40 protein-coding genes and 2 pseudogenes are annotated in these 44441 nt (G+C 70.1%); 30 read left to right on the top strand and 12 right to left on the bottom strand.

Annotated features, from left to right (window positions below):
• The 6 genes from infB to ACFQ4H_RS26605 all read left to right on the top strand — a co-directional run.
• Positions 1-1979, top strand: a 1979-nt coding sequence (infB, locus tag ACFQ4H_RS26630; RefSeq protein ID WP_377575658.1) for a translation initiation factor IF-2, incomplete at its 5' end; no start/stop codon positions are given.
• A 90-nt stretch (positions 1980-2069) separates the two neighbouring features.
• Positions 2070-2363, top strand: a complete 294-nt coding sequence (locus tag ACFQ4H_RS26625; protein WP_377575656.1) for a DUF503 domain-containing protein — start codon at positions 2070-2072, stop codon at positions 2361-2363.
• A 157-nt stretch (positions 2364-2520) separates the two neighbouring features.
• Complete coding sequence (gene rbfA, locus ACFQ4H_RS26620) at positions 2521-2994, top strand: 30S ribosome-binding factor RbfA (protein ID WP_377575653.1); 474 nt, start codon at positions 2521-2523, stop codon at positions 2992-2994.
• 44 nt (positions 2995-3038) lie between these two features.
• Positions 3039-4085: a DHH family phosphoesterase gene (locus ACFQ4H_RS26615; RefSeq protein WP_377575674.1), complete on the top strand. Its 1047-nt coding sequence runs from the start codon at positions 3039-3041 to the stop codon at positions 4083-4085.
• A gap of 52 nt (positions 4086-4137) precedes the next feature.
• A complete protein-coding gene (locus tag ACFQ4H_RS26610) occupies positions 4138-4545 on the top strand; it encodes a hypothetical protein (RefSeq protein WP_377575650.1) in 408 nt (135 codons plus the stop codon).
• Between the two features lie 5 nt (positions 4546-4550).
• Entirely contained in the window at positions 4551-4760 is a 210-nt protein-coding gene (locus tag ACFQ4H_RS26605) for a DUF6186 family protein (protein ID WP_377575671.1), read from the top strand.
• Between the two features lie 388 nt (positions 4761-5148).
• Here ACFQ4H_RS26605 and ACFQ4H_RS26600 read toward each other — a convergent pair whose 3' ends face one another.
• The 3 genes from ACFQ4H_RS26600 to ACFQ4H_RS26590 are packed head-to-tail and all read right to left on the bottom strand — an operon-like array spanning position 5149 to position 7346.
• Positions 5149-6294: a sensor histidine kinase gene (locus ACFQ4H_RS26600; RefSeq protein ID WP_377575647.1), complete on the bottom strand. Its 1146-nt coding sequence runs from the start codon at positions 6292-6294 to the stop codon at positions 5149-5151.
• A complete protein-coding gene (locus ACFQ4H_RS26595; RefSeq protein ID WP_377575645.1) occupies positions 6291-6944 on the bottom strand; it encodes a response regulator transcription factor in 654 nt (217 codons plus the stop codon). Before ACFQ4H_RS26595 ends, ACFQ4H_RS26600 begins: the two co-directional genes overlap by 4 nt.
• Positions 6945-6992: 48 nt before the next feature.
• Positions 6993-7346, bottom strand: coding sequence for a hypothetical protein (locus ACFQ4H_RS26590; RefSeq protein ID WP_377575642.1), 354 nt, complete (start codon positions 7344-7346; stop codon positions 6993-6995).
• A gap of 25 nt (positions 7347-7371) precedes the next feature.
• Between ACFQ4H_RS26590 and ACFQ4H_RS26585 the strand changes: the two genes are divergently transcribed.
• The gene (locus ACFQ4H_RS26585; RefSeq protein WP_377575639.1) at positions 7372-8556 is read left to right on the top strand and encodes a S41 family peptidase; all 1185 of its coding nucleotides are present in this window, start codon (positions 7372-7374) and stop codon (positions 8554-8556) included.
• 176 nt (positions 8557-8732) lie between these two features.
• On the top strand, positions 8733-10064 hold the full coding sequence (locus tag ACFQ4H_RS26580; RefSeq protein WP_377575636.1) for an MATE family efflux transporter: 1332 nt from the start codon (positions 8733-8735) through the stop codon (positions 10062-10064).
• A gap of 111 nt (positions 10065-10175) precedes the next feature.
• Here the strand turns inward: ACFQ4H_RS26580 and ACFQ4H_RS26575 are convergent, their stop codons facing one another.
• Complete coding sequence (locus ACFQ4H_RS26575; RefSeq protein WP_377575633.1) at positions 10176-11222, bottom strand: hypothetical protein; 1047 nt, start codon at positions 11220-11222, stop codon at positions 10176-10178.
• A 143-nt stretch (positions 11223-11365) separates the two neighbouring features.
• Here ACFQ4H_RS26575 and truB point away from each other — a divergent pair, with 143 nt between their 5' ends.
• The 6 genes from truB to dapB all read left to right on the top strand — a co-directional run bounded on the left by truB (position 11366) and on the right by dapB (position 18796).
• On the top strand, positions 11366-12250 hold the full coding sequence (truB, locus tag ACFQ4H_RS26570; protein ID WP_377575630.1) for a tRNA pseudouridine(55) synthase TruB: 885 nt from the start codon (positions 11366-11368) through the stop codon (positions 12248-12250).
• A gap of 92 nt (positions 12251-12342) precedes the next feature.
• Positions 12343-13302, top strand: a complete 960-nt coding sequence (locus ACFQ4H_RS26565; RefSeq protein ID WP_377575628.1) for a bifunctional riboflavin kinase/FAD synthetase — start codon at positions 12343-12345, stop codon at positions 13300-13302.
• Between the two features lie 231 nt (positions 13303-13533).
• Positions 13534-13803, top strand: coding sequence for a 30S ribosomal protein S15 (gene rpsO / locus ACFQ4H_RS26560; RefSeq protein ID WP_377575625.1), 270 nt, complete (start codon positions 13534-13536; stop codon positions 13801-13803).
• Between the two features lie 221 nt (positions 13804-14024).
• The gene (locus ACFQ4H_RS26555) at positions 14025-16397 is read left to right on the top strand and encodes a polyribonucleotide nucleotidyltransferase (protein WP_377575622.1); all 2373 of its coding nucleotides are present in this window, start codon (positions 14025-14027) and stop codon (positions 16395-16397) included.
• A 247-nt stretch (positions 16398-16644) separates the two neighbouring features.
• On the top strand, positions 16645-17937 hold the full coding sequence (locus ACFQ4H_RS26550) for a M16 family metallopeptidase (RefSeq protein WP_377575667.1): 1293 nt from the start codon (positions 16645-16647) through the stop codon (positions 17935-17937).
• Between the two features lie 67 nt (positions 17938-18004).
• Positions 18005-18796: a 4-hydroxy-tetrahydrodipicolinate reductase gene (gene dapB, locus ACFQ4H_RS26545; protein ID WP_377575620.1), complete on the top strand. Its 792-nt coding sequence runs from the start codon at positions 18005-18007 to the stop codon at positions 18794-18796.
• A 77-nt stretch (positions 18797-18873) separates the two neighbouring features.
• On the opposite strand, the gene ACFQ4H_RS26540 is transcribed toward dapB, so the two are convergent.
• The gene (locus ACFQ4H_RS26540) at positions 18874-20052 is read right to left on the bottom strand and encodes a Cmx/CmrA family chloramphenicol efflux MFS transporter (RefSeq protein ID WP_377575617.1); all 1179 of its coding nucleotides are present in this window, start codon (positions 20050-20052) and stop codon (positions 18874-18876) included.
• Positions 20053-20588: 536 nt separating this feature from the next.
• A complete protein-coding gene (locus ACFQ4H_RS26535; protein ID WP_377575614.1) occupies positions 20589-21161 on the bottom strand; it encodes a GNAT family N-acetyltransferase in 573 nt (190 codons plus the stop codon).
• A gap of 33 nt (positions 21162-21194) precedes the next feature.
• Here ACFQ4H_RS26535 and ACFQ4H_RS26530 point away from each other — a divergent pair, with 33 nt between their 5' ends.
• Positions 21195-22529, top strand: coding sequence for a glycosyltransferase family 87 protein (locus ACFQ4H_RS26530; protein ID WP_377575612.1), 1335 nt, complete (start codon positions 21195-21197; stop codon positions 22527-22529).
• A gap of 9 nt (positions 22530-22538) precedes the next feature.
• On the opposite strand, the pseudogene ACFQ4H_RS26525 reads toward ACFQ4H_RS26530, so the two are convergent.
• A pseudogene (locus tag ACFQ4H_RS26525) lies at positions 22539-22979 on the bottom strand (GNAT family N-acetyltransferase); the annotation flags it as partial.
• Positions 22980-23072: 93 nt separating this feature from the next.
• Here ACFQ4H_RS26525 and ACFQ4H_RS26520 point away from each other — a divergent pair.
• The 6 genes from ACFQ4H_RS26520 (at position 23073) to ACFQ4H_RS26495 (ending at position 29195) form a co-directional block, all read left to right on the top strand.
• Positions 23073-24296: a winged helix-turn-helix domain-containing protein gene (locus ACFQ4H_RS26520; RefSeq protein ID WP_377575609.1), complete on the top strand. Its 1224-nt coding sequence runs from the start codon at positions 23073-23075 to the stop codon at positions 24294-24296.
• 29 nt (positions 24297-24325) lie between these two features.
• Complete coding sequence (locus ACFQ4H_RS26515) at positions 24326-24931, top strand: DUF2752 domain-containing protein (protein ID WP_377575606.1); 606 nt, start codon at positions 24326-24328, stop codon at positions 24929-24931.
• A 165-nt stretch (positions 24932-25096) separates the two neighbouring features.
• Positions 25097-25849: an FAD-dependent thymidylate synthase gene (gene thyX, locus ACFQ4H_RS26510; protein WP_377575603.1), complete on the top strand. Its 753-nt coding sequence runs from the start codon at positions 25097-25099 to the stop codon at positions 25847-25849.
• Between the two features lie 46 nt (positions 25850-25895).
• Positions 25896-26825: a 4-hydroxy-tetrahydrodipicolinate synthase gene (dapA, locus tag ACFQ4H_RS26505; protein WP_377575601.1), complete on the top strand. Its 930-nt coding sequence runs from the start codon at positions 25896-25898 to the stop codon at positions 26823-26825.
• Positions 26826-27043: 218 nt separating this feature from the next.
• Entirely contained in the window at positions 27044-28732 is a 1689-nt protein-coding gene (locus ACFQ4H_RS26500; protein WP_377575599.1) for a ribonuclease J, read from the top strand.
• Positions 28733-28808: 76 nt separating this feature from the next.
• Complete coding sequence (locus ACFQ4H_RS26495) at positions 28809-29195, top strand: DUF2784 domain-containing protein (protein ID WP_377575596.1); 387 nt, start codon at positions 28809-28811, stop codon at positions 29193-29195.
• A gap of 26 nt (positions 29196-29221) precedes the next feature.
• Here the strand turns inward: ACFQ4H_RS26495 and ACFQ4H_RS26490 are convergent, their stop codons facing one another.
• Complete coding sequence (locus tag ACFQ4H_RS26490) at positions 29222-29854, bottom strand: GNAT family N-acetyltransferase (protein WP_377575593.1); 633 nt, start codon at positions 29852-29854, stop codon at positions 29222-29224.
• A gap of 156 nt (positions 29855-30010) precedes the next feature.
• Here ACFQ4H_RS26490 and ACFQ4H_RS26485 point away from each other — a divergent pair, with 156 nt between their 5' ends.
• Positions 30011-31126 carry a TetR/AcrR family transcriptional regulator C-terminal domain-containing protein gene (locus tag ACFQ4H_RS26485; protein ID WP_377575590.1) on the top strand — a complete coding sequence of 372 codons (1116 nt, stop codon included), beginning with the start codon at positions 30011-30013 and terminating at the stop codon, positions 31124-31126.
• Between the two features lie 16 nt (positions 31127-31142).
• Here ACFQ4H_RS26485 and ACFQ4H_RS26480 read toward each other — a convergent pair whose 3' ends face one another.
• Genes ACFQ4H_RS26480 through ACFQ4H_RS26470 form a run of 3 tightly spaced genes read right to left on the bottom strand, consistent with a single transcriptional unit; the run spans position 31143 to position 35113 of the window.
• The gene (locus tag ACFQ4H_RS26480) at positions 31143-32723 is read right to left on the bottom strand and encodes a YbjN domain-containing protein (protein ID WP_377575587.1); all 1581 of its coding nucleotides are present in this window, start codon (positions 32721-32723) and stop codon (positions 31143-31145) included.
• A 25-nt stretch (positions 32724-32748) separates the two neighbouring features.
• Complete coding sequence (locus ACFQ4H_RS26475; protein ID WP_377575584.1) at positions 32749-34629, bottom strand: HSP90 family protein; 1881 nt, start codon at positions 34627-34629, stop codon at positions 32749-32751.
• Between the two features lie 13 nt (positions 34630-34642).
• Positions 34643-35113, bottom strand: a complete 471-nt coding sequence (locus ACFQ4H_RS26470) for a type III secretion system chaperone family protein (protein ID WP_377575581.1) — start codon at positions 35111-35113, stop codon at positions 34643-34645.
• Between the two features lie 319 nt (positions 35114-35432).
• On the opposite strand from ACFQ4H_RS26470, the gene ACFQ4H_RS26465 reads away from it, so the two are divergent.
• Complete coding sequence (locus ACFQ4H_RS26465) at positions 35433-37790, top strand: FtsK/SpoIIIE family DNA translocase (RefSeq protein ID WP_377575664.1); 2358 nt, start codon at positions 35433-35435, stop codon at positions 37788-37790.
• A 96-nt stretch (positions 37791-37886) separates the two neighbouring features.
• Here ACFQ4H_RS26465 and ACFQ4H_RS26460 read toward each other — a convergent pair whose 3' ends face one another.
• On the bottom strand, positions 37887-38201 hold the full coding sequence (locus ACFQ4H_RS26460) for a DMT family transporter (protein WP_377575578.1): 315 nt from the start codon (positions 38199-38201) through the stop codon (positions 37887-37889).
• Positions 38202-38570: 369 nt separating this feature from the next.
• On the opposite strand from ACFQ4H_RS26460, the gene ACFQ4H_RS26455 reads away from it, so the two are divergent.
• From ACFQ4H_RS26455 to ACFQ4H_RS26425, 7 genes and pseudogenes are all read left to right on the top strand, one after another.
• A complete protein-coding gene (locus ACFQ4H_RS26455) occupies positions 38571-39494 on the top strand; it encodes an ornithine cyclodeaminase family protein (protein ID WP_377575575.1) in 924 nt (307 codons plus the stop codon).
• A 122-nt stretch (positions 39495-39616) separates the two neighbouring features.
• The gene (rimO, locus tag ACFQ4H_RS26450) at positions 39617-41122 is read left to right on the top strand and encodes a 30S ribosomal protein S12 methylthiotransferase RimO (protein ID WP_377575661.1); all 1506 of its coding nucleotides are present in this window, start codon (positions 39617-39619) and stop codon (positions 41120-41122) included.
• Positions 41109-41720 (top strand): CDP-diacylglycerol--glycerol-3-phosphate 3-phosphatidyltransferase, encoded by a 612-nt coding sequence (pgsA, locus tag ACFQ4H_RS26445; RefSeq protein WP_377575572.1) that lies wholly within the window; start codon positions 41109-41111, stop codon positions 41718-41720. Before rimO ends, pgsA begins: the two co-directional genes overlap by 14 nt.
• Before the next feature lie 10 nt (positions 41721-41730).
• Positions 41731-42246: a CinA family protein gene (locus tag ACFQ4H_RS26440; RefSeq protein WP_377575570.1), complete on the top strand. Its 516-nt coding sequence runs from the start codon at positions 41731-41733 to the stop codon at positions 42244-42246.
• A gap of 290 nt (positions 42247-42536) precedes the next feature.
• On the top strand, positions 42537-43076 hold the full coding sequence (locus ACFQ4H_RS26435) for a helix-turn-helix domain-containing protein (protein ID WP_377575567.1): 540 nt from the start codon (positions 42537-42539) through the stop codon (positions 43074-43076).
• A gap of 245 nt (positions 43077-43321) precedes the next feature.
• Positions 43322-44185 (top strand): PspA/IM30 family protein, encoded by an 864-nt coding sequence (locus tag ACFQ4H_RS26430; protein ID WP_377575564.1) that lies wholly within the window; start codon positions 43322-43324, stop codon positions 44183-44185.
• A gap of 29 nt (positions 44186-44214) precedes the next feature.
• Positions 44215-44441: pseudogene (locus tag ACFQ4H_RS26425) on the top strand (phage shock envelope stress response protein PspM); the annotation flags it as partial.

Here is a 44441-nt window from a genome sequence, read left to right as displayed (position 1 = left end):
GTGCCGGTGGCGCGGGCCGTCCTGGCGGCGGTGGTCGTGGTCGCGGTGGCGGTGCTGCGGGTGCCTTCGGGCGTCCGGGCGGCAAGCCGGCGCGCGGTCGCAAGTCCAAGAAGCAGCGCAGACAAGAGTTCGACAACCTGTCCGCACCGACCATGAGCTCGGGTGCCCCCCGGGGTCAGGGTCAGGTCGTACGGTTGTCGCGCGGTGCCTCGCTGTCGGACTTCGCTGACAAGATCAACGCCAACCCGGGTTCGCTGGTCCAGGAGATGTTCAACCTGGGCGAGATGGTCACCGCGACCCAGTCGTGCTCCGACGACACCCTGCTGCTGCTGGGTGAGCACCTCGGTTTCGACGTGCAGATCGTCAGCCCGGAGGACGAGGACCGCGAGCTGCTGGCGCAGTTCAACATCGACCTCGACGCCGAGGTCGCCGAGGACCGCCTGGTCAGCCGAGCGCCGGTAGTGACCGTCATGGGTCACGTCGACCACGGTAAGACCAAGCTGCTCGACGCGATCCGCAAGGCGAACGTCGTGGCCGGCGAGGCGGGTGGCATCACCCAGCACATCGGCGCCTACCAGGTGCACGTGCCGCACGAGGGCATCGACCGCGCGGTGACCTTCATCGACACCCCGGGTCACGAGGCGTTCACCGCCATGCGTGCCCGTGGTGCCCAGGTCACCGACATCGTGGTGTTGGTGGTCGCCGCCGACGACGGCGTCATGCCGCAGACGATCGAGGCGCTCAACCACGCCAAGGCGGCCGACGTGCCGATCGTGGTCGCGGTGAACAAGGTCGACAAGCCGGAGGCCAACCCGGACAAGGTCCGCCAGCAGCTGACCGAGTACGGACTGGTCGCCGAGGAGTACGGCGGCGACACCATGTTCGTCAACGTGGCGGCGAAGCCGGGTATCGGCATCGACGACCTGCTCGAAGCGGTCCTGCTGACCGCCGACGCGTCGCTGGAGCTGACTGCTCCGATCGACGGCCCGGCCCAGGGTGTCGCCATCGAGGCGCACCTGGACAAGGGACGTGGTGCGGTGGCGACGGTGCTGGTCCAGAAGGGCACGCTGCGGGCCGGTGACTCGATCGTCGCCGGTGGGGCACACGGTCGCGTGCGGGCCATGCTCGACGAGAACGGCAATCCGGTCGCTGAGGCGGGTCCGTCCCGCCCGGTGATGGTGCTCGGTCTGACGGCCGTGCCCGGCGCGGGGGACACGTTCCTCGCCGCCGAGGACGACCGGACCGTGCGGCAGATCGCCGAGCAGCGCCAGGCCCGGCGGCGGGCGGCTGCCTTCGCGAACTCGCGTGGGCGGGCGACGCTGGAGACGCTCATGGAGCAGCTCAAGGAGGGCGAGAAGACCTCGCTCAACCTGGTGCTCAAGGGCGACGGTTCGGGTTCGGTCGAGGCGCTCGAGGATGCGCTGTTCAAGATCGATATTCCGGAGGAGGTCCAGCTCAGGATCATCCACCGGGGCGTCGGCGCGATCACCGAGAGCGACGTCAACCTGGCGAGCGCGTCCACCGAGGCTGTCACGATCATCGGCTTCAACGTGCGGGCCTCCAACAAGGTCCGCGAGATGGCCGACCGCGAGGGCGTGGAGATCCGGTACTACACCGTCATCTACCAGGCCATCGAGGAGATCGACGCGGCGCTCAAGGGCCTGCTCAAGCCGGAGTACGAGGAGGTCGAGCTCGGCACCGCGGAGATCCGCGACGTGTTCCGCTCGTCCAAGATCGGCAACATCTCCGGTTGTATCGTGCGGTCGGGCACCATCCGCCGGAACGCCAAGGCGCGCCTGCTGCGCGACGGGGCGGTCATCGCGGACAACCTCACGATCAGCTCGCTCAAGCGGTTCAAGGATGACGCCACCGAGGTCCGTGAGGGCTTCGAGTGCGGTCTGACCCTGGGTGGTTACAACAACGTCCAGGTCGGCGACGTCATCGAGACCTTCGAGATGCGGGAGAAGCCCCGCACCTGACAGGTGTGAAAACAGGATCAAGGGGTTTACGTCCGACCGGGCGTAAACCCCTTGATCTTGTAGCTGGAATGACGGGTATTCTGCGTCACGATGTTTACCGGAACTGCGGTCTTCGACATTCTTCTGCCCGGCGACTCCCGGTCGCTGAAGGCGAAGAGATCCTACGTACGGCCCATCGTGGCCGCCCTGCGCCGGTTCGAGGTCTCGGCTGCTGAAGTCGGTGCTCTCGACCTGCACGGGCGGGCGGAAATTGCAGTGGCTGTAGTGGCTGCTGAGGTCGGTCATGTCACTGAGGTGCTCGACAGTTGCGAGCGTCTGGTGGCGGGTCGACCGGAGATTGAATTGCTGTCCGTACGGCGGCGGTTACACGGCGCCGACGACTGAAATGCGGCCCGGAAAACGCGTCCGATGGACGGGTGGCCGGGACGAGCGTGCCCCGCCGTAGCGCGGGTAGTGTTCCTGACGTTGGCCGGTCCGGCTCCGGTGGCGCGGATGGCGCCACCGGTCCCGGCCGGGAGCAAGATGCCGTGGAGGTGCGGAGATGACGGACCCGGCCAAGGTGCGCCGGCACGCTGAGCGCGTGCGTGAGCTGGTGGCTTCGGTGGTGCGTACCCAGATCAAGGATCCTCGGCTCGGCATGATCACGATTACCGACGCGCGGATCACTCCGGACCTGCGCGACGCAACCGTCTACTACACGGTGCTCGGTGACGCGGCGGCCCAGACGGCCACGGCGGCGGCGTTGGACAGCGCCAAGGGCATGCTGCGCAGCACCGTCGGAAAGGCGTTGGGACTGCGGCACTCGCCGACCCTGACCTTCGTCCTCGACAACGTCCAGGACCAGGTCAAGCACATCGACGACCTGCTGGCCGCGGCTCGTAACGCCGACGCTGAGGTGCAACGGCTGGCTGCGCAGGCCGAGTACGCCGGCGAGGCACAGCCGTACCGGACCGAGGACGAGGACGAGGACGAAGAGGGCAACGAGCCGACCGGCGCCCCCGAGGACCGGCGGTGACTGCCCTCACCGGCTCCGCCGGGGCCGCTCTCGCCGAGAAGCCGGTGCCGGCGACCGGGTCCGGCCAGGCCGGACCCACCGAGGCTGACTGGGCTGCGGCGGTCGCTGCGGTACGTGGTCTGCCCCCGGATGGTCGGGTGTTGTTGATTTGTCACGTCAATCCCGACGGTGACGCGCTCGGCAGCATGCTCGGTTTCGCCTTCGGCCTGCGCCGACTCGGTGTCCGGCAGCTACAGGCCACCTTCCCCGGCCCACCGGAGGTACCCGAACCGCTGCTCGGTCTGCCCGGCCTCGATCTGCTCGTCCCGGCGGACGAGGCCTATCCCGATCCGGACCTGGTGATGTGCTTCGACGCAGCCAGCGCGTCCCGGCTCGGCGACCTGGTGGACCGGCTCGATCGGGCGGGTACGGCGGTGGTGCTCGACCATCACGCCTCGAACACCCGGTTCGGAAAGATCAACCTGATCGATCCGGGGGCCGCGGCCACCTCGGTCGTCGCGGAGGGGCTACTGGCCCGGCTCGACGTGCCGTTGGACGCTGAGATCGCCGAGTGCCTGTACGTCGCGTTGGCCACCGACACCGGCTCGTTCCGTTTCGCCATGACCACCCCGGCCGTGCACGAGATGGCCGCGCGCCTGCTGGCCACCGGCATCCGGCCGGGGGACATCTCCCGTCAGATATTCGACACTCGGCCGTTCGGGGCGATCCGGCTCTACGGTGACGTGCTGAGCCGGGTCCAGCTCGAGCCGGAGGCGGCCAGCGGGCTGGGACTGGTGTGGACCTTCGCCACCCTCGACGACCTGGCCCGCCACGGACAGCGGCCGTACGTGTTGGAGCCGTTGATCGACTCGGTGCGCTGCGCGGCCGAGGCCGACGTGAGTTGCGTGGTCAAGCAGGTCACCGAGGGGCAGTGGGCGGTGTCCATGCGCAGCAAGGGCGGGGTGGACGTCAGCCAGGTCGCCGTCGCCCTCGGCGGTGGAGGACATCGCTCGGCGGCCGGGTTCACCGGCCTGGGTACGGCCGTCGATGTCATCGGTGCCATCCGGTCCGAGTTGGATCGCGCAATCATCAAGGCGGAAGATCAGGGGTAATCCGGGGAGTGTTGCCCTTTTCGGCCGCCAACGCCTCGGGAACAATCGGAGGATGGAGCAGCCGCCGGAGATCACCGCAGAGGTGCCACGGACCTGGGACAAACCGGTTGTATCGATTCCGGTAATCGCCTGCCTGTCTCTGGTCGGTGGCCAACTGCCGTCCTTCTCCGCGCAGGCCAACCTCTACGCGCTGGGCACCGGCGGGGCGCTGATCTGGCTGGGGCTGTCCAACCGGGTCTCCCGTCGTCGGCCGCCGGCCCGGCTGGGGTCGGGCGCGGTCTGGTGGCTGTTGCCGGTGATGGTCTTCGGCCTGTTCGAGGGAGCCACGTTCATCATCAACGCCGGGGACGAGTTCCCGACCTTCTCCCGGCTGGCCGATCCGTTGCTGGAGGACGAGCTGGTCCGGTCGGCGGCGTACTTCGGATGGCTGATGACGTTCTGGGGCCTGGTGCGACGATGAGCGGCATGCGCCTGCTGGCCATCGGTGGGTTCGCGCTGGCGATCGTCCTGTTCGCCGTGCTGGAGTGGGCCGCCCGCCGGGAGGGCTCCCGGATACCGACCTTCAGCGACGTCTGTGCCTATGTCATGCAGTACGAGGTCGGCCCGGTGCCCGTGGGCAGGCTCGGGGTGTTCGGGTTCTGGTGGTGGGTGGGCTGGCACTTCTTCGCCCGGTGACCTTCGTCGCCGGGCAACTGTCCAGATTTCGGGAACACCACGAACAGCGGGGGACCTTAACGATAATTTGGGAACGGATCTGGGGCCGCCAATGGTGGCGCCGTTCCGGGCGGTGGTGCATATCCAGGCTCCGCCTCCCTCCAGGGTTGACCGACCCGGGCCTACGCTGCCCCGGCCAGCCGCTCCGGTGATCCCGGACCGTCAGCCAGCGGCACCAGCAACCGCCTGCCGGGCCGCCAGTGTGGTGGCTCGCACCCTGGGAAGGATCCGCCATGCCAGCCAAGCCTCAGCCCGAGAACACCGAAGACGACGCCCGTGAGCAGGCGCGTCGCGCGCTTCAGACGTCGATGGACACCCGTCAGTAGGCGGCACGAGATTCCCCCGCAGCTCAGCCCTGCTGTACGGGAAACTGCACGGTCAGTTCCAAGCCACCGCCCCGATTGGGGCGGGCGGTGATGCCGGCGTCGTGGGCACGGGCGATGGCGGCGACGATCGAAAGTCCCAGTCCGGCGCTGTCGGCCGACCCGGTCCGTGTCGTGTGCAGCCTGCGGAACGGCTCGAACAGTTCGTCGATGCGGCTCTCGGGTATCTCGGGGCCGCTGTTGCGGACGGTCAGGCTGCCGGCGGCAGTGACGCGGATGTCGACCACGCCGTCGGGTCGGTTGTACCGGACGGCGTTGTGCACCAGGTTGGCCACGAGCCGGTGTAACAGCACCGGGTCACCGGTGACCGTGACCGGCTCGATGTCCTGTCTGATCGTGATACCGGTGACCGGTGTTTCGCTGGCGGCTCGACGTACGAGGAGATCGAGGGCTACCGGCTCGGTCGTGCTCAGCCCATGTTCCCCCTGGGCGAGGAGGAGCAGCCCGCCGATCAACCGCTCGCTGCGCCGATTGACCTCGAGCAGTTCCTCCCGGACCCTGGCCAGCCGCTCGGGGGAGGGACTGTCGAGACCGATCTGGATCGCCGCGCGTTGGATGGCCAACGGGGTCCGCAGTTCGTGCGAGGCGTTGGCGATGAACCGGCGCTGGCTGTCCACGGACCGTTCCAGCCGCTCCAGCATGGTGTCGAACGTGTCGGCCAGTTCGGTCAGCTCGTTGCGTGGGCCGGTGAGCGCGATCCGTTCATGCAGGTTGGACAGGGACAGCCGTCGCGCGGTGCCCGTGATGTGGTGCAGTGGGCGCAGCAGGCGACCGGCCAGCCACCAGCCGATGGCGATCGACGCGACGGTGAGTACGACGATCGTGATCCCCGCGATGGTCCACTGGTACGCGAGCACCTCGTCGGGCAGGACCCGGAGTTTTCCGGCCAGCGGTTGTGGGGGCGCGGCCGGCGGATCGACCGGCGGGCCGCCCGGCAGGCCTGTCGGTGGCCCGGCCAGTTCCTCGGGAGGATGGACGCTGATGCCCTCGAACCGCTTCTGCAGATTGACTTTCAGCAGCAGGTTGGTCGTGACGAGCAGGACCGTCGAGGTGGCAAGGAAGAGCCCCGTGTAGACGGCGGTCAGTCGCATCCGTACCGTGTGACGTTTCACAGCCGGTATCCGACGCCGGGGACGGTGTGGATGCAGGGCGGGTCGCCCAGTTTGGCGCGCAGCCTGCTGATGATGACGCGGACCACGGTCGTGAACGGGTCGACGTTCTCGTCCCAGGCCAGTTCGAGCAGGGTCTCCGCGCTGACGACGGTACCGTTCGCCCGCATCAGCACCTCCAGTACGGCGTACTCCTTGACCGAGAGCGACAGGTGACGTCCGTCACGGCTGACCTGGCGGCGCGGAGTGTCGAGCACGATCCCGGCTCGTTCCAGGACCGGCGGAACCGGGGCCTGGCTGCGTCGTCCGAGGGCCTGCACCCGCGCCACGAGTTCGCTGTAGTCGAACGGTTTGGGCAGGTAGTCGTCGGCGCCGAGCGCCAGCCCGGCGACCCGTTCGGGCACCGAGGCTGCGGCGGTCAGCAACAGGATCCGGGTACGTGCGGCGGTCTGTGCCAGATTCCGGCAGATCAGGTCGCCGTGCACTTCCGGCAGGTCACGATCGAGTACGAGCACGTCGTAGTCGTGAACGGCGAGACGTTCCGATGCGGCTGCACCGTCGTAGACCACGTCCACCGCCATGGCGTGTCTGCGTAGCCCTTCGGCTACCAGGTCGGCCAGCAGCTTCTCGTCCTCGGCCACCAGGATTCGCATGCCATCTCTGTACCAGGCGCACCGCTACAGCGGTGTTAACGGATGCGTTCACGCCCCCGCAACGGCACAACCGCGAATGTGAGCGGCCATGAGGAGCAAGAAATCGTTGGCCGTGGCGGCCGTGTTGGTCGTGTCGGCCGCAATCGCCGGATATGCCAGAAGCACCGTGGCTGCCACGGCCACCACCGTCGACCCGTCCGTCAACCGCCCACCGGCATGTGCAACCCTGCCCCCGCCGTCCTCGCCGTCCTCGCCGTCCTCGCCGTCCTCGCCGTCCTCGCCGTCCTCGCCGTCCTCGCCGTCCCAGTCCCCGTCGTCGTCCCCGTCGCCGTCCTCGCCGTCCTCGCCGCCTCCGGCGAAACCCACCACCGTCATTACGATCGGGCAGGCGTACCACTGCATCTTCGACAACTACCACGGCGGGCCGGTGCTGAACTCCCGTGCCCTGTTGGTCCCGGCCTTCGCCGCGCTCACGCAGGAACTGCAACGCCGTGGGCTGGACCAGCCTCAGGCCACGATGCCGGCGCTCACCGGCGAAAGAGACGCCGACTGGGCCGCGTTCAGCCGCGTCTACGAGCAGATCGTCGCAGCACTACCGGCGGACCCCGCAGTCCGTCAGGCGGTCGCGGAAGCCACCATCCAGGGCATGGTGGAGAGCCTCGACGACAACCACGCACGCTGGGGTCGGCCGTCATCGTCATCGGCCGCAGCACCGGTCGGTGTACGGCTCTCCGGCCTGCACCCCGACGGTCCCGATCCGGCGGGCACCCCGCCGATGTTCGTCACGGCGGTCGCGCCGGGCAGCGGGGCGGCGAGGGCCGGGATCAGGCCGGGCGACGAGGTCGTCGCCGTGAACGGTGTGCCGCCGATCGTCAACGGGGTGGTCGCTGAGGGGGTCCTCACCTGGTTCCGGACGGCGACGAAGGACGATCCGCTACGGCTCACGCTACGCCGCCCGGCCACCGGAAGGACCTTCACCGTCACGGTGACCCCGGTCCCGATCCCGGAGGAGCGTCCTACGGTCGAGTCCAGGCTGTTGCCCGGTGACGTCGCCTACGTCCGGATGCCGGCCTTCGCGCCCGGGCTGGCCGACCAGGTGCTCCGGGCCATCGCGGACCTGGGGGCGGACAGGACGCTGCGGGGGGTCGTCCTCGACCTGCGCGGCAACGGCGGTGGCAGTCCGAAGGAGGTGGCCCGACTGCTCGGTGCCTGGGCACACGACCGGATCACCAGCTACTGGTGTGACGTGCACGGGGACTGCACGGCCAACCGTACCGACGACTCGGTGCCGCTGCTGAATCTGCCCCTCGTCGCGCTCACCGACCGTAACTGCGCCTCGGCCTGCGACTCCTTTGCCAGTACGGTCAAGGATCTCCGCCTCGGCACCCTGGTCGGTACCCGTACCGCTGGTGCCGTGTCCGGTCCGGGCGAACCGTTCCAACTCGACGACGACAGCATGATCATGTTGCCCAGGCGCCACGAGATCGGGGCGAACCGGGAGGTCGTCAACACCATCGGCGTCGCCCCGGACCACCGGGCCCCGATGACCGCCGCAGACCTGTCCGCCGGTCGCGACCCGGGTGTCGCGAAGGCGCTGACCCTGCTGCGGTAGGCACCGTCCGGGCGGGGAAGGTCCGCGTACCGGACCGGGGCTGCGTCGGCGCACCTGTGCCGACGCAGCCCCGGACGGGTCGATGCGCACCGCGGCTGACCCCTGGGGGCGGCCACCCGCTGGTAAGTGCTCTGCCGCATTGCAACCCTTACCGGACCGTGCCAGGATGATCCTCCATGGGACAGTCCACCGCGCCGCTCGACCGTGACACCGGCGCATCCGTACGGCGGATCGTCGGGCTGGCCCTGCCGGCCCTGGTGGTGCTGGCCGCCGAACCCCTGTACGTGCTGGTGGACACCGCCGTGGTGGGCCACCTGGGGCGGATTCCGCTGGCCGCCCTGGCCATCGGCGGCACGGTCATGACCATCGCCGCCTGGATCGGCACCGTGGTCGCGTACGGCACGACCGGTCGGTCGGCCCGCCGGTTCGGTGCCGGCGACCGGGCGGCGGCGGTGGCCGAGGGCGTACAGGCGTCGTGGCTGGCGCTGGCCGCCGGCCTGGTGCTGGTCCTCGGTATCCAGATCGGGGCCGAGCCGCTGGCGCGTGCCGTTGCCGGCAGCGGCCCCGACGTCGCCGAGACGGCGGCGCACTGGCTCCGGGTCGCCTCCCTGGGTGCCCCCGGGCTGCTGCTGGCCGCCGCCGGAAACGGCTGGCTGCGTGGGGTGCAGGACACCCGTCGGCCGCTGTACTTCGTGCTTGGCCCGAACCTGCTCTCCGCGGTGCTCTGTCCGGTGCTCGTCTATCCCGTTGGCCTCGGTCTGGTGGGGTCGGCCGTGGCCAACGCGGCGGCCCAGACCCTTTCCGGACTGTTGTTCGTCGGGGCGCTGATCACCGAACGGGTGTCGCTCCGCCCCCACCCCCGGATGATCGCGCGGCAACTCGTGCTCAGCCGCGACCTACTGCTGCGCGGACTCGCCTTCCAGGCCAGCTTCCTGTCGGCCACCGCCGTGGCGGCCCGGTTCGGTGCCGCGAGCGTCGCCGCCCACCAGATCGCCATCCAGTTGTGGTTCTTCACCGCCCTGGTGCTGGACGCGCTGGCCATCGCCGCCCAGTCCCTGATCGGCGCCGCGCTCGGTGGGGACGACGCCGCCGGGGCCCGGTGGCTGGCCCGTCGGGTCACGGTGATCAGCGGGGTGTGTGGTGTCGGCTTCGCTGTGCTGATCGGCGTGGGGGCCGGGGTGATCCCCACCTGGTTCAGCGCCGATCCCCAGGTACGGGACCAGGCGATGATCGCCTGGCCGTGGTTCGTGGCGATGCTGCCGGTGGCGGGTCTCGTGTTCGCCCTGGACGGGGTGCTGATCGGGGCCGGTGACGTCCGCTACCTGCGCAACGTCACCATTGCCGCAGCACTCGGAGCCTTCCTGCCGGCGATCTGGACCGGCTACCTCCTCGACCTCGGGCTGGGCGGGATCTGGGCCGGTCTCTCCCTGTTCATGGTGGTCCGCCTGGCCACCCTGCTCTGGCGGATCCGGTCCGGCCGGTGGGCGGTCGTCGGCGCGGTCCGCTGACCTGCGGTCCTACTACGGTCGTACCGAACTGCCTCATGCCGGTACGACCTGACCTCTACCGTCGGGCCGGGCCGGGCAGCCGTTCCGCCGCCGGCCCGGCACCGCATTGGGTCAGCAGGTGTCCGGCAGGGTCAGCGACTTCTCGACGTCGTACGCGGCGTCCGGATCGACGTCCGGCACCGGTCCCTTCTGCGGTTGCGGAAACCCCCGCAGGGTGTCCACGTCGATCAGACCCTGGTCGAGCAGTCCGCAGTTGATGTTCGAGGCGTAGGACTGGCTGGTGGCCAGCCAGAGTCCTCGCGACGAGGCGCGTACGTCGTCCGGGTGCGGGATGTGCCAGACGAGTTCGTCTCCCACCACGACGAGCGCGTCCCCGGGAGTCATGTTCGGCACGTCGAAGGGATAGACCCACACGAACTTCGTGGTGATCTCCAACACCCGGTACCCGTTCTCGTCCCTGGTCGACCGGTAGGTGATCTGGCCCCTGGCGCGTGGTTTCTCGATCGCGGAACGGGCGTCGGGCCCGAACCGGGTGGCGTAGCTGGCGAACTGTCCGGAACGAAAGTCCGCGCGTAGGCCCTCCTGGGCGTCCTTGGCGAACAGGGCGATGAACTTCTCCGGGTTACCGAGCCGCATGTCGATGTCGAGCCGGCCCAGGACGAGAGCCTGCCGGACCTTGGCCAGCCCGTCGCTGACCTGCTTCGCGGTGAAGGGCGGTTGCGGCGTGACCGCCGGCAGGACGATCCCCGTCTCGCCCTCGGGGAAGGACTCCGCAGGCGTGCCGACGAAGAGTCCGGTCTGGCCCCGGAACCCGACCGCACTGGTCGGCAGAACCTCGTTGGTCGGATTGGGTCGGTCAGGACCGGTGTAGTGCCCCCAGCGGTTGACCGCGCCCCAGGCGGTCAGCCCGACCAGCCCGACGGCCAGCGTGATGGATACGACAAGGAGCAGTCCGCCGCCGGCTCGCTCCCAGGCCAGCCGTACCCGGTCCCCGAGCCCGATCGGTTGCTGGACCTCCGGCTCGTGCATCCACGACGGGACCCGTAGCGGCTCGTCGTCGGTGGCCACGGTCGGGGCCTCGCTGCCGGCCGGTGGTATCGGCGACCCGACTGACTGGCCGCCCGGGCGGTCGGCGGACTGGTCGGTCTCGGTGTCCATCTGGTCCTTCCCCGTCGGGTGGAATCGTACAAATGAATGATCATGTTCGAGGTCGATGTGTCGGGGTAGATCCGATCAGCCCCTGAACGCCGGTACTTCCGGGCCGACGCGGTGGGCGGGTCGGCGTCTGGCAGGCTTGCGTCGTGAGTTCGGATGGTCTGATCGTGGTCGACAAGCCCGGCGGCATGACGTCGCACGACGTGGTGGCGCGGATCCGCCGGCTGGCCCGGACCCGGCGGGTCGGGCACGGCGGCACGCTGGATCCGATGGCGACCGGGGTGCTGGTCATCGGTGTCGGTCGGGCAACCCGGCTGCTGACGTACGTGATCGGAGCAGGCAAGTCCTACACCGCCACCATCCGGCTCGGGCAGTCGACGATCACCGACGACGTCGAGGGCGAGGTGACCGCGACCACCCCGGCCGGTGGGGTGACCGACGCGGGCATCCACGCCGGGCTCGGTGCGCTGACCGGCGAGATCGACCAGGTGCCCAGCGCGGTCAGCGCGATCAAGGTTGACGGGCAGCGGGCCTACAAACGGGTACGCGACGGCGAGACGGTCGCCCTCGCCGCCCGTCGGGTGACCATCTCCCGGCTGGACGTACTCGCCATCCGACGGGACACACCCGACGTGGTGGACGTGGACGTGGACGTGACCTGCTCGTCCGGGACGTACATCCGGGCCATCGCCCGGGACCTGGGGGCCGCGCTCGGGGTCGGCGGTCATCTGACCGCGCTGCGCCGTACCGCCGTCGGCGGGTTCACCCTGGCCGAGGCGGCGACCCTACCCGAACTGGAGGAACGCGCCCCGGCCGTGGTCAACCTGCCGATCGGCGTCGCCGCCCGCCGGTTCTTCCCGGTACGCGAGGCCAGCGTCGACGAGGCGAAGGTGCTCTCGCACGGGGGGCCGCTGGACCGGGTCGGCATCGATGGGCCGTACGCGGTCCTCGGCCCGGACGGCGAGTTGATCGCCATCGTCCGGGAGCGGGACGGTCGGGCGCGTGCGGAGATCGTGCTGTCACCGGCCTGATGCCGGTGACCGGTCGGGACGACAGTACGACGCGGCAGGACAGGGACACCGCCGGTCGACCGGCGGGGGAGCGCAGGGCAGGGAGAGCAGGCATGCAGCGGTGGCGGGGGTACGACGCGGTTCCGGGCGGCTGGGGCCGGTCGGTGGTCACCATCGGCGTCTTCGACGGCGTACACAAGGGGCATCAGGCGACCATCGGGCACGCCGTCCGGCGGGCCCGGGAGTTGGGTGTGCAGTCGGTGGTGGTCACCTTCGACCCGCATCCGGCGGAGGTGGTCCGACCCGGCTCGCATCCGGCGGTGCTGACCGAGCCGGCCCGTAAGGCGGAACTGATCGAGGCGCTCGGTGTCGACGTGCTCTGTGTGGTGCCGTTCACCCCAGACTTCTCCCGGCTGTCGGCCGAGGCCTTCGTCCACGACATCCTGGTCGACCACCTGCACGCTGCGGTGGTGGTGGTCGGGGAGAACTTCCGCTTCGGGCACCGGGCGGCCGGGAACGTGGAGCTGCTGGAGCGGCTCGGGCGGGCCTTCGGCTTCAGCGTCGAGGCGCCGCCGCTGGTCGCCGACGAGGGCACGGTCTTCTCCTCCACCTACATCCGGGCCGGGGTGGACGCCGGGGACGTGGTGGCGGCAGCCGCCGCACTGGGCCGTCCGCACCGTCTGGAGGGCGTGGTCGTACGCGGTGACCAGCGGGGACGTGAGTTGGGCTTCCCGACGGCGAACCTGCTCTGCCACCGGTACGCGGCGGTGCCGGCGGACGGCGTCTACGCGGCCTGGTTGATCCGGCACGGCACCCGTTCGACGCGTGGCCGCTCCGGGCACCAGCCGGTGGCGCTGCCGGCGGCGGTGTCGATCGGCAGCAACCCGACCTTCTCCGGGCGGGAGCGCCGGGTCGAGGCGTACGTCCTCGATTTCGACGGTGACCTGTACGGCGAACGCCTCGCGTTGGACTTCGTCGCGCGCCTGCGGGAGATGCGCCGGTACGACGCGGTTGAACCGCTGCTGGCGCAGATGAACGAGGACGTGGCGCAGGCCAGACAGGTCCTGTCCTGAGCTTCGCGGCGTTCCTTGACGATCTACGTACGGGTTCCTTGACGATCTACGTACGGGCGTCGGCGTGCCCTTCAGGTGAGCTACTGGCCGAAGGCTGGTAACCTGGCCGGGACGTCGGGTCACCGACGGGTCCCCGCGTGCCTGCACGACGCCGCGGGTGCGGGGTCATCCGCGTCTGGTCTCCGGATCGGGCGAGGATCGTAACGACAAACCCACTGAAACAGGGAGAAAATGGCGCTCGACCAGGAAGCCAAGGCCAAGATCCGCCAGGAGTACGCGACCGTCGAGGGTGACACCGGTTCGCCCGAGGTGCAGGTTGCGGTGCTGACCAAGCGGATCGCCGACCTCACCGAGCACCTGAAGGTGCACAAGCAGGACCACCACAGCCGTCGTGGTCTGCTGCTGCTGGTCGGCCGGCGCCGGCGGCTGCTGAACTACATGCAGAAGAAGGACATCAACCGCTACCGGTCGCTGATCGAGCGACTCGGACTGCGGCGGTGACGTGAGCGGGGGAGCGGCTGACAGAGCCGCTCCCCCGCTAGCTTGACCACCTGAAGAGGGGCCAGCGCGACCACCCGATGGGGAGCCGGCGCACCGGTCTCCGGTAGTGGCCTCCGGGCCGGCCGGCATCAGCCGGTACCCCGGGCGCTTCGATCGAAGACCGGCCGCGTGAACAGCTCCACAGGTCGTGAGCCCCACGACCAGAGGAGTGCGAAACACTCATGACCGAGCAGACCAATCTCGGCAACCAACACAGCAAGGCAGTGATCGACAACGGGGCCTTCGGCACCCGGGAGATCATTTTCTCCACCGGCCGGCTCGCCCGGCAGGCTGCCGGCTCCGTACTCGCCCAGCTCGGCGAGACGGTCGTCCTGTCCGCCACCACGGCCAGCAAGCAGCCGAAGGAGCAGTTCGACTTCTTCCCGCTGACCGTGGACGTCGAGGAGCGGATGTACGCCGCCGGCCGCATCCCCGGCTCGTTCTTCCGGCGCGAGGGGCGGCCCAGCGAGGACGCGATCCTCACCTGCCGGCTGATCGACCGGCCGCTGCGCCCGTCGTTCGTCAAGGGCCTGCGTAACGAGGTGCAGATCGTCGAGACCGTCCTGGCGCTCGACCCGCAGCACCCGTACGACGTGGTGGCGATCAACGCCGCCTCGATGTCGACCAAGCTCTCCGGCCTGCCGTTCTCCGGCCCGATCGGGGCGACCCGGGTGGCGCACGTGGACGGCCAGTGGGTGGCGTTCCCGACCCACGAGGAGCTGGCCCGCGCCACGTTCGACATGGTCGTCGCCGGCCGTACGCTGCCCGACGGCGAGGTCGCGATCATGATGGTCGAGGCCGAGGCCACCGAGCACACCGTCGCACTGGTCGCCGGTGGCGCGACCGCCCCGACCGAGGAGGTCGTGGCCAGCGGACTGGAGGCGGCCAAGCCGGCCATCCGGGAACTGTGCCGGGCGCAGAGCGAACTGGCCGAGGTCGCGGCCAAGCCGGTCGCCGAGTTCCCGGTCTTCCTGGACTACGCCGACGACGTCTACGAGGCGGTCGCCGCCGCAGGTCGGGGCGAGGTCGCCGAGGCGCTGAAGATCGCCGGCAAGGCGGAGCGCGAGGACGCCCTGGACCGGATCAAGGACAGGGTGTGCCAGCAGCTCGCCGGCCAGTTCGAGGGCCGCGAGAAGGAGATCGGCGCGGCGTTCCGCTCGCTGAACAAGTCCGAGGTCCGCTCCCGCGTACTGCGCGAGCAGGTCCGCATCGACGGTCGGGGCCCTCGGGACATCCGGCCGCTGACCGCCGAGATCCAGGTGCTGCCCCGGGTGCACGGCTCGGCGCTGTTCGAGCGGGGCGAGACGCAGATCCTCGGCGTCACCACGCTCAACATGCTGCGCATGGAGCAGTCGCTGGACACCCTCTCCCCGGAGAAGTCCAAGCGCTACATGCACAACTACAACTTCCCGCCGTACTCCACCGGTGAAACCGGCCGGGTCGGCGCGCCGAAGCGGCGCGAGATCGGCCACGGTGCGCTGGCCGAGCGGGCCCTCATCCCGGTCCTGCCGGGCCGTGAGGAGTTCCCGTACGCCATCCGCCAGGTCTCCGAGGCGCTCGGCTCCAACGGCTCCACCAGCATGGGGTCGGTCTGCGCCTCCACCCTCGCGCTGCTCTCGGCCGGTGTGCCGCTCAAGGCACCGGTCGCCGGTATCGCCATGGGTCTGATCTCCGACGAGGTCGACGGCAAGACCGAGTACGTGACGCTGACCGACATCCTCGGTGCCGAGGACGCGTTCGGTGACATGGACTTCAAGGTCGCCGGCACCCCGGACTTCGTCACCGCGTTGCAGCTCGACACCAAGCTCGACGGCATCCCGTCGGACGTGCTGGCCGCCGCGCTCCAGCAGGCGCACGAGGCCCGGACCACGATCCTCGACGTGATGCAGCAGGCGATCGAGTCCCCGGCGAAGATGTCGGACTACGCGCCGCGGGTGACCACCGTCAAGATCCCGGTCGACAAGATCGGCATGGTGATCGGCCCGAAGGGGCAGACCATCAACGCCATCCAGGACGAGACCGGCGCCGAGATCTCGATCGAGGACGACGGCACGATCTACGTCGGCGCGACCAACGGCCCGTCGGCCGAGGCCGCGGTGGAGCGGATCAACGCGATCGCCAACCCGACCCTGCCCAAGGTCGGCGACAAGTTCCTCGGCACCGTGGTGAAGACCGCGGCGTTCGGGGCGTTCATCAGCCTGCTGCCGGGCCGGGACGGTCTGCTGCACATCTCCAAGGTGGGCGACGGCAAGCGGGTCGAGCGGGTCGAGGACTACCTCAACGTCGGCGACAAGGTCGAGGTGCAGATCGCCGACATCGACGCCCGGGGCAAGATCTACCTGGACAAGGTGCGGGCCGAGGGTGAGGCCGAGCCGGCCGAGGCTGCCGGCGGCGAGCGCCCGGCCGGCCGGGACCGGGGCGACCGTGGTCCGCGTGACCGGGGTGACCGGGAGCGTGGCGACCGTGGCCCGAGCCGGGGTGACCGGGAGGGCGGCGAGTCCGGCGGTGGTGAGGGCGAAGGCGGTCCGCGTCGTCGTCGTAGCCGGCACAGCTGACCGTAGCCGGCACAGCTGACCCAGCGGGTACGGCGGCGGGTGACCCCGCCGCCGTACCGCCAGCTCCGCCGAGTCCCCTCCCGTCGAATCTAGGAGTCATGGTCCCTTGAGTCGGGCGAAACGATCAGCAGATTCCCCGGGACGGCGTGGAGCGGGATGGGCTGGGCAGTCGCACCAGCGACGGGGACGCGGGACCGGCCCGTCCGGGGCCGGCGGTGACGCGCCGTCCAGGGCGGTCACCCGTACCCTGACCACCGACCCGCTCGGCGGCACCGTGCGCCGCACCGTACTACCCAGCGGGCTGCGGGTGCTCACCGAGGCGATCCCGACGATGCGCAGCGTGTCGTTCGGCATCTGGGTGGCGATCGGCTCCCGGGACGAGACCGGTTCCCTCTCCGGGGTCTCCCACTTCCTGGAGCATCTGCTCTTCAAGGGCACCCGGAAGCGCAACGCCCTGGAGATCTCCGCCGAGATCGAGGCCGTCGGCGGGGAGACCAACGCCTTCACCACGAAGGAATACACCTGCTACTACGCCCGGGTGCTGGACGCCGACCTGCCCCTGGCGATCGACGTGATGTGCGATCTGGTCGCCGACTCGGTGCTCGACAGCGCCGACGTGGAGACCGAACGCGGCGTGATCCTCGAAGAGATCGCCATGCACGAGGACGAGCCGGGCGACGAGGTGCACGACCTGTTCGCCCAGGCGGTCTACGGCGACCATCCGCTCGGCCGGCTCATCTCGGGTACCGAGGAGACCATCTCCCCGATGAGCCGCCGGCAGATCCAGGGCTTCTACCGGCGGCGTTACCTTCCGCCATCCATCGTGATCGCCGCCGCCGGCAACCTCGAACACACCACCGTGGTCAAGCAGGTGCGCCAGGCGTTGCAGGGGACCCCGTTGGACACCGAGCCGGCCCAGCCGGCGGCGCCCCGACCGGCCACGCCGACGATCCGTACGCTGCCGGCCCGCACCCTGGTCGAGCACCGGGAGAGCGAGCAGGCGCACGTCGTACTCGGCTGCCCCGGCATCGACCGGTTGGACGAGCGGCGGTTCGCCCTCGGCGTACTCAACAACGTGCTCGGTGGCGGAATGTCCAGCCGACTGTTCCAGGAGATCCGGGAACGGCGGGGGCTGGCCTACTCGGTCTACTCCTACGCCAGCCAGTACGCCGACAGCGGCCTGTTCGCCGTCTACGCCGGCTGTGCGCCCGGCAAGGTCGACGAGGTCCTGGAGTTGATCCGTACCGAGTTGGCCGAGGTGGCTGCGCACGGGATCACCGAGGCCGAACTGGCCCGGGGCAAGGGCATGGCGAAGGGGTCGTACGTGCTCGGCCTGGAGGACACCGGGTCCCGGATGAGCCGGCTGGCCAAGGGCGAAATGCTCTACGGTGACCTGCTCTCCGTCGACGAACTGCTGGCCCGGGTCGACGCGGTCAGCGCGGAGGAGGTCAACACACTGGCCGCCGACCTGCTGTCCCGCCCGATGTCGCTGGCCGTGGTCGGGCCGTTCGGCGAGGACGACTTCACCGTCACGGACTGAGACCCGTCTGGGTCCGATACGTGGGACATCCGCGCCCGCTGCGTGGCTACGTCCGTGCTGGGATAGGTTGTGCCCCGTGAGTGACGAGCGTGCAGCGGTGGGCAGGACATCGGCGGGAACGCTGCGGGTCGGGGTACTGGGTGCCCGGGGCCGGATGGGCCTGGAGGTGTGCCGGGCAGTCGACGCGGCCGAGGACCTCGAGCTGGTAGCGACGATCGACCAGGGTGACCAACTGTCCAAGGCCGCGGACGCCGGGGCGCAGGTGATGGTCGACTTCACCACCCCGGACACGGTGATGGACAACCTGAACTGGGGCATCGACCAGGGCATCAACGTGGTGGTGGGCACCAGTGGCTTCACCGAGCAGCGGCTGGACCAGGTGCGCGGTTGGCTGTCGCACCGGCCCGGGGTCGGCGTCGTCATCGCCCCCAACTTCGGGATCGGTGCGGTGCTGATGATGCAGTTCGCCGCCCGGGCCGCCCGGTACTTCGAGTCTGTCGAGATCATCGAGCAGCACCACCCGAAGAAGCTCGACGCGCCCAGCGGCACCGCGACGCACACCGCGCGGCTTGTCGCGCAGGCCCGCGCCGAGGCGGGCCTGGCAGCTCCGCCGGACGCCACCACCGACGAGGTGGCCGGCGCGCGGGGGGCCGACATCGACGGAATCCGGGTGCATGCGGTACGGGCCACCGGCCTGGTCGCCCACCAGGAGGTCCTTTTCGGTACGGCGGGCGAGACGCTCACCATCCGGCACGACTCGTTCGATCGTGCCTCGTTCATGCCCGGGGTACTGCTGGCGGTTCGTTCGGTGTCGAACCGGCCCGGTCTCACCGTCGGCCTGGACGCCCTGCTCGACTGAAGGCACCCAGGACAGTCGACGCGACGGCCGGTGGGCTGGCCCGGACCCGTGCCAGCCCACCGGCCGACACCGGTCGCCTAGGAGGTGCTCACGTTCCTGTGCGGGTCCGTTCTGGCCCGCCGTACCGCCTCGGCCAGCCCCGCCGTGACGAACGCCAGCGCCACCAGCAGCGCGCTGACCCATAGCGGGGAGCGGTAGCCGAGCCCGGCACCGATGACGGCACCGCCCAGCAGCGGGCCGACGGCCGCGCCCACGTTGAGGGCGGCGGTCGCGTACGAGCCACCCAGGGACGGTGCCTCACCGGCTGCGTACAGCACCCGCGTGATCAGCGTGGAGCCGACGGCGAAGGAGAGCGTCCCCTGCACGAAGACGAGCAGGAACGCCGCAGCCGCGTGGTCCGCGGTCAGCGTGAACAGCAGCCAGCCGACGAACAGGGCCAGACCACCGGGCACCAGGAGCCGCATCGGCTGCGCGTCTGACATGCGGCCGGCGACGGTCACCCCGACGAACGACCCCAGGCCGAAGATCGCCAGCAGCGCCGGCACCCACTTCTGGTCGTAGCCACTGACGTCGGTGATCACCGGGGCCAGGTAGGTGAAGGTACAGAAGGTCGCTCCGTTCACGAGCGCGGCAAGGAGCAGGGTCACGATCAGCCGGGGCCGGTACAGCGCCCGCAGTTCCTGTCGCGCACCGGCAACGGCCGCGTCGGGTGCCACGGCCGGAACCGAGTGCAGGATCGCGAAGATGGCCGGCACCGAGACGACGGCCACCGCCCAGAAGGCGGCACGCCAGCCCCACAGCTGCCCGAGTACGGCACCGGCGGGCACCCCCGCGATGCAGGCGAGGGTGATTCCACCGAGCAGTACGGAGGCGGCCCGTCCCTTGGCGTTGGGCCCGGCCATGCCGGTCGCCGTCGCCAGACCCACGGCCAGGAACCCGGCGTTGGCCAGCGCTCCGACGACCCGGGTGGCCAGCAGGACACCGAAGCTGGTGGTGACCGCCCCGATGACGTGTACGAGCATGAAGGTGCTCAGAAAGACCAGCAGTGCCCGTCGCCTCGGCCACCGCAGACTGAGGATGGCCATCAGCGGCGCACCGATGATCATTCCTACGGCGAAGGCCGAAGTCAGCGCTCCGGCGGCTGGGACGGATACCCGCAGATCACCGGCTATGTCCGGGACCAGGCCGGACAGCATGAACTCGGACGTTCCCTGGGCGAAGACCGCCAGCCCGAGCAGGTAGATGGCGAATGGCATGACCACTCCGTAGACGCGTCGTGGATGGACGAGGAGGACGCGGTGAGTCACAGCGGAGCCGGTGATGCCCGCAGACATTCGTCCAGCCGGGCGCACGGAGACCACCGCGCCAAGGGGGATGGCACCCGGGAGGCGACACCACGGACACGGCCAGACGGTGGCTACGGTGGGTGATGCGATATCCGGGAGAATCAGCCCGTACGACGGTGGTTCGGTGACCGGTGCGGAAGAGATGCGCGCTGCCTCAGAATCGGCAGTTCCTCAGCGCATGAGCACAAGCAGCCACCGAACGACCGGTGGCTGGCGTCTGGATGCCTCGGGGCTGGACACGGAGCGAGGCTAGTTGCGGCACACGCGCTCCGTCAAACGTATTGACGGTCGACGCGTCGACACCGGTCGGCCAGACCGTGCCCCGAGGATCCAGCGAGTGAGGTTCGGACCGTGCCCCGAGGATCCAGCGAGTGAGGTTCGGACCGTGCCCCGAGGCTCCAGCGAGTGAGGTTCGGACCGTGCCCCGAGGCTCCAGCGAGTGAGGTTCAGTCGGTGGCCGGGGCCAGCGAGACGTGCAGACGCAGTTGCGCCACCAGCATGTCGTCGACGTCGAGCGCCCGGGCGGCCCCGTCGGGCTCCCAGCCGGTGCTGCCCAGGAACTTGCGCATCGCGGCATCGCCCTCGAAGGCCCAGGCGACGGCGGTGGTGAAACCGTCCTCCCGCCACAGGTCGACGCTGGCCGCCAACAGTCGGCTGCCGTGCCCCCGCCGACCCCAGCGCGGTTCGACCAGCAGGTCGGTCACGGCGGCCACGCCGGTCCCGAGCGCCTCGGCCGGCTCACCGGGGGCCAGGGCCTCCTCGTCGGCCGGCCCGGATGCCGCGAACCCCACCAGATACGATTGTTCGGCCTGCTCGACGGCGACCAGCACCCGGTGCCCGGCGGACGGCGGTGCCTCGATCGCCGCGCTCCACCTCCGGGCCAGCCACGCCTCGTCCAGGTTGTCGAGCACGTGTCTGGGCAGCATGCGTCGATAGGCGACCCGCCAGGTCGCCAGTTGGATGCGTGCGATCTCGCCGGCGTCCTCCGGACGCGCCGGGCGGACGTACCCGAGAGCCATGACAGGAGCCTACGCAAGCCTAGGGAGGCGATGATGGCGCAGGGTGCCCCTTGGCGCACCAGCCACCGGGTCATCTTCGTGATCGCACTCGTCGTGGCGGTGACCGGGTTCCTGGCGATAGCGGCGGTCGGGCACGCATTCTTCGATCTGAAGGTCTACTACGGTGCGCTGAACTACTGGCACGACGGCGGCTCGATCTACGACTTCCTCAAGCCCGGTACCAAGTACGGCTTCACGTACCCGCCGTTCGCCGCCCTGGTCATGCTGCCCATGGCGTACGTCCCCTGGCCGCTGGCGATCGTGATCAGCGTGGCTCTCTCGGTGGTGACCAGCGCGCTGCTGCTGTGGTGGCTGGTCGAGCCGATCGCCCGCCGGGTCGGCTGGAACCACTGGTTCGCCCTCGCCGTGGCGCTCTGCCTGGCCGCGGCCTTCGAACCGATGCGTGAGACCGTCGACTTCGGCCAGGTCAACATGCTGCTGCTCTTCCTCGTCGGTGCCGACCTGCTCCGCCTGGTCGGCCAGGGCAGCCGGTGGGCCGGGGTGGGGATCGGCCTGGCGACGGCGATCAAGCTGACCCCCGGGGTCTTCATCCTCTACCTGCTGGTCACCGGGCGGTGGCGGGCGGCGTTCACCGCGATGGGTACGGCGGTGGCGGCCACCCTGTTCGCCGGGGCGGTCGCACCGGACGCGTCCCGTACGTTCTGGACCGAGGCGCTGTGGAACACCGACCGGGTCGGGGCACTGGACTTCATCTCCAACCAGTCGCTGCGCGGAGTCGTGGCCCGGCTCAACCCGTCGGACCCGAGCACCGCGGCCTGGTTGGCGCTGGTCGTCCTGACGCTGGCGGTGTGGGTGTGGCGGTCGCGGGCTGCGGCGGCGGCCGGGGACGAGGCGGCCGGACTGGCCCTCACCGGCGCGCTCAGTTGCCTGATCAGCCCGGTCACCTGGGTCCATCACCTGGTCTGGCTGCTGCCGGCGCTGGTGCTGCTGGTCGACAACGCCTACCTCGCGCCCGCCGGCAGCCGCCGACGCCGCTGGCTGCTGGGCTCCGCGATCGTCGCGTACGGCTTCCTGATCAGCCGGATCGTCTGGGTCTGGGAGCGGGACTTCAGCGGGGTGCTCGGCTTCGTCGGTGGCAACCTGTACGTCTGGATCAGCCTCGCGCTGCTGGTGGCCCTGCCGATCCGTTGCCGGTCGCAGGTTGCCGGGTCGACACAGAGCGGTGGGCAGCCGCGGTCCGGCGCATCAGGCGGTGAGGCCGGCCAGTTGGCCGAGCCGGGCGACGTAGCGCAGCTCGGGAAGCCGTACCGGCGCCCCTCGCCGCGACCACTGAAGTTCGAAAACCATTCGTTCGCCGTCGGCCACTAGCCCGGCCCGCTCATAGAAGCGTCGGCCCCGGGTGTTGTCCGCCAGCACCCAGAGGCGCAGCTCGGTCCAGCCCCGTCCGGCGAGTTCGGTCGCCGCCGCGTCGAGCAGGCCCCGACCGATCCCGTGTCCCCAGCGGGCCGGGTCGACGTACATGGTCAGGATCTCGCCGTACGCCTGGTCGAGGTCGTCCGGATCCTGTCCGTTGCGGTACGGCCCGACGGTGGTGAATCCGACCACGGTGCCGTCGTCCCCGGTGGCGACCAGGGTCCGGAACGGATGGTCCGGATCGGCGGTGGCCCGGTCCCGGCGACGTTGGGCCCAGGCAGCGGGGTTGAGCCCGGCCAGGACCTCGCTGGGCATGATCCCGGTGTAGCCGGCCTGCCAGGCCCGGACGTGCACCTCCGCGATCGCCTCGGCGTCGTCGGGCCGCTCTGGACGGATGGTGCCCACCCGGGAAGTGTCGGCCAGGTCCGCCGGCCGATCCAGTGACCGCGCCGGTGGAGCCGGTCAGCGTGTCGTACCTGTCGGCTAGCCTGCTGCCCGATGCCCGAATCGCTTTCTCCCGCCCAGGCCCGCCGTGTCGCACTGGCCGCCCAGGGTTTCGCCGATCCGATGCCGACCGGCGTACCGACCCGACGCCACCTGCGCCGGGTGCTCGACCGGGTCGGGCTGCTCCAGATGGACTCGGTCAACGTGCTCCAGCGGGCGCACTACCTACCGCTCTACAGCCGGCTGGGGCCCTACCCGACCGACCTGCTGGACCGGGCGGCCTACCAGCGGCCACGTGAGCTGTTCGAATACTGGGGGCACGAGGCGTCGCTGCTTCCCGTCGAACTGCATGCCGCGCTGCGTTGGCGGATGGCCGCGGCCCGTACGGACGCCTGGGGCGGCATGCGACGCATCGCCGTCGAGCAGCCCCAACTGGTCGAGTGGGTACGCGACGAGGTACGCGCCCGGGGCCCGTTGACCGCCGCCGAGATCGAGCACGATGCCCCGCGCGAGACCGGCAACTGGGGTTGGAACTGGTCAGCGGTCAAGAGGGCGTTGGAGTTCCTGTTCTGGTCCGGTGAGGTGAGCGCCGCCAGCCGCACCAACTCGTTCGCCCGCCGCTACGACGTACCGGAGCGGGTGTTGCCGGCGGCGGTGCTCGACGCCCCGACGCCGACCACTCCCGACGCGCACCGGACGCTGGTCGCGGTGGCGGCCCGGGCGCTGGGCGTGGCCGCCGAGCCGGAACTGCGCGACTACTTCCGGCTGCCGTCGGCCGGCACCCGGCTGGCGATCGCCGAGTTGGTCGAGGCGGGGGAGTTGCTGCCGGTGCAGGTGCCGGGCTGGCGTGGCCCGACCTACCTGCACGCGCAGGCGCGACTGCCCCGCTGGATCCGGGCCAGCACGCTGGTCAGCCCGTTCGATCCGCTGATCTGGGAGCGGGGGCGGGCCGAGCGGCTGTTCGACTTCACCTACCGGATCGAGATCTACGTTCCCGCACCGCAGCGGGTGTACGGCTACTACGTGTTGCCGTTCCTGCACGGCGACCGGTTCGCTGCCCGGGTCGATCTGAAGGCGGATCGCCGGGCCGGGGTGCTGCTGGTGCCGGCCGCCTGGATCGAGCCGGGTGTCGATGTGTCGGAGACCGCGATGGCGCTGGCCGCCGAGCTGTACCGGTTGGCCGGTTGGCTCGGGCTGAGCGCGGTGGCCCCACCCGCCGGCGGTGACCTGGCCGGCCCGCTGGCCGCCGCGCTGGCGGGCATCGCCGGTGTACGGTAAGACGACCGGCGGACGAGTGCGGAGTGACGATGACGAACGTTGGTGGATCGGCGGCCGAGCCCGCAGCGGCGTACCCAGTGCAGCAGACCCCACCCGTCGCGGCACCTGAGGTGATGACGGCCGGTCCCAACGCGGCTCCGGCCGGTGCCGTCGCGGGCTACCCGGGGGCGTACTACGTACCGGCCGAACCGGACCGGTTCACCCGTTTCTTCACCCGGCTCTACACGCGCTCGCCCCGGTGGGCCGCACCGGTCGCCGCGCTGGCGTGCATGGGCGTCGGGGTCGGCTACACGTTGCTCACCGATCCGACCCACAGCACCGCCGACGCCATCCCCACCTGCCTGCTCAAGATGACCACCGGGCTGGACTGTCCGGGGTGTGGTGGTACCCGGGCGATGTGGTTCCTCCTGCACGGCGACGTGGGCGCCGCGGCCCGGCACCACATCCTGTTCGTCTTCGTGCTGCCGTTCCTGCTCTACCTCTACGTGGCCTGGGCGGTCCAGCACATGTTCCGGTGGCGGCTGCCGCAGCTGCGGATCTCGACTACCACGATCGGTGTGGTGCTGGCCGCCTGGTTCGTCTTCACGGTGCTGCGTAACCTGCCCTGGGCCCCGTTCACCTGGCTGTACGTCTGACCCTGTCGGCGTATCCTCCCGTCGTCGTCTGCCGGTGGCGAGCCGGCGTGCCCGTCCTCCCGTACGACCGTTCGGTGTCCGATATTTCCGCCTGGTCGGGGTGCGTCCGAGGTCACCAGGGTGGCAGTTATGTCGGCACGGACCCGGGCAACTAGAGTTGCTGGAATGCCGGAGATCGTGCCGCCCCAGGTCAGCCTTATCGCATGGACGCATTTCGAGCCGCCCGCGGACGTACCGTGGTCGACCGACGCTGAGGGCGGGCAGGCGCTCGCGGAGTTCGCCGGACGTGCCTGCTACCAGTCGTGGCGTAAGCCGAACCCGGCCACCGCCACCAACGCCGGCTATCTCGCCCACATCCTCGAGGTCGGGCACCTGTCGGTTCTGGAGCACGGCAGCGTGACCTTCTACTTCACCGGGGTGTCCCGCTCGTTCACCCACGAGCTGATCCGCCACCGGCACTTCTCCTACTCGCAGCTCTCCCAGCGGTACGTCCCGGAGCGGGACGCCGCCATGGTCGAGCCGGCCGTCATCGCCGCCGACCCGGAGCTGCACAAGCAGTTCGTGGCGGCGACCGAGGCGAGCGTGCGCGCGTACAACGAGCTGCTGGAGGGGCTGGAGAAGCGGTTCGCCGACGTGGAGAACCCGACACTGCGCCGCAAACAGGCTCGCCAGGCAGCCCGGGCGGTGCTGCCCAACGCCACCGAGACCCGGATCGTGGTCACCGGCAACTACCGGGCCTGGCGGCACTTCATCGAGATGCGGGCCACCGAGCAGGCCGACGTGGAGATCCGTGAGCTGGCGGTCGAGTGCCTGCGGCAACTCCAGCGGGTTGCCCCGAACGTGTTCGCCGATTTCACGATCTCCGCGCTGCCGGACGGTACCGAGGTTGCGACCACCTCGTACGCCGAACAGTCCTGAGCCCTTCCCAAGCGGCCCTGCCGCCTCCTTCCGCTAGGTTGGTTGCATGACCCACGACCTTCCCGCCGGCTCCGACCGGCGGGCACTTCCGCGTCCCTTCGGGCGCCTGTTGACGGCCATGGTCACGCCGTTCACCACGGACGGATCCGTGGACTTCGACGGCGTCGCCCGCCTTGCGAACTATCTGGTTGACGAGCAGGCCAACGACGCCCTCGTGATCAACGGCACCACCGGCGAGTCGCCGACCACCACGGACGCCGAGAAGGAACAGCTCATCCGGGCCGTGGTCGAGGCGGTCGGGGGCCGGGCCAAGGTGGTCGCGGGGGTTGGTACCAACGACACCCGGCACACCATCGAGTTGGCCGCCGCCGCTGAGAAGGCCGGTGCGGACGGTCTGCTGGTCGTGACGCCGTACTACAACAAACCGCCGCAGACCGGGCTGTTGGCGCACTTCACCGCGGTGGCCGACGCCACCGGCCTGCCGGTGATGCTCTACGACATCCCGCATCGCGCCGGTGTGCCGATCGCCACCGAGACCATGCTCCGGCTGGCCGAGCACGAGCGGATCGTCGCGGTGAAGGACGCCAAGGGCGACCTGGCCGCCACCTCCCTGGTCACCAGCCAGACCGACCTGGCCTACTACAGCGGTGAGGACTCGCTGACCCTGCCCGCGCTGGCCATCGGCGCGGTCGGCCTGGTCGGCACCTCCACCCACCTGACCGGCGCGCTGACCAAGCAGATGATCGAGGCGTACGACGCCGGGGACATCACCACCGCACTGGTACTGCACCGCCGGCTGCTGCCGCTGTTCACCGGGATCTTCCGGACCCAGGGCACCATCCTGGTCAAGGCCGCGATGGCGGCTCATGGCCTGCCGGCCGGACCGGTACGCCCACCGCTGGTGCCCGCCACCGAGGCCGAGATCGTCCAGTTGCGGGCCGACTGCGCCGAGGCGGGCCTGGAGTTGCCGGTATGAGCGAGCGGAGCGAGCGAATCGGCCAGCGCAGGGAGACTCATGCCGTCCCGCAGCGAAGCGAGGAGACGGTATGAGCGAGCGGAGCGAGCGAATCGGTTGGTTCGGTGGGACTTATGCCGTCCCCCAGCGGAGCGAGGTGACGGTATGAGCGAGCGGAGCGAGCGAATCGGTTGGTTCAGGGAGACTCATGCCGTCCCGCAGCGAAGCGAGGAGACGGCATGAGCGTGACGTACACCGAGGCAGAGCTGCCGCCGCCGCTGCCGGAGGGCGGGCTGCGCATCACCCCGTTGGGTGGGCTGGGTGCGATCGGTCGGAACATGACCGTCTTCGAGTACGACGGCAAGCTGCTGATCGTCGACTGCGGGGTGCTCTTCCCCGATGTCGAGCAACCCGGCGTCGACCTGATCCTGCCCGACTTCACCCCGATCCTCGACCGGCTGGCCGACGTACAGGCGATCGTGCTCACCCACGGTCACGAGGATCACATCGGGGCGGTGCCCTACCTGCTGGCCCACAAGCCGGACATTCCGCTGGTCGGGTCGCAGTTCACCCTGGCCCTGGTCGAGGCCAAGCTCGCCGAGCGGCGGATCGAGCCGTACACGCTCACCGTGCAGGAGGGCGCCCGCGAGCGGCTCGGCCCGTTCGAGTGTGAGTTCTTCGCCGTCAACCACTCGATCCCGGACGCGCTGGCGGTGGCCATCCGTACGCCGGCCGGTCTGGTGCTGCACACCGGCGACTTCAAGATGGACCAGCTTCCGCTGGACGGCCGGATCACCGACCTGGCCGGCTTCGCGCGGCTCGGTGCGGAAGGCGTCGACCTGCTGCTCTCCGACTCCACGAACGCGGAGATCCCCGGCTTCGTCACGCCGGAGCGGGAGATCGGCCCAGTCCTCGATTCGATCTTCGCGAAGGCCACCGGCCGGATCATCGTCGCGTCGTTCGCTTCACACGTGCACCGGGTGCAGCAGGTGCTCGACTCGGCCCAGGAGCATGACCGGAAGGTCGCCCTGATCGGCCGTTCGATGGTGCGCAACATGGGCATCGCCCGGGACCTGGGACTGCTCCAGATCCCGCCGGGCCTGGTCGTCGGGCTGGACGAGGCCACCGCGCTCCCACCGGACCGGATCGTGCTGATGTCGACCGGTTCGCAGGGGGAGCCGATGAGCGCCCTCGGCCGGATGGCCACCGGGGACCACCGCCACATCACCGTGGCCCCCGGGGACACCGTCGTGCTGGCCAGCTCACTCGTGCCGGGTAACGAGACCTCGGTCTACCGGGTGATCAACCAGCTCTCCCGGGCCGGTGCGAACGTGATCCACAAGGACGTCGCGAAGGTGCACGTCTCCGGTCACGCCCCCGCTGGCGAACTGCTCTACCTGCTCAACGTCGTACGGCCGAGCAACCTGATGCCGGTGCACGGCGAGTGGCGTCACCTGCGGGCGCACGCCCGGCTGGGCATCGAGTCCGGGGTCGCCCCGGACCGGGTGGTCCTCTGCGAGGACGGCGACGTGGTCGACCTGGTCGAGGGTCGGGCGTCGCTGGTCGGTCACGTCAAGAGCCGGTACGTCTATGTCGATGGGCTGGCCGTGGGTGACGTGGGGGAGTCGCTGCTGACCGAGCGGCGGATGCTCGGCGACGGTGGGTTCATCGCGGCGACCGTGGTGGTGGACTCGGTGACCGGCAAGGTCGTCGGCGGTCCGACCGTCTCCGCGAAGGGCTTCTCCGACGATCCGGAGGCGTTCAGCCCGGTCATTCCGCTGATCACCGAGGCACTCGGTCGGGCGGCCACCGACGGGATCACCGACCCGCACCAACTTCAGCAGATCGTGCGCCGGACCGTCGGACGCTGGGTGAACGACGCCTACCGACGTCGGCCGATGATCGTCCCGACGGTGGTCGAGGTCTGAGCCAGGTTCCCTTCTGAGTCCGCGTACCCATGGAACCGCTCCCCGGTCTGCGTAGCCTGGCGCGCGGGAGGGTTCCATGGGCTACCGGCTACTCACGACGCTGATTCTGACGCTGCACTTCGGGTTTCTGGCCTACCTGGTGGTCGGCGGTTTCCTGGCCTGGCGGTGGCCGAGGACGATCTGGTCTCACCTGGTTGCCGTCAGCTGGGGGATCGTGGTCGTCGCCGCCGGTCTGGACTGCCCGCTGACCTACGCCGAACACTGGTCGCGGCGGCAGGCCGGCGAGAGTGGCGTGATGCGGGGCTTCATCGACCGTTACATCGAGGGGGTCCTCTATCCCGAGCGGTACGCCATGCTGGTGCAGGTGCTCGTGGCGCTGCTGGTGGGGACGTCATGGGTCGGGCTCTGGGTACGACGCCGCGGAGCTGTCTGGAGGGGCCCCTTCCTGTCCAGGAAGCGATAGGAAGGCACCCCTCCAGACAGTTGGGCTCAGCCTCGACGTGGCCGCCACATCGGTTGCAGGCTCGGCCCGTCGTCGGGAAGGTCGATCGGCTGTCCCATCGCCTGGAACCCGTGCCGTTCGTACAGTGCACGGTTGCGTGGCGTGCTGGCCTCCAGGTAGGCGGCGACACCGGCGGCGTCCGCCCGGGCGAGTTGGTGGCGGAGGATCGCGCTGCCGAAGCCCCTGCTGCGGTACCGGGGCACGACCACCATCTGCTGCAGATACCAGTGTGGTTCGTGGTGTGGGTGCCGCGCCGCGACGAGGTCGAGCAGGAGCATCATGCGGGGCGCGTGCTGGCCGTAGGCCTGGTCGAGGAAGGCGGTCGAATCCGCCGGTGTGGCGTCCGGTTCCGGCTGTCCACCGTCTTCGTACCGCCACTGGGCAACTGCGACGATCTCCCGGGACCGGTCACCCGCGACGATGATCTCGCCGGTCGCGAGTGCGTCGGTCACCCAGGCGGTACTGTTCTCGACCCCGGCGGCCACATGTCTCCGCCGGGCGTTCTCGTCGGGAATGATCCAGCTGAAGACCGCCTCGTCGAAGCCGCCCTCGTTCGTGGCGGCCACGATCTCCGGGATGTCGGCTGGCGTGGCGGGTCGTACCGTCATGGCTTCGGTCATGGCGGACCTCCAGGGCTCGGTTGCGTACACTGTACGCACGTCGACGAGCCCTGTCATGCCCGGTTCGTCAGATCACCCGGAGATCACCCGGGAGTGGCGTGGTCGCGCGGTCACGTGCAGGCTGACGGCGATGGTCACGACCGAACGGGAGAACCAATGGACCGCAGCGCCCGGCCCGGGTCGGGGCTGAGCCTCGACCGCATCGTGCGCACCGCGATCACGATCGCCGACGAGCAGGGCCTGGCCTCGCTCTCCATGCGCCGGGTCGCCAGCGCCCTCGACGTCGGGGCGATGTCGCTGTACCGCCACGTGCCGGACAAGGGGGAACTCGTCGATCTCATGGTGGACGCGGCGTACGGTGAGATCCGCTATCCCGTGCCCGGACCGGACGGTTGGCGGGCCCGACTCGAACTGGCCGCCCGGCAGGAGTGGGCGATGTACCGGCGGCATCTGTGGGTGTTGACGATCGTCGCCGGCACCCACCGCCCCCCGCTGGGGCCGAACGTGCTGGCCAACATCGAATGGGTGCTGGCCGCCGTCGAAGGGTACGGGCTCGATCCGGACTCGACGATGCAGGTCTACCTGACGGTCAGCGACTACGTGCAGGGTGCCGCGCTCTACCTGCGTACCGAGGCCGAGGACGAGCGGCGTACCGGGGTCACCAGCCGGCAGTGGTGGGAGTCGAAGGGGCCGGCGCTGGCCCGACTGCTCGACAGCGGCCGGTTCCCCGAACTGTCCCGGTTCGTGCAGGCTTCGGCGGAGACCGGATCGGCCGCCGGGAAGAACTTCGAGTTCGGCCTCCAACGGGTGCTGGACGGTCTGGCGGTGTTCCTGGACGGTCCGGAAGCGGCTATCGGGTTATCAAAAGTAACCAAGCCTGGTCCTGCGGGGATGGCCGACGGCGAAGCAGCCGTCCGGCCCGCCAGCAGCGCCGCCGTACGCACCGGAGGCGAGACCCCACTCACGGAGTCCACCGCCGCCGTGCTGGAACTGCTCGGCAGACGGTGGACCCTGGAACTGCTGTACCTGCTCTGCCAGGGTGACGCCCGGTTCAGCGACCTGGCCGGAGCCGTTCCCGGCATCTCCCGTCGGCTGCTCACCGAACGGTTGCGGCAGCTCACCGACGCCGGGCTGCTCCGCCAGCAGGTGACGGCCGGACCACCGGCCCGGACCACGTACGGTCTGACCGGGCGGGGTGCCGGCCTGCGTGGCGCACTCGAGCAGATCCACGCCTGGGCCGACACCCCACCCGGTCCCGACGACCAGCGGTGATGAGATCCGGAACCGGTCAGGGCAGCGCAGCCGCCGCAGCGGCGAAGGCGGCCCCGGACGACACCGTCGCGTTGACCAGGATGGCCAACTGCTGACCGGTGACGCCGTGCTCAAGGTCGGTGGTGACGTCACCAGCCAGGATCAGCTGGCCATCGCCGTTGTCGTGCACGTACGCCTTGGGCAGTAGCCGGTCGTGGTTCCAGCCGTTGCAGAACTCGTACGCGTCGGCCAGTCGGTCGGCCGGCAACTGGCGCTCGGCGATGATGCGCGCATGCAGGATCTCCCCACGCTCGCCCAACTGCTCGAACTGGATGAGCGCCTGACCCCACCGGCCGCCGACGGTGCCGTCCGGCTCGACGAAGTAGTGGTCGGACCGTTCGTGCAGCACCGCGACGAGGCTTTCCAGCCGTAGCGGTGCCACCACGTCCAGCCAGTTCTCCGGCTGGTCGGCGGCCAGCCCCGACCACTGCTCGACGGGTGCCTCCACCGACGGCAGCGTGACCGGGTCGCCGATCGGCCGCCCGGCCAGCCAGGCCGCCATTCGTCCCGACTGGTGGGTGGTGCCGTTGCGGGCGTCGAACCGGCCGGCCAGGTCCTCGGAGGTGGCCAGCAGGTCGGCCCCGAGCGCCGGCACCGCCAACTCCGCGGCCAGCCGTTCGCCGTGCGCCGGTCGGTGGATGGTGCGTTCGCCGAGCCCGGCCTCGGTGGCCAGCCGGCAGAGCAGCGCACCGGCGGCGGAGAACTCCATCGCCGACATCTCGTCGTACGGCTGGTCCAGCCAGCCGAGATGCTCGGCGAGGATCTCCAGACCCCGTTCGTAGTTGCCGGTCAACGCACAGAACCGCAGGTGCTCGGCCAGGTACGGGAACGAGTCCCGCTCGTGGCGGTGCCGCCGGTAGGCCCGTACGTGCGCCTGCGCGGCCTCCTCCGGCCGGCCCAGGTGCAGGTAGGGCACCATCACCGTGACGAGGGCCTTCTCCGGCTGCTCGGTGCAGCCCAGCACCCCGCTCAGCACCGGCTCGACGGTCTTGACCGCCTCCTCCCACTCACCCCAACCGGCCAGCAGGTCGGCCTGGCGTGACGGGTCACAGCCGGCACAGTCGCTGTTCTCGTCCTGGGCCGCGGTGCGCCACTGGTCCAGCCACTGCCGGGCCGCCACCTGGTCACCGAGATGGTCGGCGATCCGGCACCGCAGGTTGTAGACCGCCTGCGGGCTGTGCCCACCCTCGCGGAAGCGGCGATCCATGTCGTCCAGCGCGGCCTGGGTCTGGGCCAGACCGACCCGGGGTGTGTCCCGCAAGGTGGACACCGCCCACTTGTGGTACCAGCGCAGCAGTTCGGCGTCCCAGTCGTCGAACAGTTCCGGCTGGCGGTCGAACGCGGACAGGCACCAACCGAACGCGGGCAGCATCCGCCACCGCTCGGTGTGGTTGTTGTACGCGTCGATCAGCTCCATCCGGACGTCGAAACCGAGTCGTACGTCCTGCGCGGCGTCGGCGTGCGCGGTGAGCCGCTCCAGTTCCATGACCTTGCCCTCGCCATCGGGCAGGTCCTTGGCGTCGCTCAGGGCTTCGATCAGCTCGTTCCGGTCACTCACAGCATCGCCTCACTGGCCTGAAGCCTCATGGCATCTCCTCGGATGGGGTGTCCGCCGCCGGAACCGTTCCGCCACCCGACGGCGGGGCCGCGCCGGTGGCCGGCCTGCTGCCGGTCGCCGGGGCGGCGAAGGAGCGTTCCAACAGGGCGAGAAACGAGCGGTTGAGGGCGGCCGTGTCCACCGCCCGCAGGGGATGGTGACCGGCCAACAGTGCCTGACCGTACAGTGCCTCGACCGCGTTGCGCAGGGCCGGGCCGGGTGGGCTGCCGACGATCCGGCGGATCAGCGGATGCCGCCAGTTGAACACCAGTTCCGGGCGGTGCTCGACCTCGACGTCGGCGAAGGCCGACAGTACGTCGGACCACAGTTCGTCGACGCCGGCCAGGTTGCGTCGCATCTGGTCCTGCTGCCGGGCCTGCTGGCTGGCGACGTACAACGCCGGCACCGTGACCGGGTCGAACTGGCGGATCAACGGCACACAGTCGAGGTCGGCCAGCACCGTACGGGCCGTCTCCAGGAAGCCGGCCACGCTCCGCTGCTGCTCCTCGCTGAGCGGTTCGAGTCGGGCAGCCAACTCACCGGGGTCGAGCCGGCGAACCGTGATCTTCGGGTCGAGCCGGGACAACCGTTCGAGGATCTCCGTGTCGTACGCGTAGCCCGCGTTGACCAGCGGCGTGCCGGCAGCGCTGGCGATCGCGGCCAGGGACCGGAACTCGTCGACCGTGTTGACGTAGCGGATCATCGAGGCGTTGCGGCGGAAGGCCTGTAGCGGCATCGCGCCCCGGCTGGTCTCGAACGGCAGCCACGCGTCGACCAGCCGCAGCATCTCGTCGTCGCGGACGGCCAGCGCCTTCACCCCGAGATGGTGTACGCGCAGGAAGGCGGCCAGCCGGTCGGGGTGGTTGACGGACAGGTCGAGCAGCCAGTCGCGGATCTGCTGGCCGAGCGATTCGCGTACCTGGTCGAGCAGGTCGTCGCTGTAGAGCGCCTCCCGGCTGGCGGTCGGCCGGAGCATCGAGGTGTCGACGACACCACGGACGAAGAACGCCCAGTCGGGTGCCAACTGCTTGGCGTCCTCGCTGAGCAGCATCCGCTTCAGGTAGACCCGGTGGCCGCCCTGACCGACGGCCGAGGCCGACGAGAGCACGAAACCGACCCCGACCAGCCCCGCCTCGGGCACCCGTAGGTCGATGACCTCCATGGGCCGGCTGCCCAGCAGTTGCGCGCCGTAGTCCAGCAGCGCCGCGCGGCGGGTTTCCGGGTCGTCGTACGCGATCTCCCAGGGGGCCTGGGGGTCGGTGAGCCGTACCTGCCCGGCATCCGGGTCGACCAGCACGACATCGACGTCGAGCAGGTGGCCGTACGACCGGATCAGCTCGCTGACCTGATTCTTCGCCAGCCAGTGCGTACCGCCGGGCCGGGGCCGCAGGATGACCGTGGTGCCGATGTCCGCCCGGGCCGTCTCGTCCACCTCGACGGTGTAGCGGCCATCCGAGTAGCCGGTCCACCGCACCGCCGGCCCTCCGGTGGCCGAGCGGGACACCACCTCGATGGTGTCGGCGACCATGAAGCAGGAGAGCAGGCCGATGCCGAACTGGCCGAGGAAGTCCTGCCGGGCGAAGCCCAACTCGTCGCGCTTGGAGGTACGACCGACGCTGGCCAGGAACGTGTGCACCTGGGACTCGTTCAGCCCGATGCCGTTGTCGTGTACGCGTAGCGACCCGTCGGCCATCGGCTCGACGACCACCCGGCCCGGCTCCGCGTCGGGGTCGTCGGCATGCCGGGCGGTGATCGCGTCGGCGGCGTTCTGCAGCAGCTCCCGGGCATAGACCCGGGGACTGGCGTACAGGTGGTGGCTGAGCAGGTCGACGATGCCGCGCAGGTCGACCTGGAACCGCCGTTCCATCAGGGACTCCCTCTCAGGGCCGCAGCTCGGCGACTGCGTCGGACATCTGGCAGCCGGTGGAGATGCCGCAGTTGATCAGCTGGTCGAGCTGCTGCGGCGTCACCCCCCGTTCGAGGTCGGCGACCACCTCACCGCAGACACGGACGCTGCCGTCGTCGTTGACGTGCACGTACGCCTTGGGCCACAGCCGGTCGTGGTTCCAGGTGTTGCAGAACTCGTGGAGGGCGGCCACGTCCTCGATCGAGAAGGCGGTGGCGGCCATCGTGCGTACCTGGAGGACCTCGCTGTTGGTTCCCAGCCGGAAGAAGTAGATGAGGTTGTCATCCCACTTGCCGAGGAGGTCGCCGTCGGAGTCGATGTGGAAGTTGTAGTCGCGGGAGCGGAGAACCTCGGCGATGAGCTCGTTGGTCAGTGGTTGCAGGGTCTGCAACTGCCCACCATCGGCGGTTCCGTCCGACGTGTCCTCGAAACCCGGGGGTGACATGCGTGTCCCTTCTGGTGGCAAAGATCACGGATTCTCGCATAACCGAGCGTGACGCGAGCGGACACGACCAACAAAAGTAGGGATTCGTTGGAACACGCCGCTACGGTGTGACTCTATGGCGGGCCGTACCCCACAGGCGAGCCGGCGTCGCGGCGCGTCGTCAACGCGTGGCGCCGCCACCTCGCGTACCCGTAAGTCCGCGCCGGCCCGCAAGTCCACCGGAGGACGCAAGACCGGCTCCGGAAAGTCCGCGCCCCGGCGGCGGTCCGGTGGCGCGGGCCCGGCGGTGCTGCTCGGTCGCGCGGCACAGGCGACCTGGATGGGCCTGGCGCACGGGGTCGGCTGGGCCGTCCGTGCGGCCGGTCGGAAGGCCGCGACGGCCCGCGACTTCGACCCGGAGCACCGGCGTGACGGTGCTGGGCTGTTCCTGCTCGGCCTGGCGATCCTGACCGGCGTCGCGGTCTGGTTCTCCTCCGCCGGCCCACTGGGGGCATGGCTGGCCGACAGCATCCGACTCTTCTTCGGTGCGGTGGCCGCAGCGCTGCCGGTGCTCCTGCTCGTCAGCGCGGTACGACTGATGCGGGCCCCCCGCGAGCAGGAGAACCACGGTCGGGGAGTGGTCGGTTGGTCGGCGCTCATCGTGGCCACCACCGCCCTGCTGCACATCGGGCAGGATCCGATCGACAACATGCAGCGCGACTATGCCGGTGGCCTGATCGGGGCCGGGGTGGGCATGGCGCTGGTGAAGACGGTCAGCGCGTGGGTGGCTGTTCCACTGCTGGTGCTGTTGCTCTTCTTCGGGCTGCTGGTGGTGACCGCGACGCCGGTCAACAAGATCCCGGAACGGCTCGGTCTGCTGGCCAGTTCCGTGCTCGGCCGTCCGGTGGGCGATGACGACGACGATGACGAGGACGACGAGGGCGCGACCCGATCGCGGGGTGCGGCCCGGTCCGGCGGAACCGGGGCGGACAGCGGCCCGGCCCGGGGTGCCCGCCGCCCGTCGACCCGCCGCCGGCAGGCGAGCTTCGCTGACGGCGACGAGGGCGACGAGGACAGCGCCGACGACATCGTCGTCCACGACACCGTCCCGATACCTCGCAAGCCGCCCGGGAAGGTGCCGGCCGCGCGTCGGGTCGCCGAACCACCGGAGCACTCCCCGCCGCCGACCCGGGCCGAACAACTCGCCATCACCGGCCTGGCCGGTGACTACACGCTGCCACCGGCCAACCTGCTCCGCGCCGGAAGTGCACCGAAGACCCGGAGCAAGGCCAACGACGAAGTGATCACCGCGTTGTCCGGTGTCTTCGAGCAGTTCGACGTCGACGCTGCGGTCACCGGCTTCACCCGGGGGCCGACGGTCACCCGCTACGAGGTCGAACTCGGCCACGGCGTGAAGGTGGAGCGGATCACCCAGCTGTCCCGCAACATCGCCTACGCGGTCAAGTCACCCGACGTACGGATCCTCAGCCCCATTCCGGGCAAGAGCGCGGTGGGTGTGGAGATCCCGAACACCGACCGGGAGGACGTGGCGCTCGGTGACGTCCTCCGCTCGCGGGCTGCGGCGGCCGACCACCACCCGATGGTGGTGGCGCTCGGCAAGGACATCGAGGGCGGCTACGTGGTGGCCAACCTCGCGAAGATGCCGCACATCCTCATCGCCGGGGCCACCGGTGCGGGGAAGAGTTCATGCCTGAATTCGCTTCTGGTTTCCGTTCTGACCCGGGCCACGCCGGACGAGGTGCGGCTGCTGCTGATCGACCCCAAGCGGGTGGAGATGTCCGGCTACGAGGGCATTCCGCACCTGGTTACCCCGATCGTGACCAACGCCAAGAAGGCCGCCGACTCGCTGGAGTGGGTGGTCCGTGAGATGGACATGCGCTACGACGACCTCGCCGCCAACGGGGTACGTCACATCGACGACTACAACCGCAAGGTCCGGGCCGGGAAGATCAAGCCCCCGCCGGGCAGCGAGCGGGAGATCCGTCCGTACCCGTACCTGCTGGTGATCGTCGACGAGTTGGCCGACCTGATGATGGTCGCCCCCCGGGACGTGGAGGACTCGGTCGTCCGGATCACCCAGCTCGCCCGGGCCGCCGGCATCCACCTGGTGCTGGCCACCCAGCGCCCCTCGGTGGACGTGGTGACCGGCCTGATCAAGGCCAACGTGCCGTCCCGGCTGGCGTTCGCGACCTCCTCACTGGCCGACTCGCGGGTCATCCTCGACCAGCCCGGCGCGGAGAAGCTGATCGGCCGGGGCGACGGGCTGTTCCTGCCGATGGGTGCCTCGAAGCCGATTCGCATCCAGGGCGCCTGGGTCTCCGAGGCGGAGATCAGCGACGTGGTGAAGTTCTGCAAGGAGCAGCGTGAGCCGGAGTTCCGTCCGGACGTACTGGCCTCGCCGCAGGACAGCAAGAAGAAGATCGACGAGGACATCGGGGACGACCTAGACCTGCTGGTGCAGGCGATCGAGTTGGTGGTCACCTCGCAGTTCGGGTCCACCTCGATGTTGCAGCGCAAGCTTCGGGTCGGCTTCGCGAAGGCCGGTCGGCTGATGGACCTGATGGAGACCCGGGGCATCGTCGGGCCGTCGGAGGGCTCGAAGGCCCGTGAGGTGCTGGTCAAGCCGGACGAACTGGAAGAGACCCTGGCCGGCCTGCGCGGCGGCGACGACGACTGAGCTTTTGCACAGGTGTTAGGAAGGGCCCCTTTCAAGGCTGTTAGGAAGGGCCCGTTTCAAGGCAGAAACCGATAAGAAGGGGCCCTTCCTTACACCTCAGTGGAAGAACTTCAGGCCGACCACCCCGGCCACCACGAGCAGCAGGCAGGTCACCCGGGCGACACTGACCGGCTCGTTCAGGGCCACCATGCCGACCACCGCCGTACCCACGGCGCCGATCCCGACCCACACCGCGTAGCCGGTGCCGATCGGAATCTCGCGTAGCGCCCAGGCGAGGCCGATCATGCTGAGCACCAGGGCGACGACGAAGACGATCGACGGGACCAGGCGGGTGAAACCCGCGCTCCGGCCGAGGGCGATCGCCCAGGCGGTCTCGAGGAATCCGGAAATGACGAGCACTACCCAGGCCATGGCATTCACCCTCCGTACGAGTGGAGACGTCGGCGTGGGGGAGGCGGTGTCAACGGAAGGAGCCGCCGGTTGGACCCCACGACCTCGGTCGCGGTCTCTTTGCGGTCGTCTTCGCACCACCGGGTACGACTCGCACTCGTCCGGGACGGGCCGTGAGGTTGGCCGTCAGGTCCGACGGTAGCACCGGCGGCCGGCTGGCCGGGTCCGTCCGTGGGCGTTGCACCGGGTAGATCCGTGGCGTAACGCCCGGTAGGTCCGTGACGTAACACCGGGTCCGCCCGTGGCGTAACGGAGTGCGGTCGATCCGCGTCGTGGGAAAGGTCACCCGGAGCTTGACTTCAAGTGAGGTTCAGCTATCAGGATCGTGACATGACCCTGCTCTTCACCGACGACGACGTGGCCGCCCAACTCGACGGGCCCACCGCGATCGGGGCCATCCGGGCCGCGTTGCTGGCCGCCCACGATGGGCGGCTCGTCGCACCGCCACGGGCATCCGCAGCACTACGCGGGGGTCGGCTGGTGACGACTGCGGGTCAGCTGATCGACCAGTGGTACGGATTCCGGTCGTACGACACGTTCGGGCATCCGGAGACGGAACAGATGGTCGTGCTGCACGACGCCCGATCGGGGCGGATCCGGGCGATAGCGGTCGGCGAGGAGATCGGATCCCGGCGTACCGGCGCGCTCGGCGGGGTGGCGGTCGACGTCCTGGCCCGCCCGGACGCCGCCACCCTGGGCGTGATCGGAGCGGGCGGGCAGGCGTGGACCCAGGTCTGGGCGGCTGCCGTGGTACGGCCGTTGCGCGAGGTCACGGTGTACTGCCGTACCCCGGCCCGACGTGCGGCGTTCGCTGCCCGGGTCCGCGCCGAACTGGGTGTCCCGGCCCGCGCGGTCGACAGCGCCGAGGCGGCGGTACGCGGCCGGGACGTGGTGGTCCTGGCCACCAACAGCCCGACACCGGTGGTCTCCGCCGCCGACCTGGACCCGGGCACCCACGTGAACCTGGTCGGCTTCAAACAGCACGGCCGGTCGGAGTTCGGGCCGGACCTGCTGGACCGGGCCGACGTGATGGTCACCGACTCGATGACGCAGGCCGTGTCGTACCAGCCGCCGATGCTGGCTGCCCGGGCGCCGTACCTCGACCACCTGCGTGACCTCGGCGCGGTCCTCGCCGGCGCGGTGCCCGGTCGCACCGACTCCCGGCAGGTGACCCTCTTCTGCTCGGTGGGGCTGGCCGGAACCGAGGTCTTCCTGCTCGACACGATGGCGCGGGCGGCGGTGGCACGGGGGTGAGATGTCCCGCTGCCGGCGCCACACCTGAATAGATCGTCAGGGGCGCCCGGTACCCTCGGGTGGTGTCTGCCACTACTCCCTCCGACAATTCCAGCTCGGCGCGTCCGGCGCCGCGCCGCGATCTGGAGCTGTCGTCCGCCGCTGACGGCCGTAAGGTCGCACTCCTGACCCTCGGCTGTGCCCGTAACGAGGTCGACTCGGAGGAGTTGGCGGCCCGGCTGCATGCCGACGGCTGGCAGGTGACCACGGACGGCGAGGGGGCCGACGTGGTGCTGGTCAACACCTGTGGATTCGTCGAGAAGGCCAAGCAGGACTCGATCCAGACGTTGCTGGCGGCTGCGGACACCGGAGCCAAGGTGGTGGCGGCCGGGTGCATGGCCGAGCGCTACGGGCGGGAGCTGGCCGACAGCCTGCCCGAGGCGCAGGCGGTGCTGGGCTTCGACGACTATCCGGACATCTCGTCCCGGCTCGGCGCGGTGCTTGCCGGTGAGCAGATCGACGCGCACACCCCGCGCGACCGCCGTGAGCTGCTGCCGCTGACCCCGGTCTCCCGGCGCGGCAGCACGGTCGTGGTGCCCGGTCACGGGGGCGGGGCAGCGCCGACGCGCGACGGGGTCGTCACCGACGAGCACACCCCGGCCCACCTGCGTCCGGTACTGCGCCGTCGGCTCGACTCCGGTCCGGTCGCATCGTTGAAACTGGCCAGCGGCTGTGACCGAAGGTGTGCCTTCTGCGCCATTCCGGCCTTCCGGGGCGCGTTCGTCTCCCGTACCCCGGACGAGTTGCTGGCCGAGGCGGAGTGGCTGGCCAAGACCGGGGTCCGGGAGTTGGTGCTGGTCAGCGAGAACTCCACCTCCTACGGCAAGGACCTCGGCGACCCCCGGCTGTTGGAGAAGCTGTTACCACAGTTGGCGGCCGTGCCCGGGATCGTCCGGGTACGGGCGAGCTACCTGCAGCCGGCCGAGACCCGGCCCGGCCTGGTGGAGGCGATTGCCACCACTCCGGGCGTGGCCCCCTACTTCGACCTGTCCTTCCAACACTCCGCCGAGTCGGTGCTGCGTCGGATGCGCCGCTTCGGTTCGACGGCCCGCTTCCTCGAACTGCTGGAGTCGGCCCGGGCGCTGGCTCCCGACGCCGGTGCCCGCAGCAACTTCATCGTCGGTTTCCCGGGGGAGACCCGGGCCGACGTCGAGGAACTGGTCCGGTTCCTGTCCGCTGCCCGGCTGGACGCGATCGGCGTCTTCGACTACAGCGACGAGGACGGCACCGAGGCGGCCACCCTGTCCGGGAAGGTGTCGGCGGCGACGGTCAAACGACGTTACGACCGGCTGAGCGCCCTGGCCGACGAGTTGTGCTCGCAGCGGGCCGAGGAGCGGCTCGGCTCGACCGTCGAGGTGCTGGTCGACTCGATCGAGGGTGGTGTCGTGGAGGGCCGCGCCGCCCACCAGGCACCCGAGGTGGACGGTTCGACCACGCTGGTCGCCCCCGCCGTCGGTGGTGTCGACCTGGCCGTACTGCGCCCCGGCGACCTGGTCCGGGCCACGGTGACCGGCACGGAGGGAGTCGACCTGATCGCCGTACCGGACGAGATGATCTCTGCCGCGACGTCACCGGATGGAGCGAGGTGACGCCGTGACCGAGGCGACCGACCCGGTGCCGGCTGCCACGGTCCGACCCGTGCCTGTTGTCAACGCGGCCAACGCGCTCACCGGCCTACGGCTGGTGCTGGTGCCGGTGTTCGTGGCGTTGGTCGTCGCATCCTCGATGACCAACGCGGGCTGGCGGATCGCCGCGTGTCTGACCTTCGCGTTCGCCTCGATAACCGACCTGGTCGACGGCTGGATCGCCCGGCGGTTCGCCCTGGTGACGTCGTTCGGCAAGGTCGCCGATCCGATCGCGGACAAGGCCCTGACCGGCACCGCGTTGGTCCTCCTGTCGTGGTACGACCGGTTGCCCTGGTGGGTGACCCTGGTCATTCTGGCCCGGGAGTTCGGCGTGACCCTGATCCGCTTCTGGGTGATCCGGTACGGCGTCATCGCGGCCAGTCGCGGCGGCAAGATCAAGACTGCGGTGCAGATCCTCGCGATCGTCTGGTACCTCTGGCCGGTTCCGTCCGGGCTCGCCGCCATCGGTCCGTGGCTCATGGGTGCGGCCGTCGCGGTGACCCTGTTGACCGGTCTCGACTATGTGATTCGAGCCCTGCGGCTGCGCCGCCGGGCCGGATAGCGGGGCTGGAATGGGTGACAGCGACAAGCTGGACGCGGAGCCGGTCGGTAGCGGGGCGGCGGCGGTGGTGCAGGCGCTGGCCGATCGGGGCGAGACCTTCGCCGTGGTGGAGTCGCTCACCGGTGGCCTGGTGGCGGCCACCGTGGTGGACATCGCCGGGGCGAGTGCCGCGTTCCGGGGCGGACTGGTCGTCTATGCCACCGAGCTGAAGGCGACACTTGCCGGCGTACCGGACGATCTCCTTGCCGCGCGCGGGCCGGTCGACCCGGACGTGGCGCTGGCGCTGGCCGAAGGAGGCCGCCGTCGGTGCGGGGCGGACTGGGGGCTGGCCACCACCGGGGTCGCCGGTCCCGAGATGCAGGACGGTAAACCCGTCGGGTTGGTCTTCGTGGCGGTGGCCGGTCCGACCGGTGCGGTGGTACGCCGGCTCGACCTCGACGGCGGCAGGGTGGCGATCCGGGCCGCAGCGGTGACGGCCGCCCTACGGCTGCTGGTCGACCAGATCCACGCCGCCCCGCCGCCGTAGGCAGGCTGCGGGAGTCCGGCAGGCGCACAAAGCCGTACGACACCTGCACGCCGCCCTGCCGCGTTGAGCCGGAGTCGGAAACCGGATGGCCGGATCGGGAAAGCGGGCGCAGGATGGGCGGAACCGGATTCGACGTCATTTTCAGTGGCTGCCTGGGATGTCGTGATGGCCGCTACCGGGTACGGTTGCGGGAAAGGTTCCGGCGACGAGTCGGAGCGGCTCGGCTCCGGCGAGCGCCAGCGGCGCCGGTGACGCTGCGGGAGGATCGTCCCGCGTGAGGGGGAGGTGCGATGATCCTGTTACGTCGGGTGATCGGCGACGCCTTGCGCGCCCGCCGACAGGGTCAACACCGGACCCTGCGTGAGGTCTCCTCCGCTGCCAACGTGAGCCTGGGCTATCTCTCCGAGATCGAACGTGGCCAGAAGGAAGCTTCGAGCGAGTTGCTGGCTGCCATCTGTGCGGCGCTGGGGGCGCGCCTGTCGGAACTGCTGCGTGAGGTCGGCGACACGGTCGAGCTGGCGGAGCAGGTGTCCGGGGTGCTTGCACCGGTATCGAACCAGCCCGCGCAGTCCGCCGTTCCCGTCGGAGCAGCCAAGGAGCAGCCGGCAGCGCCTCCGAAGTCGGCCGAGCCGGCCGCCGAGCCGGCGATGGCCAGCGCAGCGCTCGGCACCCACCGGGCCAGTGGCGTCGGCCGGGTGCGGCAGGTGACGACCGATGGCAACGTATCGGTTTCGGTCCGGCAGGACTCCCCGCTCAAGGCCACCCTGCGGACCACCCGGCGGGTCCGGTCCGCCAACCACGAGCCGCGTACGGTGGTTCGCGCCGCCTGAGCCCGTCGGCGGACCCGACGGCAGCATCCGTTCGGTCACATGGCCGGCTTCGCCGGTGGGAGCCGGTAGCTGTGCTTGCTCGGCGCGCGTAGGGTTGCGGCACGGCACACATCCGGCTGGTATCCCCTTGAGGTCCTTTGCCGGTGGTGGCGTACGGCTGGGACGATGGGAGCACTGCCGCGCAGGTCGCCCGGTCGATTCAGCGCGGGCGACGGATGCGATGACACTGAGGGGACACTGCGAATATGGCGAACCCGTTCGTCAAGGGCTGGCGCTACCTGATGGCGCTGTTCGGCGCCAAGATCGACGAGCACGCCGATCCCAAGGTGCAGATCCAGCAGGCCATTGAAGAGGCGCAGCGCCAGCACCAGGCGCTGGTGCAGCAGGCGGCGGCGGTCATCGGAAACCAGCGGCAGTTGGAGATGCGCCTGTCCCGGCAGATGTCCGAGGTCGAGCGGTTGCAGTCGATGGCCCGGCAGGCGCTGGTGCTGGCCGACCGGTCGCGGGCCGCCGGTGACGAGGCCGAGGCGACGAAGTACGAGCAGACCGCGCAGACACTGGCCACGCAGCTGGTCGCTGCCGAGCAGTCGACCGAGGACCTCAAGACCCTGCACGACCAGGCGATCAGCGCGGCAGCCCAGGCCCGGCGCGCGGTCGAGAACAACTCGATGATCCTCCAGCAGAAGCTCGCCGAACGGACCAAGCTGCTCAGCCAGCTCGAGCAGGCCAAGATGCAGGAGACCGTGGCCCGCTCGTTGGAGTCGATGTCGTCGTTGGCGGCTCCGGGGAACACCCCGTCCCTCGACGAGGTACGCGAGAAGATCGAGCGTCGTTACGCCAACGCGATGGGCCGAGCCGAGCTGGCCAGCAACTCGGTCGAGGGCCGGATGCTGGAGGTGCAGAAGACCACCCTCGACCTGGCCGGCGCGTCCCGTCTGGAACAGATCCGGTCGAGCATGGCAGGCGACAAGCTGGCTGCCGCTCCGGCCCAGCCGGCGATCGACCAACAGAGCCCGGCCGGTGACCCGGCCAGCGTCGCCCGGCTCGACGAGATCCGGGCCAGCCTCGCCCGGGACAAGGCGGCCGGCGACACCACCGCGGCCGGCTGAGCCAGCGGCCACGAGGCAGGGACGACACCGTGGCCGACCCACGAGCCCGCTACTTCCGCAGGTTGCGCCAGCTGCGCCGGTCGGCCCGACGATGGAGCGTGCTGGCCGGTGGGCTGGGCGGTGCCACGGCCATTCTCACTCCGTACAGCGGTCTCGGCCTGCCGGACGCGGTGTGGGCCGCCGCTGCCGGTGGGTCCACCGCGCTGGCCCTGTGGCGCTGGTCCGACCTGCGCACGCTGGCGGCGCGGCCGGCCCC

Source organism: Micromonospora sonneratiae (genome assembly GCF_042679305.1).
Taxonomy (GTDB): domain Bacteria; phylum Actinomycetota; class Actinomycetes; order Mycobacteriales; family Micromonosporaceae; genus Micromonospora_H; species Micromonospora_H sonneratiae.
The sequence above is the reverse complement of the archived record's forward strand: the minus strand, read 5'-3'. Positions and strand labels throughout refer to the sequence as shown.

Coding starts and splice junctions, on each gene's coding strand:
- ACFQ4H_RS26625 (WP_377575656.1), top strand. CDS start 2,070: ATGTTTACCGGAACTGCGGTCTTCGACATTCTTCTGCCCGGCGACTCC.
- rbfA (WP_377575653.1), top strand. CDS start 2,521: ATGACGGACCCGGCCAAGGTGCGCCGGCACGCTGAGCGCGTGCGTGAG.
- ACFQ4H_RS26610 (WP_377575650.1), top strand. CDS start 4,138: ATGGAGCAGCCGCCGGAGATCACCGCAGAGGTGCCACGGACCTGGGAC.
- ACFQ4H_RS26605 (WP_377575671.1), top strand. CDS start 4,551: ATGCGCCTGCTGGCCATCGGTGGGTTCGCGCTGGCGATCGTCCTGTTC.
- ACFQ4H_RS26595 (WP_377575645.1), bottom strand. CDS start 6,944: ATGCGAATCCTGGTGGCCGAGGACGAGAAGCTGCTGGCCGACCTGGTA.
- ACFQ4H_RS26590 (WP_377575642.1), bottom strand. CDS start 7,346: ATGCAGTGGTACGCCTGCCCGATCGTAATGACGGTGGTGGGTTTCGCC.
- ACFQ4H_RS26580 (WP_377575636.1), top strand. CDS start 8,733: ATGGGACAGTCCACCGCGCCGCTCGACCGTGACACCGGCGCATCCGTA.
- ACFQ4H_RS26575 (WP_377575633.1), bottom strand. CDS start 11,222: ATGGACACCGAGACCGACCAGTCCGCCGACCGCCCGGGCGGCCAGTCA.
- ACFQ4H_RS26565 (WP_377575628.1), top strand. CDS start 12,343: ATGCAGCGGTGGCGGGGGTACGACGCGGTTCCGGGCGGCTGGGGCCGG.
- rpsO (WP_377575625.1), top strand. CDS start 13,534: ATGGCGCTCGACCAGGAAGCCAAGGCCAAGATCCGCCAGGAGTACGCG.
- ACFQ4H_RS26555 (WP_377575622.1), top strand. CDS start 14,025: ATGACCGAGCAGACCAATCTCGGCAACCAACACAGCAAGGCAGTGATC.
- ACFQ4H_RS26540 (WP_377575617.1), bottom strand. CDS start 20,052: ATGCCATTCGCCATCTACCTGCTCGGGCTGGCGGTCTTCGCCCAGGGA.
- ACFQ4H_RS26535 (WP_377575614.1), bottom strand. CDS start 21,161: ATGGCTCTCGGGTACGTCCGCCCGGCGCGTCCGGAGGACGCCGGCGAG.
- ACFQ4H_RS26530 (WP_377575612.1), top strand. CDS start 21,195: ATGGCGCAGGGTGCCCCTTGGCGCACCAGCCACCGGGTCATCTTCGTG.
- ACFQ4H_RS26520 (WP_377575609.1), top strand. CDS start 23,073: ATGCCCGAATCGCTTTCTCCCGCCCAGGCCCGCCGTGTCGCACTGGCC.
- ACFQ4H_RS26515 (WP_377575606.1), top strand. CDS start 24,326: ATGACGAACGTTGGTGGATCGGCGGCCGAGCCCGCAGCGGCGTACCCA.
- thyX (WP_377575603.1), top strand. CDS start 25,097: ATGCCGGAGATCGTGCCGCCCCAGGTCAGCCTTATCGCATGGACGCAT.
- dapA (WP_377575601.1), top strand. CDS start 25,896: ATGACCCACGACCTTCCCGCCGGCTCCGACCGGCGGGCACTTCCGCGT.
- ACFQ4H_RS26500 (WP_377575599.1), top strand. CDS start 27,044: ATGAGCGTGACGTACACCGAGGCAGAGCTGCCGCCGCCGCTGCCGGAG.
- ACFQ4H_RS26495 (WP_377575596.1), top strand. CDS start 28,809: ATGGGCTACCGGCTACTCACGACGCTGATTCTGACGCTGCACTTCGGG.
- ACFQ4H_RS26490 (WP_377575593.1), bottom strand. CDS start 29,854: ATGACCGAAGCCATGACGGTACGACCCGCCACGCCAGCCGACATCCCG.
- ACFQ4H_RS26485 (WP_377575590.1), top strand. CDS start 30,011: ATGGACCGCAGCGCCCGGCCCGGGTCGGGGCTGAGCCTCGACCGCATC.
- ACFQ4H_RS26475 (WP_377575584.1), bottom strand. CDS start 34,629: ATGGAACGGCGGTTCCAGGTCGACCTGCGCGGCATCGTCGACCTGCTC.
- ACFQ4H_RS26470 (WP_377575581.1), bottom strand. CDS start 35,113: ATGTCACCCCCGGGTTTCGAGGACACGTCGGACGGAACCGCCGATGGT.
- ACFQ4H_RS26465 (WP_377575664.1), top strand. CDS start 35,433: ATGGGCCTGGCGCACGGGGTCGGCTGGGCCGTCCGTGCGGCCGGTCGG.
- ACFQ4H_RS26460 (WP_377575578.1), bottom strand. CDS start 38,201: ATGGCCTGGGTAGTGCTCGTCATTTCCGGATTCCTCGAGACCGCCTGG.
- ACFQ4H_RS26455 (WP_377575575.1), top strand. CDS start 38,571: ATGACCCTGCTCTTCACCGACGACGACGTGGCCGCCCAACTCGACGGG.
- pgsA (WP_377575572.1), top strand. CDS start 41,109: ATGGAGCGAGGTGACGCCGTGACCGAGGCGACCGACCCGGTGCCGGCT.
- ACFQ4H_RS26440 (WP_377575570.1), top strand. CDS start 41,731: ATGGGTGACAGCGACAAGCTGGACGCGGAGCCGGTCGGTAGCGGGGCG.
- ACFQ4H_RS26435 (WP_377575567.1), top strand. CDS start 42,537: ATGATCCTGTTACGTCGGGTGATCGGCGACGCCTTGCGCGCCCGCCGA.
- ACFQ4H_RS26430 (WP_377575564.1), top strand. CDS start 43,322: ATGGCGAACCCGTTCGTCAAGGGCTGGCGCTACCTGATGGCGCTGTTC.